This window comes from Streptomyces sp. HD (assembly GCF_028369295.1).
Classification (GTDB): domain Bacteria; phylum Actinomycetota; class Actinomycetes; order Streptomycetales; family Streptomycetaceae; genus Streptomyces.
Genome location: NZ_JAQMYP010000001.1, coordinates 341,518 through 394,188, shown reverse-complemented (window position 1 = coordinate 394,188; position 52,671 = coordinate 341,518). Strand labels below are relative to the sequence as shown.

At 70.1% G+C, this 52,671-nt stretch carries 44 protein-coding genes and 2 pseudogenes (1 of these 46 only partly in view); 31 read left to right on the top strand and 15 right to left on the bottom strand.

The window, feature by feature from the left end; genetic code table 11:
* Positions 1-1,963, bottom strand: a 1,963-nt coding sequence (locus POF73_RS01800) for a serine/threonine-protein kinase (RefSeq protein ID WP_272112564.1), incomplete at its 3' end; no start/stop codon positions are given.
* Positions 1,964-2,239: 276 nt separating this feature from the next.
* On the opposite strand from POF73_RS01800, the gene POF73_RS01795 reads away from it, so the two are divergent.
* Positions 2,240-2,968, top strand: a complete 729-nt coding sequence (locus POF73_RS01795) for a hypothetical protein (RefSeq protein ID WP_272112563.1) — start codon at positions 2,240-2,242, stop codon at positions 2,966-2,968.
* A 104-nt stretch (positions 2,969-3,072) separates the two neighbouring features.
* On the opposite strand, the gene POF73_RS01790 is transcribed toward POF73_RS01795, so the two are convergent.
* Complete coding sequence (locus POF73_RS01790; RefSeq protein ID WP_272112562.1) at positions 3,073-3,654, bottom strand: biotin transporter BioY; 582 nt, start codon at positions 3,652-3,654, stop codon at positions 3,073-3,075.
* Between the two features lie 486 nt (positions 3,655-4,140).
* Between POF73_RS01790 and POF73_RS01785 the strand changes: the two genes are divergently transcribed.
* From POF73_RS01785 to POF73_RS01755, 7 genes are all read left to right on the top strand, one after another.
* Entirely contained in the window at positions 4,141-5,343 is a 1,203-nt protein-coding gene (locus POF73_RS01785) for an ROK family transcriptional regulator (protein ID WP_272112561.1), read from the top strand.
* Between the two features lie 207 nt (positions 5,344-5,550).
* Positions 5,551-6,621, top strand: a complete 1,071-nt coding sequence (locus POF73_RS01780) for an ABC transporter substrate-binding protein (protein WP_272112560.1) — start codon at positions 5,551-5,553, stop codon at positions 6,619-6,621.
* Positions 6,618-7,466 carry an ABC transporter permease gene (locus tag POF73_RS01775; RefSeq protein ID WP_443049387.1) on the top strand — a complete coding sequence of 283 codons (849 nt, stop codon included), beginning with the start codon at positions 6,618-6,620 and terminating at the stop codon, positions 7,464-7,466. The genes POF73_RS01780 and POF73_RS01775 overlap by 4 nt, the downstream gene beginning before the upstream one ends.
* Positions 7,442-8,176, top strand: coding sequence for an ABC transporter ATP-binding protein (locus POF73_RS01770; protein WP_272112558.1), 735 nt, complete (start codon positions 7,442-7,444; stop codon positions 8,174-8,176). The genes POF73_RS01775 and POF73_RS01770 overlap by 25 nt, the downstream gene beginning before the upstream one ends.
* The gene (locus tag POF73_RS01765; RefSeq protein ID WP_272112557.1) at positions 8,173-9,519 is read left to right on the top strand and encodes an LLM class flavin-dependent oxidoreductase; all 1,347 of its coding nucleotides are present in this window, start codon (positions 8,173-8,175) and stop codon (positions 9,517-9,519) included. Before POF73_RS01770 ends, POF73_RS01765 begins: the two co-directional genes overlap by 4 nt.
* Before the next feature lie 12 nt (positions 9,520-9,531).
* Positions 9,532-10,434 (top strand): TauD/TfdA dioxygenase family protein, encoded by a 903-nt coding sequence (locus POF73_RS01760; protein WP_272112556.1) that lies wholly within the window; start codon positions 9,532-9,534, stop codon positions 10,432-10,434.
* A gap of 120 nt (positions 10,435-10,554) precedes the next feature.
* Entirely contained in the window at positions 10,555-11,949 is a 1,395-nt protein-coding gene (locus POF73_RS01755) for an amino acid permease (RefSeq protein ID WP_272112555.1), read from the top strand.
* Positions 11,950-12,034: 85 nt separating this feature from the next.
* On the opposite strand, the gene POF73_RS01750 is transcribed toward POF73_RS01755, so the two are convergent.
* Positions 12,035-12,454, bottom strand: a complete 420-nt coding sequence (locus tag POF73_RS01750) for a hypothetical protein (RefSeq protein ID WP_272112554.1) — start codon at positions 12,452-12,454, stop codon at positions 12,035-12,037.
* Positions 12,455-12,610: 156 nt separating this feature from the next.
* Here POF73_RS01750 and POF73_RS01745 point away from each other — a divergent pair, with 156 nt between their 5' ends.
* Together POF73_RS01745 and POF73_RS01740 are read left to right on the top strand one after the other, a co-directional pair.
* Complete coding sequence (locus POF73_RS01745) at positions 12,611-13,252, top strand: superoxide dismutase (protein ID WP_272112553.1); 642 nt, start codon at positions 12,611-12,613, stop codon at positions 13,250-13,252.
* Positions 13,253-13,588: 336 nt separating this feature from the next.
* On the top strand, positions 13,589-15,892 hold the full coding sequence (locus tag POF73_RS01740) for a hypothetical protein (protein ID WP_272112552.1): 2,304 nt from the start codon (positions 13,589-13,591) through the stop codon (positions 15,890-15,892).
* A gap of 40 nt (positions 15,893-15,932) precedes the next feature.
* Here POF73_RS01740 and POF73_RS01735 read toward each other — a convergent pair whose 3' ends face one another.
* Entirely contained in the window at positions 15,933-16,583 is a 651-nt protein-coding gene (locus POF73_RS01735; protein ID WP_272112551.1) for a histidine phosphatase family protein, read from the bottom strand.
* Between the two features lie 179 nt (positions 16,584-16,762).
* On the opposite strand from POF73_RS01735, the gene POF73_RS01730 reads away from it, so the two are divergent.
* Complete coding sequence (locus POF73_RS01730; RefSeq protein WP_272112550.1) at positions 16,763-17,971, top strand: RNA-guided endonuclease InsQ/TnpB family protein; 1,209 nt, start codon at positions 16,763-16,765, stop codon at positions 17,969-17,971.
* 14 nt (positions 17,972-17,985) lie between these two features.
* Here POF73_RS01730 and POF73_RS01725 read toward each other — a convergent pair whose 3' ends face one another.
* A complete protein-coding gene (locus POF73_RS01725; RefSeq protein ID WP_272112549.1) occupies positions 17,986-19,446 on the bottom strand; it encodes an FGGY-family carbohydrate kinase in 1,461 nt (486 codons plus the stop codon).
* A 169-nt stretch (positions 19,447-19,615) separates the two neighbouring features.
* On the opposite strand from POF73_RS01725, the gene POF73_RS01720 reads away from it, so the two are divergent.
* From POF73_RS01720 to POF73_RS01695, 6 genes are read left to right on the top strand one after another with little or no spacing between them, the layout of a single operon-like run.
* Positions 19,616-21,037, top strand: a complete 1,422-nt coding sequence (locus tag POF73_RS01720; RefSeq protein WP_272112548.1) for an ABC transporter substrate-binding protein — start codon at positions 19,616-19,618, stop codon at positions 21,035-21,037.
* A 4-nt stretch (positions 21,038-21,041) separates the two neighbouring features.
* A complete protein-coding gene (locus tag POF73_RS01715) occupies positions 21,042-21,929 on the top strand; it encodes a carbohydrate ABC transporter permease (RefSeq protein ID WP_272112547.1) in 888 nt (295 codons plus the stop codon).
* Positions 21,926-22,756 carry a carbohydrate ABC transporter permease gene (locus tag POF73_RS01710; RefSeq protein ID WP_272112546.1) on the top strand — a complete coding sequence of 277 codons (831 nt, stop codon included), beginning with the start codon at positions 21,926-21,928 and terminating at the stop codon, positions 22,754-22,756. Before POF73_RS01715 ends, POF73_RS01710 begins: the two co-directional genes overlap by 4 nt.
* Complete coding sequence (locus tag POF73_RS01705) at positions 22,753-23,883, top strand: ABC transporter ATP-binding protein (protein ID WP_272112545.1); 1,131 nt, start codon at positions 22,753-22,755, stop codon at positions 23,881-23,883. The genes POF73_RS01710 and POF73_RS01705 overlap by 4 nt, the downstream gene beginning before the upstream one ends.
* Positions 23,880-24,731 (top strand): DeoR/GlpR family DNA-binding transcription regulator, encoded by an 852-nt coding sequence (locus POF73_RS01700; RefSeq protein ID WP_272112544.1) that lies wholly within the window; start codon positions 23,880-23,882, stop codon positions 24,729-24,731. The genes POF73_RS01705 and POF73_RS01700 overlap by 4 nt, the downstream gene beginning before the upstream one ends.
* On the top strand, positions 24,709-25,791 hold the full coding sequence (locus POF73_RS01695) for an ABC transporter ATP-binding protein (RefSeq protein ID WP_272112543.1): 1,083 nt from the start codon (positions 24,709-24,711) through the stop codon (positions 25,789-25,791). Before POF73_RS01700 ends, POF73_RS01695 begins: the two co-directional genes overlap by 23 nt.
* A 27-nt stretch (positions 25,792-25,818) precedes the next feature.
* On the opposite strand, the gene POF73_RS01690 is transcribed toward POF73_RS01695, so the two are convergent.
* A complete protein-coding gene (locus POF73_RS01690; RefSeq protein WP_272112578.1) occupies positions 25,819-27,012 on the bottom strand; it encodes an RNA-guided endonuclease InsQ/TnpB family protein in 1,194 nt (397 codons plus the stop codon).
* A gap of 68 nt (positions 27,013-27,080) precedes the next feature.
* Here POF73_RS01690 and POF73_RS01685 point away from each other — a divergent pair, with 68 nt between their 5' ends.
* From POF73_RS01685 to POF73_RS01665, 5 genes are all read left to right on the top strand, one after another.
* Complete coding sequence (locus POF73_RS01685) at positions 27,081-28,106, top strand: 2-hydroxyacid dehydrogenase (protein WP_272112542.1); 1,026 nt, start codon at positions 27,081-27,083, stop codon at positions 28,104-28,106.
* A 237-nt stretch (positions 28,107-28,343) separates the two neighbouring features.
* Positions 28,344-29,765: an FGGY-family carbohydrate kinase gene (locus POF73_RS01680; protein WP_272112541.1), complete on the top strand. Its 1,422-nt coding sequence runs from the start codon at positions 28,344-28,346 to the stop codon at positions 29,763-29,765.
* Positions 29,766-29,791: 26 nt separating this feature from the next.
* Positions 29,792-30,853, top strand: coding sequence for a glycerophosphodiester phosphodiesterase family protein (locus POF73_RS01675; protein WP_272112540.1), 1,062 nt, complete (start codon positions 29,792-29,794; stop codon positions 30,851-30,853).
* A 38-nt stretch (positions 30,854-30,891) separates the two neighbouring features.
* The gene (locus tag POF73_RS01670; RefSeq protein WP_272112539.1) at positions 30,892-31,089 is read left to right on the top strand and encodes a hypothetical protein; all 198 of its coding nucleotides are present in this window, start codon (positions 30,892-30,894) and stop codon (positions 31,087-31,089) included.
* A 104-nt stretch (positions 31,090-31,193) separates the two neighbouring features.
* Positions 31,194-31,403, top strand: a complete 210-nt coding sequence (locus POF73_RS01665) for a hypothetical protein (protein WP_272112538.1) — start codon at positions 31,194-31,196, stop codon at positions 31,401-31,403.
* A gap of 32 nt (positions 31,404-31,435) precedes the next feature.
* Here POF73_RS01665 and POF73_RS01660 read toward each other — a convergent pair whose 3' ends face one another.
* On the bottom strand, positions 31,436-32,074 hold the full coding sequence (locus tag POF73_RS01660) for a mycothiol-dependent nitroreductase Rv2466c family protein (protein ID WP_272112537.1): 639 nt from the start codon (positions 32,072-32,074) through the stop codon (positions 31,436-31,438).
* A 137-nt stretch (positions 32,075-32,211) separates the two neighbouring features.
* Here POF73_RS01660 and pepN (POF73_RS01655) point away from each other — a divergent pair, with 137 nt between their 5' ends.
* The 4 genes from pepN (POF73_RS01655) (at position 32,212) to POF73_RS01640 (ending at position 36,844) form a co-directional block, all read left to right on the top strand.
* A complete protein-coding gene (gene pepN, locus POF73_RS01655; protein ID WP_272112536.1) occupies positions 32,212-34,839 on the top strand; it encodes an aminopeptidase N in 2,628 nt (875 codons plus the stop codon).
* Between the two features lie 209 nt (positions 34,840-35,048).
* Entirely contained in the window at positions 35,049-36,095 is a 1,047-nt protein-coding gene (locus tag POF73_RS01650) for a hypothetical protein (protein WP_272112535.1), read from the top strand.
* Between the two features lie 117 nt (positions 36,096-36,212).
* The gene (locus POF73_RS01645; RefSeq protein ID WP_272112534.1) at positions 36,213-36,569 is read left to right on the top strand and encodes a hypothetical protein; all 357 of its coding nucleotides are present in this window, start codon (positions 36,213-36,215) and stop codon (positions 36,567-36,569) included.
* Positions 36,566-36,844: a DUF397 domain-containing protein gene (locus tag POF73_RS01640; protein ID WP_272112533.1), complete on the top strand. Its 279-nt coding sequence runs from the start codon at positions 36,566-36,568 to the stop codon at positions 36,842-36,844. The genes POF73_RS01645 and POF73_RS01640 overlap by 4 nt, the downstream gene beginning before the upstream one ends.
* Here POF73_RS01640 and POF73_RS01635 read toward each other — a convergent pair.
* The 3 genes from POF73_RS01635 to POF73_RS01625 all read right to left on the bottom strand — a co-directional run bounded on the left by POF73_RS01635 (position 36,747) and on the right by POF73_RS01625 (position 40,736).
* Positions 36,747-37,958: a serine hydrolase domain-containing protein gene (locus POF73_RS01635; RefSeq protein WP_272112532.1), complete on the bottom strand. Its 1,212-nt coding sequence runs from the start codon at positions 37,956-37,958 to the stop codon at positions 36,747-36,749. The genes POF73_RS01640 and POF73_RS01635 overlap by 98 nt on opposite strands.
* 319 nt (positions 37,959-38,277) lie before the next feature.
* Entirely contained in the window at positions 38,278-40,068 is a 1,791-nt protein-coding gene (locus POF73_RS01630; RefSeq protein ID WP_272112531.1) for a TIGR03767 family metallophosphoesterase, read from the bottom strand.
* Positions 40,069-40,268: 200 nt separating this feature from the next.
* Positions 40,269-40,736 (bottom strand): NUDIX hydrolase, encoded by a 468-nt coding sequence (locus POF73_RS01625; RefSeq protein ID WP_272112530.1) that lies wholly within the window; start codon positions 40,734-40,736, stop codon positions 40,269-40,271.
* Positions 40,737-40,929: 193 nt separating this feature from the next.
* Between POF73_RS01625 and POF73_RS01620 the strand changes: the two genes are divergently transcribed.
* Complete coding sequence (locus POF73_RS01620; protein WP_272112529.1) at positions 40,930-44,217, top strand: S8 family serine peptidase; 3,288 nt, start codon at positions 40,930-40,932, stop codon at positions 44,215-44,217.
* Between the two features lie 56 nt (positions 44,218-44,273).
* Here POF73_RS01620 and POF73_RS01615 read toward each other — a convergent pair whose 3' ends face one another.
* Together POF73_RS01615 and POF73_RS01610 are read right to left on the bottom strand one after the other, a co-directional pair.
* On the bottom strand, positions 44,274-45,041 hold the full coding sequence (locus POF73_RS01615) for a hypothetical protein (protein ID WP_272112528.1): 768 nt from the start codon (positions 45,039-45,041) through the stop codon (positions 44,274-44,276).
* Between the two features lies 1 nt (position 45,042).
* Positions 45,043-45,570 (bottom strand): RNA polymerase sigma factor, encoded by a 528-nt coding sequence (locus POF73_RS01610; protein WP_272112577.1) that lies wholly within the window; start codon positions 45,568-45,570, stop codon positions 45,043-45,045.
* 308 nt (positions 45,571-45,878) lie between these two features.
* Between POF73_RS01610 and POF73_RS01605 the strand changes: the two genes are divergently transcribed.
* Positions 45,879-46,895, top strand: a complete 1,017-nt coding sequence (locus POF73_RS01605) for an aspartate-semialdehyde dehydrogenase (protein WP_272112527.1) — start codon at positions 45,879-45,881, stop codon at positions 46,893-46,895.
* A gap of 141 nt (positions 46,896-47,036) precedes the next feature.
* Positions 47,037-47,752, top strand: a pseudogene (locus POF73_RS01600) (phosphotransferase family protein).
* A gap of 88 nt (positions 47,753-47,840) precedes the next feature.
* Here the strand turns inward: POF73_RS01600 and pepN (POF73_RS01595) are convergent.
* Entirely contained in the window at positions 47,841-50,414 is a 2,574-nt protein-coding gene (gene pepN / locus POF73_RS01595; protein ID WP_272112526.1) for an aminopeptidase N, read from the bottom strand.
* Between the two features lie 119 nt (positions 50,415-50,533).
* Here pepN (POF73_RS01595) and POF73_RS01590 point away from each other — a divergent pair, with 119 nt between their 5' ends.
* Together POF73_RS01590 and POF73_RS01585 are read left to right on the top strand one after the other, a co-directional pair.
* On the top strand, positions 50,534-51,019 hold the full coding sequence (locus POF73_RS01590; protein WP_272112525.1) for a DUF1203 domain-containing protein: 486 nt from the start codon (positions 50,534-50,536) through the stop codon (positions 51,017-51,019).
* Between the two features lie 10 nt (positions 51,020-51,029).
* A pseudogene (locus tag POF73_RS01585) lies at positions 51,030-51,134 on the top strand (GntR family transcriptional regulator); the annotation flags it as partial.
* 41 nt (positions 51,135-51,175) lie between these two features.
* Here POF73_RS01585 and POF73_RS01580 read toward each other — a convergent pair.
* Entirely contained in the window at positions 51,176-52,081 is a 906-nt protein-coding gene (locus tag POF73_RS01580; protein ID WP_272112524.1) for a LysR family transcriptional regulator, read from the bottom strand.
* Between the two features lie 14 nt (positions 52,082-52,095).
* Positions 52,096-52,671, bottom strand: the 3' portion of a protein-coding gene (locus POF73_RS01575; protein WP_443049389.1) for a DMT family transporter. The gene runs 345 nt beyond the window's last position; the window shows 576 of its 921 coding nt (coding positions 346-921); its start codon lies beyond the right edge, outside the window; its stop codon occupies positions 52,096-52,098.

Genomic DNA, 52,671 nt, shown 5'->3' with positions numbered 1-52,671 from the left:
TCACCTTCTCGTAGGTCCTCAGAGCCTCCCCCTCCACCTCCGGCCGGTACCACGTGTTGATCTGGTACGACTTGCCGTCGACCGTGAAGCCCAGCAGTTGGGCGTGCCAGGGGGCGCCCTGGAGGGTGAAGGTGTACTCCCAGACGACCGCCGGGTGCCCGCGGAACGTCGTCCGCTCCAGGCGGATCTTGCGGTACTGACCCTGCCGGGCGTTCTCCTCCGACCTCTGCCAGGAGTCCATCAGGTCGTCGCGGGCCAACGACGACTTGGCGGCGAGTTCCTGCTGGGCGTCCGGTGAGGTGTAGTGCACCTCCGAGCCCGTCTTCACGTCCCGCCGCCAGTCCTCGGGCGGCACCCACGCGAACCCGCCCGCCTCCCGGCGCGACCCGGGCGGCAGGCTCTTCGGCCTCGACGTGCCCTCGACCGTCTCCGAAGGGCCCGCGCCCGGCGAGGACGCGGCCGAGGAGCTCTGCGACGGTGAGGAACCGGCCTTGTCGTCCTTCGGCGCCCCGGAGTTGGTCGCCAGGACGACCGCCACGACAGTGCCCGCGGCGACCACACCGACGGCCACGGCGACACGTCCCGTACGGCGCCGCCCGCGTCGGGGTTCGGCCGGGACCGGGGGGCCGGGGAGCTCGCCGGGCGGCATGGCGGTGTTCGGCCGGGAGCCATCCGGTGCCGGTGCCGGTGCCGACACCGGCTCGGGCTCCGGGGCCGGCCGACGCTCGGTCACCGCTTCGGCGCGGACCAGGGAGACGCCGGGGCGGCGGGGGGCGGTACGGCTGGGTGCTGTGCCGCTGGGGGCCGTGCCACCGGGGTGGGCGGCCGGGGTTTCGGAGCGAGGCTCCGAGGGGGACTCCGAACGGGCTTCCGTGCGGGGTTCGGAGGCCCGTTCAGTGGAGGAGGACGGGACGGAGGAGGAGGAAGGGGCGGAGGAGGGCGGCGTGGTGGAGGTGGCGTCCGGGGCCGAGGTCGGGGTCGGCGGGGCCGTCTGGGCAGAGGGCGGCGAGGAGTGTCGTACGCCCTCGGTTCGCAGGTCTTCGGTGTGGGTGTCCTCGGCCGGTGTCGAGGGGTACGGATGCGTCGGTATCGCGTCTTGTACGGCGTCAGGTACGACGTCCGGCCGGCGGGGGTCGCGTGCGGTGGGGGCGGGTGCCTCCAGGAGGGCGGGGGTGGGCGCCTCCCTCACGGGATCCGGCGTCGGGAACGCGACCGGTTGCAGGGCCGTCTCCAGGTCGTCCAGGCCGGGGCGGGACGACGGGTCCTTCTCCAGGAGGGCGGCGAGGAGGTCGCGCAACGGGCCTGCCGTCGGCGGGAGTTCGGGATCCTCGTAGAGGACCGCGTGCAAGGTGGCGAGGGTCGTGTCGCGGGAGAACGGGGAGCGGCCGGCCAGGGCCGCGCTCAGCGTCGCGCCGAGGGACCAGAGGTCGGACGGCGGGCCCTGGGGGCGGCCGGAGACACGCTCGGGGGCCATGTAGTCGGGCGAGCCGACCAGCATGCCGACCATGGTGAGGGCCTTGGCGTCCTGGATCGCGGCGATGCCGAAGTCGGTCAGGACCACCCGGCCCCGCCCGTTCGTCACCTCCGCCTCGACCAGGACGTTGCCCGGCTTGATGTCGCGGTGCAGGACGCCGCGGGCGTGGACCTGGCGCAGTGCCGCCACCAGGCCCATGCCGATCCGAGCCGCCTCGCCGGGGCCCAGGGGGCCCTCCTCGGCCATGATGCGTTCCAGGGAGCGGCCGGCCACCAACTCCATGACGATCCACAGGCGTTCGCCCTCGTCGACCACGTCGTAGACCCGGACGACGTTGGTGTGGTCGATCCGCGCGGTCGCCCGTGCCTCACGCAGGGTGCGTTCGCGGCGTGTGCGGGTGTCCTCCGGGTCGAGGCCGTCGATGCGCATCTCCTTGACGGCGACCAGGCGGTCGAGCACTTCGTCGACGGCTCGCCACACGCGTCCCATTCCCCCCTGGCCGATACTCTCGACCAATCGGTAGCGCCCCGTCACCAGTAAACCCGGAAGCCCGCCGCTTCTCGTGTTTCCCGTGCTGCCCGCACTTCCCGAATTCCCCGCGTTTCCCGTATTCCCCGGCAATCCGCTGCACCCCCTCCGCCGCGTCTCAGACATCCTCGACTGAAACACAATGGTCACACTTCGTGCCGTACCAGCATAGTGCGGAGAAATCTTGTGGTAGCTCTTCAAGTACTGCGAATTCAGGCGCAGGCAAGGGGGGCGAACATGAGTTCTCGTCGCACGACGGCCATCGCGGGATCGCTGGTCGCGGCATCTTTCTCGGCAGTGCTGATCCTTTCGACGACTGCCGGCGCGGACGACCAGGTACCCGGAAGCGACAAGGGGGGAAAGGTCATCGACGAGGCGCCGGCCGGGGTGAAGCTGACCACCGAGCTGCCCGAGAAAATCTCGGTGGACAACAGTTCACAGAAGACCGACATCACCGCCACGGTGAAGAACGAAGGGACCAAGGAAAGCGGCAAGATCAGGCTTTTGGTCGTCGGTTTCGACGGCCTTACGGTGAAGAATGTCGAGGGCTGTTCGGCGATCGAGAAAAACAGTCTTCCGGAGGGCTCGAACAGCGGTTTCGTCTGCTCGGTCGACAATCTGCCGGCCGGTGAGTCGAAGTCGTACGCCGTCGACGCGACGTACGACGTGAGCAAGACCGGCAAGATCTGCCTCCCCGTCCAGACCGCCGACGGCAAGAAGACGTACTGGCAGCAGGGCCCGGTGCCGTTCGGTACGACGAACCCGTCGCCCGACGCCCCGGCCACCCCGCTGCTCCTCGGCACCGACAACAAGCCGGTCGCACCGGGCGCCGACGAGCTGCCCCGGACCGGCATGGGCCGTGACGTCCTGCCGCTGGGCGCGGCCGGCGCGACGCTGATCGCGGTGGGCGCGGCCGGGCTGTGGTGGTCGCAGCTGCGGCGGCCTCGGCGGTCACAGGAGGGCTGAGCCCCACCGGGACCGGGCAACGCCAAGACACGCAAGAGGCTCGCCGGGCGGCAGTCGTACGACGACCGTCCGGCGAGCCTCTTGCGTTCGAGGGAACTACCGCCTCAGCGGTTGATCAGCTTCCAGGCGGTCGGCAGCGCGCCCATCGCCAGGGCGGCCTTCAGGGCGTCGCCGATCAGGAACGGAGTGAGGCCGGCGGCGATGGCGGCGGAGGCGGACATGCCGGTGGCGAGGGCCAGGTAGGGGACGCCGACGGCGTAGATGATCGCCTCGCCCAGCAGCATCGCGCCCGCCGTGCGCAGCGCGGTGCGGTCGGCGCCGCGGCGGGCCAGGGCACCGACGACGGTGGACGCGAGGATCATGCCGAGGATGTAGCCGAAGGACGGGGCCGCGGCGCCGGAGGTGCCGTCCGCGAACCACGGCACGCCCGCGATGCCCGCCAGCGCGTACAGCGCGAGGGAGAGGAAGCCGCGGCCGGCGCCGAGGACCGTGCCGACCAGCAGCACCGCGAGGGTCTGGCCGGTCACCGGCACCGGGGAGCCCGGCACGGGCACGGAGATCTGGGCCGCGAGGCCGGTGAACGCGGCGCCGCCGACGACGAGCGCGATGTCGCGGACGCGGGAGGCCGGGAGCAGGTCGGCGAGGACCTGTCCGGGGCGAGCGGGGGCGACGGCAGCGGTGCTCATGGGGACTCCGCGAAGGTAAGGGGCGGTACGGGACGCTGTGACGCTATCCCAGGGTGTTTCGGTCCCTCACCGTCAGTCGTCGACAAAGGCCTGATCGTGGGGTTGGTTGACTCCGAACAAAAGGTGGGGGTTACACCGGGTACGGGGTGATGCCGGTCACTGAGGCGGGGACGCAGGGCTCACATGTCGGCCCCGGAGCCGACTGTAGGGATTCTCCAATCGCGTCGCCCCGATGACCAACGTGTTGCCCAGGTGAGAAGGGGCCGTCTCGCCCGTCGGTCGCCGTCTGGGCAGCGACCGGCCGCTTTGCTAGCTTCGAGCGCATGGTCGCCCAGTCCCGGAACTTCTCGTCGCGTCGCCATGTCGACCTGCGACGCGTGGGCGCCGCCGCCTGTCGCCGTCCGGGGTGAGTCGGCCGCGGTAGCTCCGGTCACGACTCGCCCGCTCGACGGCGCAGTGTCGGACCGGCTCCCGAGGAAGTTCCCCATGCCCCGTACCGCGGCACCCACCCTTTCGTCCCCGATCCCCCGTGTCGCCGACCGCGACCGGCGCCGGACCAGCGCCAGCGTCGTCCTGCGCTCCGTACTCGAACACGGGCCGGTCGCGCGCAGCACCATCGCCCGGCTGACCGGGCTGTCACCGGCCTCGGTGACGGACTACTGCGCCCGCTTCACCGAGCTCGGGCTCATCCGGGAGGCCACCGCGCCCCGGCGGTCCAAGGGGGTCGGCCGGCCGCACGTACCCGTCGACCTGGACGACTCGCGGTTCGTGGTGGTCGGGGTGCACGTGGCCGTGCCGTACACCACGGTGGCGCTGCTCGATCTGCGCGGCCGGGTCGTCGCCGAACGGGAGTTGAAGCATGCGGGTGCCACCGAGCCGTACGGCGTCCTGGCCCGGGCCGCCGACGGGCTGGCCGCGCTGCTGGCCGCGGCGCCGGGCAGCAGGCCGCTCGGTGTCGGCTTCGCCGCGGGCGGCTGGGTGGACCGGGAATCCGGGACCGTCGTCGAACACCCGCTGCTGGGCTGGCGCGAGGTCCCGGTGCGGGAGGCGCTCGGCGCGCGCACCGGGCTGCCGGTCCATGTGGACGGGCACGCGCGGGCGTTGGTGAACGCGGAGCGGCTGTTCGGGCGGGCGCGCGGCAGCCGGAGCGTGCTGCACCTGTTCGTCGGCAATGTCGTCGACGCGGCGTTCGCCACGCATGACGAAGTGCACCACGGACCCCGTTCCCAGGCCGGAACCATCGCTCATCTGCCGGTTCCGGGCGGTACGGAGAGCTGTGAGTGCGGGCGCGTCGGCTGCCTCCAGGTGGAGCTGAGCGAGCGGACGTTGTGCCGTCGGGCGCGGGACGCGGGCGTCATCGAGGGGGTGAACCCGGCGCATGTGGTCGCGGCCGCGGACGCGGGCGACCGGGAGGCGGTGCGGCTGCTGGTGGAGCGGGCGGGTGCCGTCGGGCGGGCGGCTCGGCTGCTGCTCGACGTGCTCAATCCGGAGACGGTGGTGGTGACCGAGATGGGGGTCGCGCACCGGAAGGACTGCCTCGACGCGTTGCGCGCAGGGGTCGGGGACGAACGCGCGGCGGCCGTCGTGCCGACGAGTTTCCCGCATTCCGTGCTCGCCGTGGCCGGTGGTTCGGTGGCGCTCGACGTGCTCTACCGGGATCCGCTGGCCGCGTCACCTGAGGCTATTTAATTCAGAAACTCGGAATGTTGACAGGGGCCACCGATGACCAGGAACATCCTGCTCATGAGCCTGTTCGTGAGCTGTCGCACCCTTTGTTGCTGACACGTCGCCGCGTGTGAAGCGCTCATTTCCTCCTGCGTGAATTACCCCACCCCGGCTTTCTGCTGCCCGGAATTCCGCATGCATTCCCGTCACTTTGGCTTACGGAGTCCTGCCATGCCTTCCCTGCCTGCCCCGGGCGTCGACCGCCGTCTGTTCCTGACCTCACTGCTCGGCGTCACCGCCGCTGCCGCCGGACTGAGCGGCTGCGCCGAATCCACCACCGCCGCCACCGCCGCCGAGGGCGCCTCGACCGCCCCGATCGCCGCCAAGGTCCCGGCCGGGACCAGCCTGAAGATCGCCTCGTTCCAGAACACCCAGCAACTCCAGTTCAGGCTGGCCGAGTTGGACGACCTGCCGTTCAAGGTGTCGAACTGGCTGAACATCGGCGCCGGCCCCGACGTCATCAACGCCTTCCGCGCCAAGTCCCTGGACCTCGCCAACAACGCGGGTATCCCGCCGATCCAGGCGTACTACCAGGGCTTCGACGCGAAGATCGTCGCGATCGACATCACCCGCAAGCCCAACTACCTCTTCGCCACCAAGCCCGGCAGCGACATCCGGTCGGTCGAGGACTTCAGGGGCAGGAGGCTCGCCTTCTCGCAGGGCCAGGCGCAGGGCGTCGTCCTGCTGCGCGCGCTGAAGAAGGCCGGCCTGAAGTACGACGAGGTGGATCTGGTCCCGCTGACCAGCAACCAGTTCCTGACGGCCCTGCAGTCCGGCCAGGTGGACATCGCCCCGCTCGGCAACACCCAGGCGCCCGCCTATCTGGCGCAGTACGAGTCCAAGGGCGCCCGCACCATCACCACGGACGTCGTCGACCTGCTCAATCTGCTGTGGGCGCCGGTCTCCGTGCTGAACGACCCGGCGAAGGCCGCCGCGGTCGCCGCCTACATCCCGCACTGGGCCAAGGGCCAGGTGTGGACGTACGAGAACCCGGACGTCTGGAACGAGGAGTTCTACGTCAAGACGCAGAACCTGACCCCGGAGCAGGCCAAGGGCATCTCCGAGCTCGCCAACAAGCCCTTGTTCCCGTCGAGTTGGGACGAGGCCATCGAGTGGGAGCAGGAGACCGCGGACCTGCTCGCGGAGGGCGGCTTCGTGAAGAAGTTCGATGTCGCCCAGCTCTTCGACCACCGCTTCGAGGGCATCGCCGCGAAGTCCGTACCGGCCGAGTACCGGAAGTGACCGCCATGACCACGACCACCCTGGACACGGCTGCCGTCGTCGTCGCGGACGAGCGGCCCCGCACACGCCGCCGCGGGCTCGCCCCCGGCAAACGCCTGCCCGCCGCCCGGCTCGCAGGGCCCCTGCTGGTGCTCGCCCTGTGGGCCGCCGCGTCCGCGGCGGAGGCGCTCGACCCCGCCGCGGTCCCCGCGCCCTGGACGGTGGTGGAGACCGGCGCCCACCTCTGGACCGACGGGACGCTGATCACCGACATCCTCACCTCGTTGCAGCGGGCCGCGTCCGGCTTCGCGATCGGTCTGACCGCCGGTGTCGTGCTCGCGCTCGCCTCCGGGCTCACCCGCACCGGGGAGGCGCTGATCGACGGCACGGTCAACCTCAACCGGGCCATCCCGACCCTCGGTCTGATCCCGCTGTTCATCCTCTGGCTCGGCATCGGCGAAACGTTCAAGATCGCCATCATCGCGATCGTCGTCTACATCCCGATCTACCTCAACACGCATGCCGCGCTGTCCGGCATCGACCACCGGTTCGTCGAACTCGCCGAGGTGCAGGGCCTGTCGAAGGCGCGCTTCATCCGGGAGATCGTCGTCCCCGGCGCGCTGCCCGGATTCTTCGTGGGGCTCCGGCTCGGCGTGACCGGCTCCTGGCTGGGTCTGGTGGTCCTGGAGCAGATCAACGCCACCAGCGGCCTCGGCTACATGATGTTCCAGGCCACGAACTACGGCCAGTCGGACGTCATCCTCGTCGGCCTGGTCGTCTACGGCGTCTTCGGCCTCGTCTCCGACAGCGCGGTCCGTCTCATCGAACGGAGGGTGCTGTCGTGGCGCCGCACACTGAGCAGCTGACCCGTCCCGCGGTCCAACTCCGCTCCCTGACCCGCTCGTTCGACCGGCGCACCGTCCTCGACGGCATCGACCTGGACATCCCCGCCGGGCAGTTCGTGGCCCTCCTGGGCCACAGCGGCTCCGGCAAGAGCACCCTGCTCAGAGCGGTCGCCGGTCTCGACCACGAGGTCACCGGCAGCGGGCAGCTCACGGCGCCGGACCGGGTGTCGGTGGTCTTCCAGGACTCCCGGCTGCTGCCCTGGCGGCGCGTCCTGCCCAACGTCCTGCTCGGGCTCGATGGCCGGGAGTCGGAACGCAAGGGCCGCGAGGCGCTCGCCGAGGTCGGGTTGAAGGGCCGCGAGCGGGCCTGGCCCAACGAGCTCTCCGGCGGCGAGCAGCAGCGCGCCGCGCTGGCCCGGTCCCTCGTCCGCGAGCCGGAACTACTGCTGGCCGACGAGCCGTTCGGCGCACTGGACGCGCTCACCAGGATCAGGATGCACGCCCTGCTCAGGGAGCTGTGGGTGCGACACCGGCCGTCCGTCCTGCTCGTCACCCACGACGTGGACGAGGCGATCGTGCTGGCCGACCGGGTGCTCGTGCTCGACCAGGGGCGCATCGGCCTCGACCTGACCATCGACCGGGCGCATCCGCGCTCCTACCGCGACCCACTGCTCGGCGCCTACCGAGAGCGGCTGCTGGCCGCGCTGGGCGTAACAGAGGACCACTCATGACCAGACAGCTCCATCTCAACGCCTTCCTGATGAACACCGGCCATCACGAGGCCTCCTGGCGGCTCCCGGAGAGCGACCCCCACGCCCACGTGGACCTGGCCCACTACGTCGATCTGGCCCGCACCGCCGAACGCGGCACCTTCGACTCCCTCTTCCTTGCCGACGGCCCGCAGCTGTGGAGCAACCTCGCCCAGCGGCCCGCCGGCGCTCTGGAACCGCTCACCCTGCTCACCGCGCTGGCGACGGCCACCGAGCACATCGGCCTCATCGCAACCGCCTCCACCTCCTACAACTCCCCCTACAACCTGGCCCGCAAGTTCGCCTCCCTCGACATCATCAGCGGTGGCCGGGCCGGCTGGAACATCGTCACCACGGCCGGTGCGGAGGCCGCCCGCAACTTCGGCCTGGACGCCGAGCCCGCGCACGCCGAGCGGTACGCCCGTGCCGCCGAGTTCCTGGATGTCGCCCTGAAGCTCTGGGACAGCTGGGAGGACGACGCGATCGTCGCCGACAAGGCGGCCGGCGTGTGGGGCGACGACACCAAGATCCATCCGCCCCGGCACAGGGGGACGTACTTCAGCGTCGAGGGCGCCCTCAACGTCCCCCGCACCCCGCAGGGTTATCCGCTGCTCGTGCAGGCGGGGTCGAGCGAGGACGGCAAGAACTTCGCCGCCCAGTACGCGGAGGCCGTGTTCACCGCCCAGCAGACCATCGAGGACGCGCGGGCCTTCTACGCCGACCTCAAGTCCCGCACGGCGGGCGAGGGAAGGAACCCCGACCACATCAAGGTGCTGCCCGGCATCGTCCCGGTGATCGGCTCCTCCGAGGCCGAGGCGCGGGCGCACGAGCAGGCGCTGGAGGACCACATCGTGCATGTGCACGGGGTGGCCAACCTCGAACGTCTCCTTCAACTGCCCGCCGGGTCACTGGAGCTGGATGGCCGGCTCCCCGCCGATCTGCCGTCCGAGGACGCCGTCGAAGGCGCCAAGAGCCGCTACACGCTGGTCGTCGAACTGGCCCGGCGCGAACGTCTCACCGTGCGGGAGCTCATCGGGCGGCTCGGCGGAGGCCGAGGTCACCTCACCTTCGTCGGGACGCCCGAGCAGGTCGCCGACGCCATCGAGACATGGTTCACGCAGGGTGCCGCCGACGGCTTCAACATCATGCCGCCGGTCCTGCCCTCCGGCCTCGACGCCTTCGTCGACCACGTCGTCCCGGTCCTGCGCGCCCGCGGCCTGCTCCGCGCGGCGTACGACGAACGCCCCCGCCAGACCCTGCGCGAGCGCTACGGCCTCCCGCGCCCCGCCAACCAGTACGCCCTCCGGGAAAACGCCCTCGTCTGAAAGGACCCGCCCGTGTCCGGCATCGAAATCCACAAGGTCACCGCGAACATCGGCGCCCGCGTCGTCGGCGTCGATCTCTCCCAGCCCCTCGGTGAGGAGACGGTCGCCGCTCTGCGCGAGGCCCTCAACGTCCACAAGGCGCTCGTCTTCGACGACGTGAACCTGGACGACGAGACCCAGCAGGCCTTCGTCCGCCACTTCGGCGACGTCACCACCGCCCACCCGACGGTCTCTTCCCTCTCCGGTGCCCCGAACGTCCTGCCCGTCGACAGCGAGCGCGGCCGCGCCGCCAACCACTGGCACACGGACGTCACGTTCGTCCTCAACCCACCACAGGCCACCACCCTGCGCAGCGTCACGATCCCGCCGTACGGCGGCGAGACCCTGATCGCCAGCTCGGCGGCCGCCTACCGCCAACTGCCCGAGCCGCTGCGGAAGCTGGCCGACACCCTGTGGGCGGAGCACACCAACGACTACGACTACGCCGTACCGGACGAGGAGATCGACGAGGAGCAGGCCGCCCAGCGCGCCCAGTTCACGTCGATCAAGTACCGCACGGTCCACCCGGTCGTCCGGGTCCATCCGCTGACCGGTGAACGCGGCCTGTACATCGGCGGGTTCGCGCAGCGGATCGTGGGCCTCTCCCCGGGCGAGTCCCGCAAGATCCTCGACCTGCTCCAGGCCTACGTCACCCGGCCGGAGAACATCCTGCGCCACCGCTGGTCCGAGAACCAGCTGGTCGTCTTCGACAACCGCATCACCCAGCACTACGCCATCGACAACTACGACGGCCTGCCGCGCCGTCTGCACCGGGTGACCCTCGCCGGTGACGTGCCGGTCGGCGTCGAGGGCAAGGAGAGCTACTCGATCGAGGGCGACGCCTCGCACTACACACCGGTCACCACCGCCGCGTAATCGTCACACCACGTACAGTGCGGCGAGTGTCCGCATAGTGGGCAGTCTCTCCTTCTGAGCGGAGAGGCTGCCCAGACTGTGGGCGTTTTTGCCCTCTGACGCATTGGACGAGCCGCGCCCATGCCCAACACCACGCCTCAGGCGCCTCCGCAGGCGGACGACGTCTCCCCCGGACTGAACCACGGTCTCAAACAGCGCCATCTGTCGATGATCGCCCTCGGCGGTGTCATCGGCGCGGGTCTGTTCGTCGGGTCCGGCGCCGGTATCGCCGCCGCTGGTCCCTCGATCGTCGTCGCCTACGTCCTCTCCGGCCTCCTGGTGATGCTGGTGATGCGAATGCTGGGCGAGATGTCGGCCGCGCACCCTTCCTCCGGCTCCTTCTCGGCGCACGCCGAGCGGGCGATCGGTCCGTGGGCGGGATTCACCGCCGGCTGGTCCTTCTGGATCCTGCTCTGCACGGCCGTCGGCCTGGAGGGCATCGGTGCGGCGAAGATCGTCACGACGTGGCTGCCGCACACGCCCGAGTGGGCGTGGGTGGCGCTGTTCATGGTCGTGTTCTGCGGCGCGAACCTGGCCGCCGTGAAGAACTTCGGTGAGTTCGAGTTCTGGTTCGCGGCCCTGAAGGTCGGCGCGATCGGCCTGTTCCTCGTCCTGGGCGGGCTGGCCATCGCGGGCGTCCTGCCGGGCACGGACGCGCCGGGCACCGCGAACCTCACCGGTGCGGGCGGTTTCCTCCCCCACGGCAGCGAGGGGCTCATCATCGGCCTGCTCGCCTCGGTCTTCGCCTACGGCGGCATGGAGACGGTCACCATCGCGGCGGCCGAGTCGGAGAACCCGGTCAGCGGTGTCGCGAGCGCGGTCCGCACGGCCATGTGGCGCATCGCCCTCTTCTACATCGGCTCGATGGCGGTCGTCGTGACCCTGGTCCCCTGGGACTCCAAGGACATCGTCGAGGTCGGCCCGTATGTCGCCACCCTCAACCACCTGGGCATCCCCGGCGCCGGCCAGCTGATGAACGTGGTGGTCCTGGTCGCCCTGCTGAGCGCCATGAACGCCAACATCTACGGCTCATCGCGCATCGCCTACTCCCTCGTCCAGCGCGGCCAGGGCCCTGCGGCGCTGGGCCGGGTGTCCGGCGGGGTCCCGAGGATCGCGGTCCTCGCCTCCTCGGTCTTCGGCTTCGTGTGCGTGGTGCTGAGCTACTGGCGGCCGGACGACGTCTTCCCCTGGCTGCTGAACATGATCGGCGCGGTCATCCTCGTCGTCTGGATCTTCATCGCCGTCTCCCAACTGCGGCTGCGCCGCCGACTGGAGCGGGAGGCGCCGGAGAAACTGGTCGTGCGGATGTGGGCGTATCCGGTGCTGACGTGGGTCGCGCTGGCGGGGATGGCCGCGATCTTCGTACTGATGGCCCGGGAGCCGGACACGCGGGTGCAGTTGTACTCGACGGGCGGCATGACGGTGGCCCTGGCAGCCGTGGGCTACCTCTGGCAGCGGGCTCGGGCCAAGGGCTGATCAGGTCCGACCAGGTCCGACCAGGTCCGACGAAGGCTGACAGGTCCAACGAAGGCTGATCAGAGCCAATCAGGACGGGACCGGTTCATCGCTCGGTGATGTGCTGGTCCCGTCCGGCCTGGTAGACGCGGCCACTGCCGGAGGCCTCCGCGTTCAGCCGGATCTCCACCGAGGGGCGCCGCTCCGGGAGCTCGGGGCTCAACTCGGCCAGAATGCGGCGCAGTTCGTCGGCGACCTCCGGCTGGGCGAGCAGCAGCCGGCGGACCCGCGCCTGCCACTCGGCGGTCAGCTCGGCCTCGGTGTCGGTGTCGCCCGACCGGCGGGCGAGGAGCAGGTCGTCGCGGGTGGCTTCGAGCTCGCCGCCGACGGCCTCGGCACGGGCGGGCTGGAACCGCTGCCAGAGGGCGACGACGCCGTCACGGGCCGACTCCCAAGCCTGACCGGCCATCAGCGCCACCACCGTGGTACCGGCGGTGCGGGCGAGTTCGGCGATCTCAGGACCCATGGCATTCCTCCCTGACATCCCTTGCCACGACTGCCGATAGTAGATCGCGCCGCCCCTGCCTCCGCCCCCTCCCCTCCCCCTCCCTCCACCTCCCCCCTCTTGCTGCTAGCTTGTTATTGCAAGCTACTTGCAACAAGAGCTCTGAGGGGACCCTTCATGCCCGTCTACACACTCCCGGACCTGCCCTACGACTACTCCGCGCTCGCGCCCGTGATCAGCCCCGAGATCATCGAGCTGCACCACGACAAGCACCACGCGGCCTATGTGAAGGGTGCCAACGACACGCTGGAGCAGCTGGCGGAGGCGCGGGACAAGGAGCAGTGGGGGTCGATCAACGGGCTGGAGAAGAACCTGGCCTTCCATCTGTCCGGGCACATCCTGCACAGCATCTACTGGCAGAACATGACCGGTGACGGCGGCGGCGAGCCCTTGGAGAGGGACGGTGTGGGCGAGCTGGCCGATGCCGTCGCCGAGTCCTTCGGGTCCTTCGCGAACTTCAAGGCGCAGCTGTCCAAGGCCGCCGCGACCACGCAGGGTTCGGGCTGGGGCGTGCTGGCGTACGAGCCGCTGAGCGGGCGGCTGATCGTCGAGCAGGTCTACGACCACCAGGGCAACGTCGGCCAGGGCGCCACGCCGATCCTCGTGTTCGACGCCTGGGAGCACGCCTTCTACCTCCAGTACCGCAACCAGAAGGTCGACTTCATCGAGGCGATGTGGGAGGTCGTCAACTGGCAGGACGTGGCCCGGCGTTACGAGGCCGCCAAGTCCCGTGCGGACGTGCTGCTGCTCGCGCCCTGACCTGCCCGGCGCCCCCCTTGGTCGTCCTGCCTCGTGATCGTCTTCTCACCCTTCACGAACGGCAGGCGGAATGACGGAAGCCCCCGCGAGGACCTGACTCGCGGGGGCTTCCCATGTCTCCCGCCAGCCCCTCCCGCGCGCCTTCCCGGCCACGAGCAGCGGCACCCCGTGACGTCGGCCCCGGTGGCTTCACCGGAATTTCACGGAGCCGGGCAACGGTGTCCGGCATGGACAGGCCCAGCCGTGCGCACCGTCGGCCAAACCACTGCCTGTCACGTCAAATCCGTTGCAACGGGCGGCCGTTGAAGCTGTCCCTGGGGGAGGGTGGGACGACAGATGGAGCTGCACATCAAACGCACGCGGGTCGTACGCGCATGGCTACGAGGACTGACCGCGCTGGCACTGTGCCTCGCGGTGTCCCTGGGCGCCGTGCAGTCGACCACGGCCGACGACCGCAGGCCCCCGGGCGCGGCGAAAGGCGTCGACCTCTCCAAAGAGTTCAAGGACGAGAACCCGCTCCTGCTCCCCGTTCTGCTCCCAGCCTTCGAACTGCGCTGGAATTACTATAAAAACCTGCCCGAATCAAAGGCACTCCAGGCGTTCAGTGCGGGGCGGAACGCCGCCGTGGAATGGATCGATCCACGGAAAGTGAACAAAGAGGCACGCGCGGACCTCTTCGAAAAGAACATCAATATGGGCGGCCGTGTCTGGCGGGCCACAGAGGTCGACCTCCAGTCCGTGGCCCCCTACTTCACCCCCGAGGACCTTGCCGATCTGAAGGGGAAGAAGGGCACGTCGAGCGTGTTCGCCCTGAGCGCCCTCAACGTTCCGGGCCGCGAGCACTCCGAAGGCGTCATCAGCGATATCCTGCGCAGCCTTCACATCTCCGTGCAGGCCAAGCTTCACGGGTCGTCCGAGCGCCAACAGTGCTGGGAGTGCGCGAATTTCTACCATCCCGACACACCAACTTCCTTCGCCGCCCCCTACGACATCAACTCAGCCGAAGTCAAGGATCTCGACAGCAAGATCATCCGGATCGAAAGGAAAGGAAAGGAGCACGGCACGCCGGAATGGAAGATCAACAAACTGATCAGCGAGACGATTGAGGCGGCCGATGGCGAGACCAAAGCGCGAGGGAAGGAATCCCGCGAGAAACTGGGCCAGTACCTCGTGGCCGCGAAGCAGTCCCTGGAGGACGCTACGGGCAAGGTGGGCCAGAAGCTCGGGTCCGCGTTCAACCACCAGAATCCCTGCACGCCTGGAAAAGACTCTCAGGCAGCCGGCGAACACACGAACGCCTTGGTCCTCGCAGCGGCCGCGGCCAACCCCTGCGGCGACGAGGAGTCCCCCGCCTCGTCCCCACCTCCCGCAGGACTCAGCCAGGCGCTGGCCATGCCCGGCACCGCCCCCGGTGGCATCGACTTCTCCAGTCTGCAACTGCGGTACCTGTCGGACCCTGGTGACGCAAGCGGGCTGCAGTACTCGTTCAGCGCCCGACGCACCCCGACGAACGGCGACCTGCGGACATCCACCGGCCTGAACGCCGCCCGGCAGAGCTCCGACGCCTTCTTCGTCTGGCTCTCGCTCTCCCCCCAGGACTTCTGGGTCAACCTCAACCCCGACGAGCCGGACCGCATCGTCGACGACCGGCTGGGACGTACGGATGCCGGGCGCGTCCTGCTGGAGGCCGATCTGCGGATGAAGAAGACGGTCGGTGAACTGATCCATCCCCACCGCGCCCTGGGCCGGAAGTTCTGGGACGGAGTTCAGGGCGACTGCCTGTCGTTCCGCAACTGGATCCTGCCTGCACCGGCGTCGGTCCACCAGGAGGGCGACAAGCTCTACATCCTCGACGCCCCTCTCGACGTGAAGATGGAGACCCAGTACCTGGCGAGCCACGGCCAGTCGTCCGCCCGCTCGTGCCCCCAGCAGGACCAGGCCACCGAGGACCACAACGAGGAGCACTTCCGCAGCCTGATCCTCCCCAGGCTCAAGAAGGCGATCAACACCGCCCCCGAGTACGCAGCGCTGCGCCGTGTCTATCTCGCCCGGGTCGCCGCCCAGTGGTACCGCGACCTGAGCCGGACCAAAGACACGACGTACGACGACCTCATCGACAGCGGCGACATCGACGCCTGGCGGACCACCGACGGCTGGAAGCCCACCGACACCTTCGACCGGTACGTCGACTCGTACACCAAGGGCGAGTTCAAGGTCACCGACAGGACCACGCGCGGTAACACCACCTACGTGCGCACCTATGTCTACGGCGGTGTCGACCTCACCAGCATCCCCATCGAGAAGGTCCCGGACGAGCGCTTCACCATGGACTTCGCAGGGCTCCCGCAGAGTATCGACCGTTCGTTGAAGGCACCGTCGGCCGCCGACGGGGATGAGACCGTCTGGCTCGGCTCACCGACCCCGCGCCGGACGGCAGGGTCCGGCTCACCGACCCCGCGCCGGACGGCAGGGCTCGGCGCACCCGAGGAGCCCGTGTCCCCGCGCACGTGGGCGCTCCGTCTGCTGCCCGCACTGCTCGTCCCGCTGCTCGCCCTGCTGTGGTGGCGCCGGCACCGTCTCAACACGGGATCCCGGACAAGTCCTCGGCGCCGGGCCGCCGTTGGCGGCCGAAGGCGGTGAGGCATGCGGGCAGGGCTTGCGACCGAGGCGCCGATCTCCGTCAGGGCACATGGCGCTGTGCGAGGTCCGGCTCGCAGGGCACATTGAGCGAAAGGAGCGCCGCGGATCCCGCGCTGTCCACACGGAGTTCGCTGATCGCCGCGTTCCGCAGCCGGGGGAACACCCTGCGGTACTCCCGGGCCGGGATCGACAGCAGTGTGCACAGCACCAGACGGAAGAGGGTGTTGTGGGCGACCACGAGGACGCGTTCGCCGGGGTGGGCGGCGGCGATCCGGCGCAGGGCGGCAGCGCCGCGTTCAGCCGCGGCGGCAGGGTTCTCGGCCGCCGGGAACGGGTGCGCCACCGGGTCCGTGCGGAACGCCTCCGCCGCCGCGGGGGCCTCGGCCGCGAACTCCGCGAGCGTACGGCCCTCCAGCACACCGAAGTCGCATTCGCGCAGGTCGGGTTCGCGTCGCGGGGTGAGGCCGAGGGCCCGGCAGGCCGGGTCGGCGGTGATGACCGCACGGGACACGGGCGAGGTCCAGATCGCGTCGACCGGGTGGGCGCCGGCCCAGCGGCCGAGGGCCTCGGCCTGGGCACGCCCAATGTCGGCGAGGGGTACGTCGCTGACGCCGGCATAGCGGTTCTCGGCATGCCAGACCGTCTGCCCGTGCCGCGCCAGCAGCAGCGTCGTACCGGTGCTCGTGCCCATGCCCGTATTTCCTCCTCGTGCTCATCCGGTGTCTCCTTTGTGGATACCCCGGCCTTCAGGCCGGGGAGGAAACGAGGCTCCTGCGGTGCAGGGCAGGGAAAGCCGGTTCACCGCCAGGGCGGACCGGCCGTCACCAGCCTACGCCCCTCGCTCACACGGAATCCGATAACGTGTGAGACGTGACGCAGCAGGTCAAGCGGGCGTTCAAGTACCGCTTTTACCCCACGGACGAGCAGGCAGCTGAGCTGTCCCGCACGTTCGGATGTGTCCGTCTCGTGTACAACAAGGCGCTGGAGGAGCGCACCCGGGCCTGGTACGGCGAACAGCGCCGGATCTCCTACGTGCAGTCGTCCGCCGCGCTGACGGAGTGGAAGAAGACCGAGGAACTCGCCTTCCTCTCAGAGGTGTCCTCCGTCCCGCTCCAGCAAGCGCTGAGGCACCTTCAGATGGCGATCGGGAACTTCTTCGCCAGGCGGGCCAAGTACCCCCGGTACAAAAGCCGGAAGAAGTCCCGCGCGTCGGCCGAGTACACCCGCAGCGCCTTCAAGTGGCGCGACGGACAACTCACGCTGGCCAAACTGGCGGAGCCCCTGGATATCCGCTGGTCGCGGCCTCTCCCGCAGGGCGCGGAGCCCACGACGGTCACCGTATCCCGCGACGTGGCCGGACGCTGGTTCGTCTCGATGCTCGTCGAGGACACCATCGCCCCGGCAGCCGCCACGGACGCGGCGGTCGGCATCGACGCCGGGATCACGTCGCTGGTGACCCTGTCCACCGGGGAGAAGATCACCAACCCGAAGCACGAGCGGCGCGACCGCGCCCGCCTGGCAAAGGCCCAGCGGGAGCTGTCGCGGAAGATGAAGGGCTCGGCGAACCGGGAGAAAGCCAAGCGTCGCGTCGCCAAGGTCCACGCGCGGATCGCCGACCGGCGCCGGGACTTCTTGAACAAGCTGTCGACTCGGCTCGTCCGTGAGAACCAAACGGTCGTGATCGAGGACCTCACCGTCCGCAACCTGCTGAAGAACGGCAAGCTCGCGCGCGCCATCTCGGATGCGGCCTGGACGGACCTGCGCATGATGCTGGAGTACAAATGCGCCTGGTACGGGCGCGAACTCGTCGTGATCGACCGCTGGTTCCCCAGCTCGAAGCTGTGTGGAACCTGCGGAATGGTCCGCGGGAAATTGCCGTTGAACGTCCGCGAGTGGACGTGCGAGTGCGGCACCGTGCATGACCGCGACGTGAACGCGGCACGTAACATCCTGGCCGCCGGGCTGGCGGCGTCTGCCTGTGGAGACGGCGTGAGACCTCAACGGGAGTCCTCCCGGACGGGGCGGTCGTCTGTGAAGCAGGAACCTCAGCGGGCGACCGCTGGAACCCCCCGCCTTTAGACGGGGGGAGAAAGTCAAGATTCCGCAGTATCCACGTCCAGCCGGGCACGCGCGTGCGCCGCGACCGGGGGCGGGAGCCAGCCCCGGGTGGTGAGCTCGTCGACGAGGCGGGCGTAGGGCTCGGCGAAGCGGGCGGTGCGGTCGAGGCGGGGTTCGACGGTCGTGCCGATGCGGACCATGCCCTCCGCGGCCTCCGGCAGGTGGGACACGGCCCCGGCGCCGTACGCCGCCAACGCGGCCATCCCCAGGGCCGGTTCCGTCTGCCGCGGTACGCGGGCCGGGCGGCCCAGGATGTCGGCGCGCAGTTGGTTCCAGTACGGGCTGCGGGCGGCGCCGCCCGTGAAGGTGAGGGGGCCGTCGAGCGGGGCGCCGAGGTGGTGCAGGTAGTCCAGGCACAGGCGTTCCGTGAAGGCGACGCCTTGGAGGAGCGAGGCCCACAGGTCGGCGTCGGACTCCGGCTCGCCGAGGACGAGCGCGAAGGCGTCCGGCGCGAGGAACGGGAAGCGTTCGCCCGGTGAGACGAGGGGGTAGGTGATGGCGCCGGACGGCTCGTAGGCGGCGGCCAGCGTGTCCATGGCCGCCGGGTCGGCGCCCGCGAACGCCGCCGTGAGCACGCCGGCGCCCACGCTGGAGGCACCGCCGGGCAGCCAACTCCCGTCCGGCGCACGATGGTTGTAGACCACGCCGGTCGGGTCCCGGACCGGCGTCGGGGCCGCGCCCTTGAGGACCAGGGTGGTGCCGAGCACCGAGTTCCAGGAGCCGGGGCGCAGGGCGGCGGAGGCGATCTGGGCCGCGCAGCCGTCGGTCATCCCGGCGATGACGGGGGTGCCGGCCGGGATGCCGGTGGCGCCGGCGGCGGACGCGGAGACCTCGCCGAGGGGGGTGCCGGGGCGTACGACGTCCGGGATCGCCGGGTCGGGCAGGCCGAGGCGGGGCAGCATGGCCGGCCAGGCGTCGCGCTCCAGGTCGTAGCCGGTCTTGAGGGCGTGGCTGGAGTCGGCCGGGGGCAGTTCGCCGGTGAGGAGGGAGACGATCAGGTCGGGCTGGTGGGTGACCCGGCCGTGGCCGTACTTCTCGGTCAGCCACAGCGCCTTGGGCAACGCCCAGGTGTCCTGCACCCCGAACCCCGCCATCCGCGCCCGCGCCCCCTGAACCGTGGCGCGCCCGTCGTCGTACATCAGCGCGGGGCTCATCGGCCGCCCCGCCCCGTCCGTCAGCAGCACGGTCCCGGACGTCCCGCACACCGCGAGCCCGCCGACCGTGTCCTTCGAGCGCCCGCGCAGCGCGGCCCGGGACGCCGCGCACAGCCCCTCCCACCACTGAGCGGGATCCTGCTCGTGCCGCACTCCGTCCCGCCGTCCGGCGAGGGGGGCCGAGCCGCTGCCGAGGACCGTGCCGTCCCCGGTGACCAGCAGGACCCTGACGCTCTGGGTCCCCAGGTCGATCCCGAGCCATGCGTCGTGTTCATGCGTCATCCGGACCTCCCGCACATCTCGATCCGTGAACTTCACACTCTGCACTGAGATTTTCCCCTGCGCGAGGGATTGACGCCCAACTTCCGCCGTTCCACCCTCTGTTAACGAGTCGACTCGCCGCGTTAACCACGAGCAACCCGGATGGCCGAACCCCACGTGGAGGTCACGGATGGACATGCACGTGCACGACCGCCGCCGCTTCCTGGCGCTGAGCGCCGCCCTGGCCGCCACGCCGCTCCTGACCGCCTGCGGTGCCGGATTCGGCGATGACGACGACAAGAGCGACGGCTCGGCGGCGGACGACGTCACCGGCTCCTTCGACTGGAAGCGCGAGAAGGGCACCACCGTCAAGGCGCTGCTGAACAAGCACCCGTACACGGACGCGCTGATCGCCGACCTGAAGTCGTTCACCGAGAAGACCGGCATCAAGGTCGAGTACGACGTCTTCCCCGAGGACAACTACTTCGACAAGCTCACCGTCGACCTGTCCAGCGGACGCGCCTCGTACGACGTCTTCATGCTCGGCGCGTACATGGTCTGGCAGTACGGACCGCCGGGCTGGCTGGAGGACCTCGGGCCCTGGATGCGCAACTCCTCGGCCACCGGCGCCGAATGGGACCAGGCCGACTTCTTCCCGAACCTCCTCCAGGCCGACCAGTGGTCCCTGAAGGCGGGCGCGCCGCTCGGACAGGGCGGGCAGTACGCGCTGCCGTGGGGCTGGGAGACCAACGTGGTCGCCTACAACACGGACGTCTTCAAGAAGCTCGGCCTCAAGCCCGCCGAGAGCTTCGACGAGCTGCGCGAGATCGCCGGGGCCATCAAACAGAAGGCGCCGGGCGCCGGTTTCGACGGCATGTACGGAATCGCCGTACGCGGATCGAGAAGCTGGGCGACCATCCACCCCGGCTTCATGACCATGTACGCCCGCAACGGGCTCAAGGACTTCACAGTCCGGGGTGGGAAGCTCACACCCGCCATGAACACCCCGGAGGCGGTCGCGTTCACCGAGGACTGGGCCGGCATGGTCAAGCAGGGCGGGCCGCCGTCCTGGACGTCGTACACCTGGTACCAGTGCTCCAGCGACCTGGGCGCGAAGAAGGCCGGGATGCTGTTCGACGCGGACACGGCTGCCTACTTCCAGGCGGTGGAGGGGGCGAGCCCCGCCTCCGGGAAGATCGCCTTCCATCCCGGCCCGAAGGGTCCGGACGGTTCCCTCGCCACCAACATGTGGATCTGGTCGCTCGGCATGAACGCCAAGAGCAAGAAGAAGAGCGCCAGTTGGCTGTTCCTACAGTGGGCGACCGGCAAGCAGCACCTGCTCAAGAGCGCGGTCACGCACAACCACATCGACCCGGTGCGCAAGTCGATCGCCGACGCCGCCGCCTACAAGGACAAGATGAGGCACCTGCCGGGCTTCATCGAGACCTTCGAGGCCGTCGTGGACCAGACGAAGATCCAGTTCACTCCGCAGGCCCAGTTCTTCGACGCGACCACCAGCTGGGCCGCCGCCCTTCAGGAGATCTACGGCGGCAAGGGCGCGAAGTCGGTGCTGGACGGGCTGGCGGGCGACCTCGCCGACAAGGTGGGCTAGCGCGATGGGATGGCGCCTCGCCCTTCGCCCGTACGTCCTGATCGTCCCCGCCCTGCTGCTGACCTGCGGAATCCTCTACCCCTTCGGGCTCGGCCTCTACTACACGCTGTTCGACTTCTCGGCGAGCAAGCCGCAGCCGGACATGGTGCGGTTCGAGAACTACGAGACCGTGTTCACGCAGGAGGCCTTCTGGAACTCGGCGTGGGTGACGGTGCTGTACGCGGTGGGGGCGGCCGCCGTGGAGACGGTGCTCGGCGTGGCCGTCGCCCTGCTGCTGCACCGGTCGACGGTCGTCGGGCGGGTGCTGGAGAAGATCCTCATCCTGCCGCTGATGATCGCGCCGGTGATCGCGGCGATCATCTGGAAGCTGATGCTCCAGCCGTCGGTCGGCGTTGTGAACCACCTGCTCAGACCCTTCGGGCTGGGCGGGGTGCAGTGGACGGACACCCCGACCGGCGCGCTGCTGTCGTCCATCGCCGTGGACGTGTGGGTGTACACGCCGTTCGTGGCGATCCTGGCGCTGGCCGGGCTGCGCTCGCTGCCCACATCCCCCTTCGAGGCGGCGGCGGTCGACGGGGCGGGCTGGTGGTACACCTTTCGGCGGCTGACGCTGCCGATGCTGTGGCCGTACGTGCTGGTCGCGGTGATCTTCCGGTTCATGGACTCGCTGAAGGTGTTCGACATCATCTACGCCCTGACGGAGGGCGGACCGGGTGACTCGACGGTCGTCCTCCAGATCCGCGCCTATCTGGAGGCGATCCGCTTCCAGCGGTACTCGTTCGGCATCAGCTACACGATCGTGCTCTGGGCCGTGGTGTATCTCGCCGCGATGGTGCTGGTGAAGCACCTGGGGAAGATCCAGCGGAAGGCGGCGGAGGTGGCTGCCAAGTGACCGTCAGGAAACGGCTGTCGGGGTGGCTGGCGGATGCCGCCCTCATCCTCTACTTCGTCTTCGCGCTGTTCCCGATCGCCTGGATGGTGATCCTGTCCCTGAAGCCGGCCAACGAGCTCTTCTCCACCTACTTCTCCTTCTCCCCCACCCTCGACGGCTACCGCACGGTGCTCGGCGACAGCGAGGGCATCCCGTTCGTGCGGTTCTTCGTCAACAGCCTGGTCGTGTCGGTGGGCGCGGTGGTCCTGTCGCTCCTGGTGGGGCTTCCGGCGGCGTACGCCTCGGCGCGCTGGCGGTTCAAGGGCTCGGAGAACCTGATGTTCACGCTGCTGTCGTTCCGGTTCGCGCCCGAACTCACGGTGATCATCCCGCTGTTCGTGCTTTACCAGAAGCTCGGCCTGTTCGACACGTACGTCGGCATGGTGTGGGTGCTCCAGCTGGTCACGCTGCCGCTGATCGTGTGGATCATGCGGTCGTACTTCGCCGATCTGACGCCCGAGCTGGAGCAGGCGGCACTGCTGGACGGCTACACCCGCAAGCAGGCGTTCCTGCGGGTGGCGCTGCCGCTGGTGAAGCCGGGGGTCGCGGCGGTCTCCCTGCTGGCCTTCATCTTCGCGTGGAACAACTTCGTCTTCCCGCTCATCCTGACCTCCAACGAGGCCCAGACCGTGACCGTCGGCGCACTGTCCTTCCTCGGCGGCGACCGCCCCAAGTACAACCTCACGGCCGCCGCCGCGCTCGTCTCCGTGGTCCCGCCCTTGCTGCTGGCGCTCACGATCCAGCGGTATCTGGTGCGCGGCCTGTCGTTCGGGGCGGTGAAGTCATGATCCGGCTGTCGGGCGTCCGCAAGACATACGGCAAGGTCACCGCACTCGACGACCTGGAACTGGACGTACGGGAGGGCGAGTTCTTCTGCCTTCTCGGCCCGTCGGGCGCCGGCAAGACCACGACCCTGAAGACGATCGCCGGGCTGGAGACCCCCGAAGCCGGCACGGTCGAGCTCGACGGCAAGGACATGCGCGGCGTGGAGCCGTACGACCGTGGCGTGGCGATGTGCTTCGAGAGCTACGCCCTCTACCCGCACAAGTCGGCCTACGACAACCTGGCCTCGCCGCTCCGCTCCCCGCGCCACCGCCTCCCCGCGGACCGGGCCCGGGAGCGGATCGGCGAGGTCGCCGAACTCCTCGGCATCTCGGCCCTGTTGGACCGCCCGGTCGGCCGGCTCTCCAACGGCCAGCGACAGCGCGTGGCCCTCGGCCGGGTCCTGGTCCGCCCGGCCCGCGCCTTCCTCCTCGACGAACCCCTCTCCCACCTGGACGCCAAACTGCGCCAGCAGATGAGGGCCGAGCTGAAGGCGATCGGCGCGGTACGGCACACGACCACCCTCTACGTCACCCACGACTCCGTGGAGGCACTGGCGCTGGGCGACCGGATCGGGGTCATCCGGGAGGGGCGGATCGTGCAGACGGGGACACGGGAGGAGATCTGGTACCGGCCCTACGACACGGAGGTGGCGCGGGCCTTCGGCCGTCCCCGCATCAATCTCCTACCGGGATCGGTGACCTCCGACGGCGGTTTCCGTTCCGCGGACGGCAAGGTCGAGCTGCCGATCCGCACCGACGCGGCCCCGACTGCGACCCCGGCCCTGACTCCCACTCCGCCTCCGGCCCCCGGCACGAAGGTGCTGATCGGCGTACGCCCCCGTGACCTCACCCTCGGCGAGGGCCCCGGCCACGAGCTCTCCGGCACCGTCTACGTCACCGAGGTGCTCGGCCGGTCGGTGGAGGTCACGGTCCGGCTCGGCGAGCTGCATGTGTCGCTGGTGGTGCCGCGCGGCGAGGCGGCAAGCCTTCGGCCCGACGATCCGGTACGCCTGTCGGTCCGGCCTGAGAACCTGCTGCTGTTCGAGGCCGACCGGCCGCAGCGTCCAGGACGACGGATCGAGACACCATGAGCAACCACAGCAGCGGTCCGCAGGGCCCCGCCGCCCGTCAGGCCGCCATGGCCGAGCAGGTCCTCGCCGACGGTTCGGCGACGGCCGCCGAACTGGCCGAGCGCTTCGGCGTCAGCCTGATGACCATCCACCGGGACCTCGACGAGCTCGAACGGCAGGGCATCGTGAGGAAGTCCAGGGGCGGTGTGACCGCTCAGCCCTCCGGGGTCTTCGAGTCGAACGTGCAGTACCGGCTGAAGACCATGCGCGCCGAGAAGGCCGCCGTGGCCGCCCGCGCCCTGCAGCTGATCGAGCCCGGCATGGCGATCATGCTGGACGACTCCACGTCCACCCTGGAGATAGCCCGCGGGCTGCGCGTAGGCGAGGTGACCCCCCTCACGGTCGTCACCAACTTCCTGGAGGCCATCAACCTCCTCTCCGACCAGCGCGGCATCCACCTGATGGCCCTCGGCGGCGACTACGACCCGCTGCACTCCTCCTTCCTCGGCGTGTCCTGCGTCGAGGCGATCGAGCAGCTGCGGGTGGACGTGTGCTTCGCGTCGACGTCGGCCGTGCACGGGGGTTACGCCTACCACCAGGAGCAGCACATCGTGTCGGTGAAGCGGGCCATGCTCGACGCGGCCGCCCGCAACGTGCTGCTGATCGACCACACCAAGCTCGCCCGGGTCGCCCTGCACCGGGTGGTCCCCCTCTCCCGCTTCGACCTGCTCCTCGTGGACGACGGGGCGTCGGCGGAGGCGCTGCGGGACCTGGACGAGCACAAGGTCACCTACGAAGTCTGCGCCCGGACAGGTCCTGGGGCACCGATCGTGACGAAGGGCAGCGATGACCGAGCTGGAGCTACGTGATCTGCGCAAGACCTTCTCGACGCGGGGCCGCCCGCCGGTGGACGCCGTACGCGGCATGGACCTGACCCTCCGCTCCGGCGAGCTGCTCGGTCTGCTGGGCCCCTCGGGCTGCGGAAAGTCCACGACCCTGCGGATGATCGCCGGGCTGGAGACGGTGACCGGCGGCGACATCCTGGTCGGGGGTTCGTCGGTGACCGCCCGCCCGGCGCAACAGCGCAACATCGGGGTCGCCTTCGAGAACTACGCCCTCTATCCGCCCCTCACGGTGGCGGAGAACCTGGCCTTCGGCCTGAAGGCACGCAGGCGGGCCGACCGGGGAGACGTAGACCGCAAGGTCAGGGAGATCGCCGAACGCGTCGACCTCACGGGCATCCTCGACGCCCGCCCGGCGGGCCTGTCCAGCGGTCAGAAGCAGCGGGTCTCCCTGGCCCGCGCACTGATCCGCGAACCGGACGTACTCCTCCTCGACGAGCCCCTCTCCCACCTGGACGCGGCCCAGCGCGACACGACCCGTCGCGAACTCAAGCGCATCCAACGCGACCTGGGCCACACCACCATCCTCGTCACCCACGACCAGGAGGAGGCCCTCTCCCTGGCCGACCGGATCGCGGTGATGAAGGACGGCGTGATCCAGCAGCTCGGCACCCCGTACGAGATCTACGACAGCCCCGCCAACGTCTTCGTCGCGGACTTCGTGGGCGAGCCCGCGATCAACCTCCTCCCCGGCGTGACGACGAACGACGGCCACGCCCGCCTCTCGGACACGGCACGACTCGCGCTGCCGGTACCGGTGGAGGCGGGCCGGGAGGTGGTGGTCGGCATCCGCCCGGAGGACCTCGCCCTGACCGGCGAGGGCGGCGGTCTCACGGCCCGCGTCATCGCCCATGAACCCCTCCTGGAGTCGGGCATCGCGACCCTCGCCCTGGGCGGCGTCGACAGCCCCCTGGTCGTCCTCACGGCCCCCGAGGTACGCCTCGTCCACGACGACCGCGTCCACTTCACCGCCGACCCTCACCTCACCCATGTCTTCGACGCCGAGACGGGAGACTCCCTCCGTTGACTTCCCCCCTCCTGACGGAGGGGACTCCTACAGCTCGCGCCGTAGGGCTTCCTGCTTCATCGCCGACTGCCCGCTCGGAGTGCTCCGTTGAGGTCTTACACCGGCTCCACAGGCCGACACCGCCAGCCCGGCGGCCAGAAGGTTCTTCGCCGCGTTTTCGTCGCGGTTGTGGCTGGTTCCACATCCGCAGCACGTCCAGGTACGCAGGTGCAGTGGCATCCCGTCTTGCAGCATTCCGCAATTCGAGCACAGCTTGGAGGAGGGAAACCAGCGGTCTACGGCGATCACTTCGCGGCCGTACCACTGGGCCTTGTACTCCAGCATGCTGCGGAACTCGCTCCAGGCCGCGTCAGAGATGGCTCGGGCGAGCTTGCCGTTCTTCATCAGGTTTCGAACACTCAAATCCTCGATCACGATCGTTTGGTTGTCACGAACGAGTCGAGTTGTGATCTTGTGGAGATGGTCGCGCCTGCGGTCGGAAATGCGAGCGTGGATACGGGCGACCTTCCGGCAGGCCTTGGCACGGTTGGCACCGTTTCCCTTGGCCTTGCGGGACAACTCCCCTTGCGCCTTCGAGAGGCGCGCGCGGTCCTTTCGCTCATGCCGGGGGTTGGTGATCTTTTCCCCGGTCGAGAGGGTCAGCAAGTGCTCCAACCCCGCATCGATACCAACCGCCGTTTCCTCGCCGGGGAGCGGCTTGACGTCAGGGTCCTCGACGAGAAGGGATACGAACCAGCGGCCGGCCGCATCCTGGGACACTGTCACCGTCGACGGCTGCGCACCCTCGGGCAGCGGCCGAGACCACACCATCTCCAGCGGTTCCACCATCTTGGCCAGCGTCAGCTCGCCATGACGGAAGCGGAACGCACTCGTGGTGTATTCGGCGGACTTCCGCGACTTCTTACGCGACTTGAACCGCGGGTACTTGGCCCGCTTCGAGAAGAAGTTCGTGAACGCGGTCTGCAGATGCCGCAGCGCCTGTTGGAGCGGGACAGAGGAAACTTCGTTGAGGTAGGCCAGTTCCTCCGTTTTCTTCCACGCAGTCAGCATCGCCGATGTGGCGTTGTAGTTGATTCGTTCCCGCCGCAGCGTCCACGCCTCCGTGCGAGCCGCCAGCGCCATATTGAAGACCTTCCGCACGCATCCGAACGTGCGCGACAGCTCCGCTGCCTGGGAATCGGTCGGATAGAAGCGGTACTTGAATGCCCGCTTCGCATGCATGGTCTTCACAACTCACAAGATGGCGCGGCAACTTGTAAGAGCTTGCAAGGCTTCGGAAAGGACAGCAAATGACCGAACCGGTACGTATCGTGGCCGCTGGTGACCACTTCATCCTTCCTTCGTTGATCATGCGGGCGGTGGAGCACGAGGCGGAACGGGCGACCGTGAAGGAACTGAAGCTCGGCTGGCCGCTGGAGCCGTTCGGGCCGGTGGCCGAGGTTCAGGAAGCCAGTGACGCCGAGGACCAGATGATCGAGGCGCTGGCCGGGGCGGAGGTCCTGGTCACGCAGATGGGGCCGGTTACTGAGAAGGTCCTCGCCGCCTGCCCGGATCTGAAGCTGGTGGTGGTGTGCCGGGGCGGCCCGGTGAACGTGAACCTGGACGCGGCCAAACGCCACGACGTCCGCGTCTGCTACGCCCCCGGGCGCAACGCCGCCGCCACCGCCGAGTTCACGGTCGGCCTGATGCTGGCGGCCCTGCGCCGCATCCCGCAGGCCCATGAACTCCTCGCCCGGCAGGGCAGCTGGGAGGGGGCCACCTATTACACCTACGAGCACAGCGGTCTGGAGCTGGAGGACCTGCCGGTCGGGCTGGTCGGCTACGGGGCGGTGGGCAGCCGGGTCGCGCGCGTGCTGTGCGCCTTCGGGGCGCGGGTGATGGTGTACGACCCGTACGTCAAGGGCGAGATCCACGGCCTGCGCGTCGCGTCCCTGGACGAACTCCTGCGCGTCTCCCGGGTGATCACCCTGCACGCCCGTCTCACCCCCGAGACCCGGGGGCTGATCGGCGCCCGCGAACTGGCCCTCCTGCCGCAGGGGGCGGTGGTCGTGAACGCGGCAAGGGGCCCGCTGCTGGACGAGGACGCCCTGTGCGAGGCCCTGGAGAACGGCCATGTCTCGGCGGCGGCCCTGGACACCTACGCACAGGAGCCGCTGCCCCCGGCCTCCCGGCTGCACGCCCTCGCCGACCGCGTCGTACTGACCCCACACCTGGGCGGCGCGTCCCGCGCGGTGGCGGAGAAGGCGGCGGCCATCGCAGCGGCGGAGGTGGGCCGCTGGGCGCGGGGAGAGCCTCTGGCGCACGCCCTGACCTGAGGCACGTTCGGGCCGGGTGAGCGCCCACCAACCTCACTGGTCCGACGACACCGGCCGCGAAAGAGCCGTAGGGGCGCGCCGGTGTCGAGAGGACGAGCGCGCCGAGGCCCGAAGGGTCGAGCACGGTCGTGCTCTCGACACCGGCATATGGCGCCCCGGAGGCGAAAGAGCCGAACATTCGGCACCCCAGCCGCAAAAAGCACTGCACAGCCGACCAAGCCAAAGAGGTGGGTTGGAATGTACATCGGCATCGACGTGGGCACATCCACGGTAAAAGCCGCCGCGTTCGACGACACCGGTCGCGAACTGGCCGTAGAGGCACACCCGGTGGCCCTGTCACTCCACGCCGGTCACGTCGAGCAGGACATGGAGGAGGTGTACACAGCAGTAATGGGCGTACTCGACGCCCTGACCACCCGCATCCCGGAACCGGTCGAGCTGGCCGGCCTCACCGGCCAGGGCGACGGCGTCTGGCTGGTCGACAAGGACGGCCGCCCCGTCCGGCCCGCCGCCTCCTGGATGGACGGCCGGGCGCACGAGCTGCTCGACCAGTGGCTGGCGGACGGCACGTTCGAGACGGTGTTCCGCCGCACCGGAAGCGCGATGTTCCCCGGGTGTCCGGGCCCGCTGCTCGCCTGGTTCGACCGCCATGAGCCCGCGTCCCTCGACGCCGCGGCCACGGCGCTCTACTGCAAGGACATGGTCTTCCGCCGCCTGACCGGCGCCCCGGCGACGACGGACGTCTCGGACGCGTCGATGCCGTTCCTCGACCCGCGCACCCGGGCCTACGACAACCGGGTCGTGGAGCTGCTGGGCCTCACACACCGCCGGGGCCTGCTCGCGCCGATCGGCGATCCGGTCACGACGGCCGAGGCGCGCGAGGGGCTGCCCTCGGGGACACGGCTGGCGAACGGCCCATACGATCTGCCGTCCTGTGCGCTCGGCGCGGGTGTGACGTCCCCCGGCGACGGTCTGCTGATCGTCGGCACCTGCCTGGCCAGCCTGGTCGCCACGACGGACCTGGATCTGAAGGGCGAGCCGGCCGGGCTGTACATCTCCACGGACCGTCCCGGCCACTGGCTGCGCGCGATGCCCGCGATGGTCGGCACGGCGGCCCTGGACTGGGTGCTCTCCACGACCGGCGTCCACCACGACGAGGTCGACGCCCTGCTCGCCGAGACGCCGCCCGGTGCGAACGGCGTCCGCGTGCTGCCGTACTTCGCCCCGTCGGGTGAGCGGGCCCCGTTCGTGGAACCCCGGCTGCGTGCCGAACTCACCGGTGTCTCCCTGGAGTCCACGAAGGCGGACCTGATCCGCGCCACCTGCGAGGGCATCGGCTACGCGGCCCGCCACTGCCTGGAGGCGGCGGGGCTGACGGGCACCCTCGCGGTGTGCGGCGGCGGCACGCGCAGCCCCGCCTGGATGCGGCTGCTCGCCGATGTTCTGGGCCGTCCGCTCAGGGTGGTCGAGGGTGAAGTGGGGGCGCGGGGCGCGGTGTTGGCGGCGGCGGAGCGGTACGGGGTGGCGCTGGACGCGGCGGCCTGGACGGAGCCGACGGCGGTCGTGGAGCCGGACGCGGCCCGGGCGGCGTACTACGCGAACGCCTACGCCGACCATCTGGCCCGGCTGGCTCATGCCCGGCACACGGCGCGCGCGTGAACGAGCCGACGACACAAGGGAGTCATATGCATCTCGGACGCCGTTCTCTGCTGCTCGCGGCCGCCGCAGCCCCGGCGGCCGCCGCCGTCCCCGCACCGGCACACGCGGCCGGGCAAGCCCCGACCGGCCGGCACCCACTGGTCATCGGCCACCGGGGCGCCGCGGGCTGGCGTCCCGAACACACGGCGGTCTCCTACACCTACGCCGTGCAGACCGGTGCCGACTGGATCGAACCGGACCTCGTCCCGACGAAGGACCACGTCCTGGTCGTCCGGCACGAGAACGAGATCTCGCAGACGACGGACGTGGCGTCGCACCCGGAGTTCACGGACCGCCGTACCACCAAGACCGTGGACGGGCGTCCGGTGACCGGCTGGTTCACCGAGGACTTCACGCTGGCGGAGCTGAAGACGCTGCGGGCGGTGGAGCGGCTGCCGCTGGTCCGCAACCGCAACACGGTGTTCGACGGCCGCGCGGAGGTGCTCACCTTCCAGGAGGTGGTGGACCTGGCGCGCCGGCTGTCGCGGGCCCACGGCCGGACGATCGCCGTCTTCCCCGAGACCAAGCACCCGACGTACTTCCGCTCTCTGGGACTGCCCTTGGAACCGAAGCTGGCGGCGGCGATCCGGCGGAACCGGCTCGGCCGGCGCGAGTGTGTCGTGCAGTCCTTCGAGCCGACGAGCCTGCAGCGGATCGCGGCCGAGCGGCTGGGGGTGGCGCTGTGGCAGGCGCTGGGGACGACGGGTGGGCCGTACGACCTGGTCTCGGCCGGTGATCCGACGACGTACCGGGACATGATGACCCCGGCGGGGTTGGCGCGGATCGCCGAGTACGCGGACTGGATCGGTCCGGACAAGTCGTCGCTCGTCGGGACGCCGGTCCTCGCGGACGCGCATGCGGCGGGGCTGCGGGTGGGGCCGTACACCTTCCGGGCGGAGAACCAGTTCCTTCCGGTGGATTTCCGGCGCGGTGACGGAGCGAACGATTTCGGGGACGCGTTCGCCGAGTACGCGCTGTACTACGGGATGGGGGTCGACGCGGTGGTGACCGACTTCCCGGATCTGGCGGTGATGGCTAGGAGGGGCTGATGAGGACGTTCCGGCTGGCGTGCCCTACGTGTGGGGGCATGCAGGTGTTCCGGCCGCTCAATGCCGAGGAGAAGGCGGCGGTCCGGGCGGAGAAAGGGGATCCCCGCCACTACGTGGACTGGTACTGGCGCTGCACCGTCAAGGGCTGTCTGACGTACTACCGGCACCTGAACATGAGCGACCGCGGCACCCTGCCCGAGAGGTTCCGCGAGGAGGAGACCGCGGCCGGGGCGTGACGTCCGGAATCCGCCCTGGCAGGACGGATTCCGGGCTGATGCCACGGCCCCGCGCGGACCTACGCTCCGGTCACCGTACTGCGCACGGCACAGGGGGGATTCGGATGGTGTCCAAGCGATGCCCGAACTGCGGCGACCGTATGGAGGAGTTCGACCCGCTCACCGAGAAGGAGTGGGAGCAGGTCAAGAGCCAGATACCGAAGCACGTTCGCAAGGCGGCCGTGCTCCGCTGTACCAACGGCAAGTGCCGGCGGGTCCAGCAGCGAGGCAACCGCCATGTCGGCGGCAACCTGCCCAAGCCCGAGTCCGACTAGCCCCGGCACTGGCCCCGGCCCTGGTGCTCGCCCTACAGGTTGCTGAAGTCCGGACCCTTGGTCCGGGTCCGCTTGATCTCGTAGAAGCCCGGTACGGAGGCCACGGCGAGGGTGCCGTCCCAGAGCTTCGCGGCCTCCTCGCCCTTGGGGGCCGGGGTGACGACGGGGCCGAAGAAGGCGATCTGCTCGCCGTCATCGCCGGGGACGGCGATGACGGGGGTGCCGACCTCCTGGCCGACCAGCTCGATGCCCTCCTTGTGGGAGGCGCGCAGCTGCGGCTCGTAGGCGGTGCCGTCCCAGTGGTCCATGAGGGAGTCGGGCAGGCCCACGTCCTTCAGGGCGGCGGCGACGGTCTCTTTCTCGGGGCCCTCGCCCTTGTTGTGGATGCGGGTGCCGAGCGCGGTGTAGAGGTCGCCGAGCACCTCGGCGCCGTGCTCCTCCTGCGCGGCGATGACGACCCGGACGGGACCCCACGCCTTGGTCTCCAGCAGCTCCCGGTACTGCTCGGGGAGGTCGTCCAGCTTGTCCTCGTTGAGGACGGCCAGGCTCATCAGATGCCAGCGGACCTCGATGTCGCGGACCTTCTCCACCTCCAGCACCCAGCGCGAGGTCATCCAGGCCCAGGGGCACAGGGGGTCGAACCAGAAGTCGACGGGGGTCTTGTCCGACATGTCTCTCCTCGGGAGGAAGCGTTTACCCCGGGGAACACTCCTGGCCGGTCCGCCCATTCCCGGCTGCCCGGTGTCGGGCGCGCATGGCAGGATCAAGGCTGTCCGCATACTGAACACCACCCGAGGGAGTGCCGCCCGTGCCCGGTGAGAATCTGTCCCGTGACGAGGCCCGGGAGCGGGCCGCCCTGCTGTCCGTCGACGGCTACGACGTGTCCCTCGACGTGCGGTCCGCCGTCGGTGACACCGTCGGCGACGCGGCCGCGGAGGACGGGGCGCCGCGCACCTTCCGCTCGGTCACCACGATCCGCTTCCGCTGCGCCGAGCCCGGCGCGAGCAGCTTCGCGGATCTGATCGCGCCGAGTGTGACCGCCGTCTCACTCAACGGCAGGGATCTGGACCCGCGCGAGGTCTTCGACGGTTCGCGGATCACCCTGGAGGACCTGGCCGCCGACAACGAGCTCGTCGTGGACGCCCAGTGCGCGTACTCCCGCACGGGTGAGGGCCTGCACCGGTTCGTCGACCCGGAGGACGGCGAGGTCTACCTCTACACGCAGTACGAGCCGGCCGACTCCCGCCGGGTCTTCGCGAACTTCGAGCAGCCGGACCTCAAGGCGCCGTTCCGCTTCGAGGTGCGGGCACCGGAGGAGTGGACGGTGTGGAGCAACGGCGCCGGTGAACGCGCGGACGGCACCTGGAGGTTCGCCGAGACGAAGCCGATCTCGACGTACATCACCTGTGTCGTGGCGGGCCCGTACCACTACGTCACGGACTCCTACGAGCGCACCCTCGCCGACGGCACGACGCTGCGGATCCCGCTCGGCGCCATGTGCCGCAAGGGTCTCGCGCCCTACTTCGACTCCGACGACGTCTTCCTGATCACCAAGCAGGGCCTGGACTTCTTCCACGACCACTTCGACTACCCGTACCCCTTCGGGAAGTACGACCAGGCGTTCGTGCCGGAGTACAACCTCGGCGCGATGGAGAACCCGGGGCTGGTGACCTTCCGGGAGGAGTACATCTTCCGCGGCAAGGTGACGCGGTCGTCGTACGAGGGCCGGGCGAACGTCATCCTGCACGAGATGGCGCACATGTGGTTCGGCGATCTGGTCACCATGGTGTGGTGGGACGACCTGTGGCTGAAGGAGTCCTTCGCGGACTTCATGGGCACGTTCGCGAACGTCGGCGCGACCCGCTTCAAGGACGCCTGGATCACCTTCGCCAACCGCCGCAAGTCGTGGGCGTACCGCGCGGACCAGCTGCCCTCCACCCACCCGATCACCGCCGACATCCGTGACCTGCAGGACGCGAAGCTCAACTTCGACGGCATCACCTACGCCAAGGGCGCTTCCGTGCTGAAGCAGCTCGTGGCGTACGTCGGACAGGACGCGTTCCTTGAGGGCGCGCAGCGCTACTTCAAGCGGAACGCGTACGGAAACACGCGCCTCGGCGATCTGCTGTCGGTGCTGGAGGAGACCAGCGGGCGGGACATGGGCGCGTGGGCGCGGTCCTGGCTGCAGACGGCGGGCGTGAACTCGCTGACCCCGCAGGTGCTGCTGGACGCCGAGGGCCGCATCGACGAGCTGGCGGTGGTGCAGGAGGCCGCGGAGTCACACCCCGAGCTGCGTCCGCACCGGGTCGCGGTGGGCCTGTACCGGCGGGGCGAGGGCGGGGCCCTGGAGCGGTACACGCAGGCAGAGGTGGACGTCGACGGTCCGCGGACGGTCGTGGCGGAGCTGGCGGGTGCCGAGGCGCCGGAGCTGGTGCTGGTCAACGACGACGACCTGACGTACTGCAAGACCCGCTTCGACGCCACGTCCCTGGCGACGCTGCGGGAGCACCTGGGTTCGGTGACCGACCCGCTGGCGCGTGCCTCGTGCTGGTCGGCGCTGTGGAACATGACGCGGGACGCGCTGCTGCCGGCCCGGGACTTCGTGGACCTGGTGCTGCGGTTCGCGGGGCGCGAGTCCGACATCGGTGTGCTGCAGATGCTGCAGGCGTGGGCGAACTCGTCGCTGGTCAACTATGTGGCGCCGCAGTGGCGGCCGACCGGTGAGCGGCTGCTCGCCGAGGGCGCGCTGCGGGAGTTGCGGGCCGCCGAGCCGGGCAGTGAGCAGCAGCTGGCGTGGGCGCGGTTCTTCGCCTCGGTGGCGCCGGGTGCGGAGGATCTGGGCTTGCTGCGGGGTCTGCTGGAGGGCACGGAGAAGATCGAGGGGCTGGACGTCGACCAGGAGCTGCGCTGGGCGTTCCTGGAGCCGCTGGCCGCGCACGGGGTAGCGGACGAATCGGTGCTGGCGGCCGAACTGGCCCGGGACGACACGGCGTCCGGCAAGCGCCACCAGGTGCGCTGCCTGGCCGCGCGGCCGTCGGAGGCGGTGAAGGCGCAGGCGTGGGCGCAGGTCGTGGAGTCGGACGCGTTGTCGAACGCGCTGGTCGAGGCGACCCTCTCGGGCTGGGGCCAGCCGTCACAGCGGGAGCTGCTGGCGCCGTACACCGGGAAGTACTTCGCGGCCATCGAGCGGGTGTGGGCCGAGCGGTCGATCCAGATCGGCATGGACGTGGTCCGGGGCCTGTTCCCGGCGCTCCAGCAGTCGCAGGCCACCCTGGACGCGACGGACGCCTGGCTCGCGGCCCACGAGGACGCGGCACCGGCGCTTCGGCGGCTGGTGCTGGAGGCGCGGGACGATCTGGCGCGGGGGCTGCGGGGGCAGGCGTGTGACGCGGGGGCCGATTCGGAGTCGGGGTCGGGATCGGCGTCAACCGCATAAGACCTTTGGCCAACGATCACGGCCGTCCGTGACCGTTACGGAATTCAGGCAATAGCAGCCGTAACCCCTGGTCCAACCCGAACGGACCAGGGGTTTTCCGCGTCTACTCGGCATCCGAACACCCGTCCTTTAGTGCCAGGTTGTCCGTTTTTGTCGACGGGCATGTAACAGCGGTTAGCGAGCGGATCGGACGCGGGAACCTCCGGGTCATGAACCACAACACCCCGGTCCCCCCGCTCTCCCCCCGCCCCCTGCGTCATCTCTCCGAGGTGCACCGCCGTGTCATGACCGCCGCGCAGCTGAAGTCGCACGGCGTCCCGGCCGCCGAGACGAACGAGCAGTGCCGCCCCGGCGGCCCCTGGCAGCAGCTCCTCCCCGGCGTCTTCCTGCTCCACCCCGGCCCGCCGACCAGCGAGGAGCGCCTGCACGCGGTGCTGATGTACGCGGCGCGGGAACGCTCGCCGGGGGTGCCGCCCCAGCCGAACGCGGGTGAGGCCCACGCCCCCGCCTACCCCGAGGCGGTCATCACGGGCCTCGCGGCACTGACCCTGCACGGCTTCTCGGCCACGCCGCCGCTGACCGCCCTGGACACGATCGACGTCCTGGTCCCCCGCATGCGCCGCCTCCGCTCGACGGGCTGCGCCCGCATCCTGCGCACCCCCGCGCTCCCCGCCCCACAGCAGGTGACGGGCCTCCCGGTCGCGCCGGTCCCGCGCGCCCTGGCCGACGCGGTGGCCGAACTGACGGACGCGAGCGCCGTACGCCGGCTGCTGACCGAGGCCGTCCGCGGCGGCCACTGCGAACCAGCCTCGGTGGTACGGGAGTTGAACCAGGCGAAGCTGCTGTCCCGCCCGCACGTGGTGGACGCGGTGGACTCCCTGCTCGCCGAGGGCCGCGCGATCGCCGAGGACCGCCTCTACGAGATGGTCCACGTCTACGGCCTCCCCGACCCCGTCTGGAACGTCGACCTGCGGCTGCCCGGCGGCCCGCACCTCGGCGGCCTGGACGCCTACTGGCCGGAGCAGGCGGTGGCGGTGGAACTGGACACCCGGGCGCCCCGCCAGGACGAGGACGCCCTGTGGTCCGAGTACGCCCGCAAGCGCGAGCACTTGGAGCGCCTGGGCATCACGGTCGTCTACATCACCCCGAAGAAGCTCCGCGACGGGATGGAGCAGCAGGCGGCGGTGGTCCGTACGGCCCTGATGGCGGCGGCGGACCGCGAACCGGCCGCGTATGTCGTGGTGCTGCCTCGATAGTCCCCGGTAGTGACGGACCGGGGACACGCAGCGCCAGGAGGGGAGAGGAGGGGCCGCCGGGGCCAGTCACCGGCGGCCCCTCCTCGCGCCGTGGGCACCCTGGCTAGGTTGGGCGGGATGAGACGTGAACTTCGAGGCGTGTTGCTGGCGTTGTTCCTGCTGCCGCTGCTGTGGGGCCTGGTCACGCTGGCGAGGGGCGCGTCGTCCTACGGCGCCCCGGAGTGCCCCGGCCTCCAACTGGGCGAGGACGGCGAGTCGCACCCCGGCCCCATGCGACGCGGCTACACCTGCGCGGTCTCCTACAGCACCGAGGGCGGCCGCTCGACGGGCACGAGGACGTACGACCAGCAGAAGTACGCGCAGGAGCAGGACCGCTCCGGTCTCTACCGGCGGGGCGCCGGTTATATGGCCTACGGAACAGCGGGGCTGCTGGCCCTGACGGTCACGAGGCTCAGTCGTCGAACTCCGGGATGAGCTCGCGCGACGGCACCGGCCAGAACTGCGTCGAGACAGCCCACCTGACGCCGGCCGTCGCCATCCGCGGCTCCAAGAACCCCACCGGACCGGCCCCGCGCTCCGCCTGCCCCCACGGCGTGGACGGCATTCGTTACCTGCGTCGGAGGAGACGCGAGGCCCTGACTCCGGGGTCGGTCAGCCGATGCGAGGCGGTGCGAACATCACCTCGGGACCGGAGCCCGCTCGGTGACCGGCGCTCGCCGGCGCCTTTCCGCAGAACTCGGCCTCGATGACCGCCACCGTGTCCCCCGACCAGTCGCCGTTGAAGTTGAGGGCCAGGGAGTGGCGGCCGTCCTCGGTCGTGACCCCCTCGGACTGGGAGCCGTGGATGCCGCCGCCGTGGCCCCAGACCGTGACGCCGCAGGTCAGCTTGGCCTTCATCAGGCCGAGGCCGTAGCCGTTGGTCTCGTCGACGGGGACGGTCGTGGTCATCTCGGTCAGCTGCTCGCGCGGGAGGAGCTTGCCGCGCAGCAGGGCGCTGTAGAAGCGGTTGAGGTCGGTGGAGTTGGAGATCATCTCGCCGGCCGAGAAGGCGAGCGACGGGTTGAGCTTCGTGACGTCGTACGTCGGCCCTGTCGTCGTCTCGGCCAGCTTGGAGTAGGCCCGGCTGCTGGGTCCCGGCACCGTCACCCGGGTGCCGGGGACGGAGGTGGCGGTCAGGTGCAGGGGCTTGATGATGCGGTCCCGGATCGCGTCGCCGTACGGCCGTCCGGTGGCCTTCTCGATCACCATTCCGGCGAGCACGAAGTTGGTGTTGGAGTAGTTCCACGACGTCCCCGGCTCGAAGTCCGGTTTGTGGGTCATGGCGAGCGCGACCAGTTCCTCGGGCTTCTGGGTGTCGTAGCGGTGCTTGAAGAAGCCGTCCTTCAGGAAGTACGTGCGGCCGAAGTCGTCGTCCGCCGTGTAGTTGAAGATGCCGCTGGTGTGGTTGAGGAGTTGGCGCAGGGTGATCCGGCTGCCGTCGTGGCCGTTGCCCCGCACCTGGCCCGGCAGCCACTTGTCCACCCTGTCGTCCAGGGACAGCCTGCCCTCCGCCTCCAGCTGGAGCAGCACGGTGGCGACGAAGGTCTTGGTGATGCTGCCCACCCGGTAGCGATCGTCGGCCGAACGTGGCTTTCCCGTCTTGAGGTTGCCGACGCCGGCCGTCGCCGACCAGGTGTCGTGGCGGTCCTTCGCCGTGGCCGTCACTCCGGGCACGCCGTCCCCGACCGCGGCCTCGATCGCCTTGCGGGTCGCCTCGTGGTCGGCTCTGGCGGGTGCCGCCGCCAGGGCCGGGGCCGCGAGGGCCACGGACAGTGCCACCGCCGTCGCCGCCACGAGTGCCGTGCGGGTCGTACGTACGCTCATGTCTTCTCCCCCTGTCTTCCCGCTCATGTCGAGCGTGGTCGGGGGTGGAGACTCTGGGGCTCACGCCAAGGTTGAGGCGCCGTACGGCGGTTGAGCCGGATTCGGACAACCGCGATGGACGGGACGGTCACCCACCGCAGAACTCCGCCTCGACCACGGCGTGGCTGTCCCCCGACCAGTCCCCGTTGAAGTTGAACGCCAGGGCATGGCGGCCGTCCTCAGTCATGTCTTCCCCTCCATCTCGCACTCGGTTCGATCAAGGAGACTCACCCGGAGGGCGAGACGAAGGTTGAGGATCTGTACGGCAGTTGGGCGGCTCTCAGCCCTTCTTGAGTACCAGCTCCGTGTTGCGGTCCTTGCGGTCGCCGCCGAGGGTCGAGCGCGCGCCGGGGGCGTTCAGGGACAGCTCGCGGTAGAGCGCGGCCAGGCCCGTCTGGGAGAGGTCGGTGAAGTTCGTGCGGTGCGGGGCCGCGGACTCGATCAGGGTGGTGAACAGGGAGATCGTGCCGTCCTTGTTGTCCACCACCTCGATGATCCGGGCGAGTTGGGGGAAGTCGACGTGGGAGGCGGTGGAGATCTCCCAGAAGGCGCGGCCGCCGGAGGCGGAGTGCGGGGTGATGACGTTCTTGTGGATGTGGCCGTTCACCCAGGCGAGAACGTTGCGGTGGCTGCCGAGCAGCTGCAGCAGTTCGGCACCGCCGACGCGCCGCTCGTTCGGGCGGGCCGGGTCGCGACGCAGGTTGTCCATCGTCTCGCTCGTGTGATGGCTGAAGATGATCGCGTACGAGTCCTTGTTGTCCCGCAGCGTCTTGTCCAGCCACTTGAACTGGGCCGCCCCGATGGACCCTTCGTAGTGGCCGCCCGGGTTGGTGGTGTCCAGGCTGATGCCGATGACGTCGTCGGCGATACGGAAGCTGTAGTACTGGGTGCCCGCCTCCAGGTTGGCCGTCGAGTAGCCGTGGCCGACCGGGCCGTGGCCGCGCAGGGCCGGGTTCAGATGGGCCTGCACGTACTCGCGGGGCGTGAACGGGGCGCGGCCCTCGTCCGGTGTGACCGAGCGCATCGAGCGGGCGTGGGCCTTGAGGAAGTCCTTGAAGACGGTGCCCCTCGGGTCCTGGTCCTGCTTGAGGGAGTCCTGGAGCTTCTTGGCGTCGGCGGCCGGCACGTTCATCAGCTTCTTGCCGCCGACGGCCAGGTCGGTGAGGTAGGAGTCACTGTGCGAGGCGTAGGTGCCCAGCGGCAGCGCGTCGTGGTTGCCGACCGTCGAGTACCAGGGGATGTTCAGGCCGGGGCTGCGCAGTTCGCGGATCGCGGCGGCCAGGTAGCCCTCGATGTGCGGGAAGCCGAGTTGCTTGTCGGCGTCGCGGATGCTGTCGTCGGCCTGCCAGTACAGCTTCAGGCCGCTGCTCTGGACGCCCTCGTACTGCCGCGGGTCACCGGTGTTGGGGGTGACCCGGCCGCCGCTCATCACCTTCAGGAACCAGTCCAGCTCGGACTTGCAGTTGTTGTCGGTGTTGTCGCCGGTGGTCATGGCGAAGTGCAGCGGGGCGCCGGTGACGGGGCCTGAGCGCAGCGCGTTGATCCGCTCCACGAGCGCCACCGCGCCGGGCACGGTCAGGGCCTCCTGCGGGCGCCAGGCGTGCACGTCCGTCGAGCGCAGGTACTCAAGGCGGAGCGGGTGCTGGGCGTCGATCAGGTGCAGGTCGGTGAGCTGCACGAAGGCGGCGAGCGCCGTACGCCGCTGCTCGCGGCCCGCCTTGGCCGACGCGAGGTTCTCCCGCACGACACGCCGCCAGCCGGGTCCGTCGGCGAGCCGGCGGTAGCCGCCGGTGCCGGTCGGGGTGGCGACGTTCGCGAGGGTGGTCCCCCGGGTGTAGGGCGCGAGGGCGACCGGCAACTTGCGGGAGGCGCCGGCGGGGGCCTCGGCGGCAGCGGCGCCCGCGGCGGCGTTCGGCGCGCCCGCCGGGTCGGCGGTGGTGGCGGCCTGGCTGTCGGTGGGCCGCAGGGCGTAGCCGACGCCCGCGGAGAGCGTGACCGCTCCGGTGGCGGCGAGCAGGGTGCGGCGGTGGACCCCCACCGCGGAGCTGGCGACAGAGCGTATGCGCGACATGCGCGATCTCCCCGAGTGCGAACGCGTCGGCAACAGGACGCGAGCGTCCGCCTCAGGCGAACGACCCGCTCACTGTGGATCGTTGGCACCGGGGATGACCTGTACATGAACATGACGGCAACGGGCAACGCCGATCACCGTACGTGGATCTTCGCCCACCTTCCGCGTCCACGGCCGCTCCTTCAACGGCCGGGACGCGGTCACTCAGCGTTCATCTTCCGGGGTACCCGTCCCGTCGCCGGGCGCTCACGCCACAGCGCCAGACCCTTCACGACCATGGGGACGAGGGTCAGGTCGGTCACCGTGTCGAGCGGGTGCCAGGCCGCCATGTCCGTCGAGCCGTTCGTCTCGTGGCGGAGTTCGCCGCCGGTGATCCTGGCCTCGTAGACGAGCCGCAGGCCATGGTGGTCCACGGCCCGGCGGAGGCGGCGGCCCGGGAAGCTGCGGCGGACGGAGTCCAGGCCGAGCAGTCCGGTCGGCTCGACGAGGTAGCCGGTCTCCTCCTCCACCTCCCGAACGACCGTGTCGTAGGGATCCTCGCCGTGCTCCATGCCGCCGCCCGGCAGGACCCACTCATGGCCGCCGCCGGGCGCCGGGGAGCGGGCCAGGAGGAGTTGCCCGTCCCGTACGCATATGGCGTAGGCCGCCACCCTCAGGTTTTTCCGCACGTACGGACATTAGCGCCACCGTCGACATGTCCCGTTTGCGGCTGATCTCCCCAAAGTTCGTCGGGGGTTTTCCCCATCCGTCCATTTCGATTCGGTCAACTCTTCCCAAACATCCTTCCCTTGCATAAAGCTGTGCGGTCGTCCGGGATCGCATTCCGGACGACAGATGCTCCTTTACCAACAAGGGATGCCGATGACCCTCACCCCCCAGCGCGAACCTAAGCCCGGCGCGAGACGCGCGGCCCGCATAGCCGTGGCCGCCGGTCTCGTCGCCGCGCTCTCCGCAGCCGGGCCGATACCCATGGCCCTGGCCGTGGACCCCGCGCCCGCCGCGACGGACCCGAGCGTCAAGTCCGCTCACGACAAGCTCGGTTCGGACGACGCCGACCTGCTCGCCGAGGCCAAGGCCGACGGCGACAAGAACGTCACGATGATGATCGCGACCGCGCCCGGCCAGACCGAGAAGGTCACCGAGCAGCTGGACGCGGTCGGCTCTGTGGGCCGTACCTACGACAAGCTCGGCTACGTCCGGGCGACCGTCCCCACCGGCAAGGCCGACAAGGCCATCGCCGCCGCGGCGAAGCTCTCCTCGGTGCACGGCATCGACCTGCGCGAGGAGATACCCCTGGACGACCCCGCCGTCGACACGAAGCAGTCGTCGGCCGCCGCCGTCGCGGCCTCGGCCCCGGACAAGAACACTCCGGCCGAGAACCCGTACAACCCGTCGTTCGAGACGGGCGCCGTCGACTTCGTCGAGGACCATCCGAAGTCCGACGGCCGTGGCATCACCATCGGCATCCTCGACAGCGGTGTGGACCTCGGGCATCCCGCCCTGCAGAAGACCACCACCGGTGAGCGGAAGATCGTCGACTGGGTCACCGCCACCGACCCGCTGCTCGACAGCGACCGCACCTGGCGCCCGATGGTGACCTCCGTCTCCGGGCCCACCTTCACCTACGGCGGCAAGACCTGGACGGCGCCCGCGGGTTCGTACCAGGTGAGCACCTTCCTGGAGTCGTACACCACGGGGGGCGACGCGGCGGGCGACGCCAACCGCGACGGCGACAAGACCGACTCGTGGGGCGTCCTCTACGACGCGGCGAACGGCACGGTCCGGGTCGACCTCAACAACAACAACGACTTCGGTGACGACACCCCGATGAAGCCGTACAAGGACGGCTACCAGATCGGGTACTTCGGCACCGACAACCCGGCCACCGACGTCGCCGAGCGGCAGCCGTTCGTCGTGCAGATCCGCAAGGACGTGCCGATGGACCCGCTGGGCGGCGACTGGGTCGGCAAGAAGTCCGACTTCGTCAACATCGGCGTCATCGAGTCCGAGCACGGCACGCACGTCGCCGGCATCACCGCCGCCAACGGCCTGTTCGGCGGCGACATGAACGGCGAGGCACCGGGCGCCAAGCTCGTCTCCTCCCGCGCCTGCACCTGGACCGGCGGCTGCACCAACGTCGCGCTCACCGAGGGCATGATCGACCTCGTCACCAACCGCGGCGTCGACATCGTCAACATGTCCATCGGCGGCCTCCCGGCGCTGAACGACGGCAACAACGCCCGCGCCGAGCTCTACACGCGCCTGATCGACACCTACGGCGTCCAGCTCGTCATCTCCGCCGGCAACTCCGGCCCCGGCGCCAACACCATCGGCGACCCGGGCCTCGCCGACAAGGTCATCTCGGTCGGCGCGAGCATCTCCAAGGAGACCTGGGCCGCCAACTACGGCTCGGCCGTGGAGAAGAAGTACGCGATGATGCCGTTCTCCTCGCGCGGCCCGCGTGAGGACGGCGGCTTCACCCCGACCCTGGTCGCCCCGGGTGCCGCGATCAACAGCATCCAGACCTGGCTGCCGGGCGCCCCGGTCGCCGAGGCGGGCTACCCGCTCCCGGCCGGCTACGGCATGCTCCAGGGCACCTCGATGGCGTCCCCGCAGGCCGCGGGCGCGTCCGCGCTGCTCCTGTCGGCCGCCAAGCAGAAGCGCATCGCCCTCACCCCGGCGAAGCTGCGCACCGCGCTGACCTCGACCGCCGACCACATCAAGGGTGTTCAGGCGTACGAGGAGGGTGCCGGCCTCATCAACATCGAGGACGCCTGGGACTCCATCCGTGACGGCGCCACCGCCCACGAGTACACGGTGAAGGCGCCGGTCGACACCGCGATCGACCAGCTCCTGAAGACGCCGGGCTTCGGCACGGGCGTCTACGACCGCGAGGGCGGCCTCAAGGCCGGGCAGAAGAAGACGTACGACGTCACGATCACCCGTACGTCCGGCTCGGACAAGGCGATCCGGCACGAGCTGAACCTGGAGAACAACGCGGGCGGCACCTTCCGGATCGTCGGCTCCGACGAGATCAGCCTCGGCCTGAACAAGCCGGTCACCGTCAAGGTCGCCGCCAAGCCGTCCTCGGCCGGTCTCAAGAGCGCGATCCTGGAGGTCGACGACCCGCGCACCGAGGGCGTCGACAAGCAGATCCTCAACACGGTCGTGGTCTCCGCGCCGCTCAAGTACAGCTACTCGGCGTCCGGTTCGGTGCAGCGCAACAGCACCAAGTCGTACTTCGTCACCGTCCCCGAGGGCGCGAAGTCGCTGGAGGTCGCGATCGGCGGGCTCAAGGACAAGAGCCAGACCCGGTTCATCGCCATCCACCCGTACGGCACCCCGTCCGACAACACCGGCACGCCGTACTGCTACAACAACTACCTCGCCGGCAACGGCTGCAAGCCGGACGTGCGTTCCTACGCCGACCCGCAGCCCGGCGTCTGGGAGATCGAGGTCGAGTCGCGCCGTACGTCGCCGCTGCTCGACAACCCGTACAAGCTGGACGTCACCGTCCTCGGCGCGGCCTTCGACCCGGAGACCGTGACCGTCCCCGAGGCCAAGGTCGGCACCCCGGCCGCCGCCTCCTGGAAGGTGACCAACAAGTACGCCGCGATCGACGGCAAGCTGGCCGGCGGCCCGCTCGGCTCGTCGAAGACCGCGCGTCCGACCATCGCCCAGGGCGCCACGCAGACCACCACGGTCGAGGTGCCCGCGGGCGCGACCTCGCTCGACGTCTCCATCGGCAACGTCTCCGACGCCGCCGCCGACCTCGACCTGGTCGTCCGCAACGCCGCCGGCACCGAGGTGGGAAGCTCCGCCGACGGTGACTCCGAGGAGGCGGTGTCGGTCGCGAACCCGGCCGCCGGGACGTACACGATCGACGTCATCGGCTACTCGATTCCGGCCGGTTCGACGGCGTACGACTACCTGGACGTGTTCTTCTCCGCCGCGCTCGGCACCGTCAAGGTCGACGAGTCGGCGCCGGTGAAGCTCGGCACGGGTGACTCGGCCACCGTCACGGGCAGCGTCACCGCCGCCGCGGCGGCGCCCGAGGGCCGTGCGTTCTTCGGCCAGGTCCAGCTGCTGAACGCGCGCGGCACGGTCGCGGGCACGGGCAGCGTGAAGATCGAGAAGGTCACGCCGTAGTTCGTTCGAGTACGGCAATGGGGGCGGGCGTCCGTAGGGGCGCCCGCCCTTTGCCGTCAGCAGGTCGGCTTGGGCGCCTCGCGGAGAGAAGCGGTGATCCAGGCCCGTTCCGGGGCGATGTCCTCCTCGCCGATGAACCAGACGTCCGGGGTCGTGGCGTCCCGGGGGATGCCGACCAGGAGGTGTTCGCCCTTGAGGACGGAGTCCTTCTCCATCTCGAAGGTCACCTTGTCCCCGTTCTTCCCGGGCTTCTCCGGCAGGTAGGCGCGGGTCACGCGCAGAGTGATCCGCTCCTGTGTCGTGCCTGGCACCGGCTCCACGGCGGTGACGACGCCCTCGGCGACGAGGCGGGAGCAGGCGAGGTAGTCGGGGCTGCCGAAGTCCGCGCCGACGGACGGTGAGGCGGCCGCCTTGCTGTCGGCCGCGCCGCCCGCGTCCGAGTTCATGGCGTCGCCTGACCCGGCGTGCGTCAGCAGCCAGCCCAGGCCGACCAGCACGGACGCGGCGGCGGCCACGGCGAGGGAGCCGAGGGCGACGGTTCGGATCCGGTGCCGGACGCGGGCGGGGCGGCGTACGCGGGCGGGGGCGGGGGCGGGGGCATGCTCGGGCTCCGGGACCGGGACCGGCGCCGGTGGTTCGGCGAGCGCGTGCCCGATGATCTCCAGCTGCTCGCGCAGCAGCGCCACATCCGCGGCGGCCGACCGGTGCTCGGCCATGAAGGCGGCGTCCGCGCGCGCCTCGTCGCCGAGCGGCTCGTCGGTGAGCGCGGCCATCAGCGCGTCGACACCGGTACGGCCTTCACGGTTGTCGTTCTCGGCGGTCATGTCACACCACCTCGTCCTCGTGCAGGCGGGCGCGCAGGGCCCGTACCGCCGTGTGCAGCCTGCTCTTGACCGTGCCCTCCGGGATACCGAGCTCCTCGGCTATGTCGCGCACGGGGAGATCGCCGTAGAAGCGCAGGACGAGGACCTGACGCTGGGCGTCGGGCAGCTCGTCCAGGCCCTGGGCGACGGCGAGGGAGAGCAGGCTCGTGTCCTCGCCGGAGGGGTGCTCGGTCTGGCGCAGGGAGGCGAGCCGTTCGCCGAGCCGCTCCTGCCGCTTCTTCGCCCGGTGCCAGTCCATGGCGAGGTTGGAGGCGACGACCGCCGCCCATGCCGACACGTCCCGCGGCGCCTCACGTCCGCTCGCGGCCCGCTCCAGCAGCCGCAGACGTACCTGCTGTACCCCGTCCAGCAGGTCCGTCTGCGGCACGCCGCCGAGCGCGAGCACCGCCCGTACCCGGCGTTCCTGAGCCGCGTCCAGGGGATCGGTGTGATCGTCCTCCCGGGCACGGCGGGCCTTTCTGCGCAGCACAAGCCACCCCCTCACCGCGTTTCCTCTACGACGCCGCAGCGCACGGAAACGTTCGACCGGGTCGTCGGGAGTTTTCGCGAGGTGTACGTCACACCGACACGCGAGTGCCGCACAGCTTGCGGCACGAGGTCGCCGTAGGGCGAATTTCTGCAGCTCAGCGCGGGTGCGGACGGGAGTTCCGGTACCGTCCGGCCGGTCGGGGTGGCCCGGTCGGCGGGTATGAAGCGCAAAGAATTGGACAGGCGGACCAGGGTCGGCCGCATGATGGAAAGGCCGCAGCCATGCAGGAACGCCTAGAGGGAGTCGCCGTGAGGGTCGGAATCGTCGGAGCCACCGGTCAGGTCGGTACGGTCATGCGCAGGATCCTCACGGAGCGCAACTTCCCGGTCACCGAGCTGCGCCTGTTCGCCTCGGCCCGCTCCGCGGGGACGGTCCTGGACGGCGTGACGGTGGAGGACGCGGCCACCGCCGACTACTCCGGTCTGGACATCGTGCTGTTCTCGGCGGGCGGCGCGACCTCGAAGGCGCTGGCCCCGAAGGTCGCCGCACAGGGCCCCGTGGTGATCGACAACTCCTCGGCGTGGCGCCGTGACCCCGAGGTCCCGCTGGTCGTCTCCGAGGTGAACCCGCACGCCATCGCCGACCGCCCCAAGGGCATCATCGCCAACCCGAACTGCACGACGATGGCCGCGATGCCGGTGCTGAAGCCGCTGCACGCCGAGGCCGGCCTCGAAGCGCTGGTCGTCGCCACGTACCAGGCCGTGTCGGGCTCGGGTCTCGCGGGCGTGGACGAGCTGTTCGAGCAGGTCAAGAAGGTCGGCGAGGACGCACCCAAGCTGACCCACGACGGTTCGGCGGCGGAGTTCCCCGAGCCGCACAAGTACGTCGCGCCGATCGCGTACAACGTCCTGCCGCTGGCCGGCTCCATCGTGGACGACGGTCTGCACGAGACCGACGAGGAGCAGAAGCTCCGCCACGAGTCCCGCAAGATCCTGGAGGTCCCCGGGCTGAAGGTCTCCGGCACCTGTGTGCGTGTCCCGGTCTTCTCCGGCCACTCTCTCCAGGTCAACGCCCGCTTCGCCCGCCCGCTCAGCGTGGAGCGCGCCAAGGAGCTGCTGGCCGGCGCCCCCGGCGTGGCCCTCACCGACGTCCCGACCCCGCTGCAGGCGGCCGGCCAGGACCCGGCCTACGTCGGCCGCATCCGCCAGGACGAGACGGTCGAGCACGGCCTCGCCCTGTTCATCTCCAACGACAACCTCCGCAAGGGCGCCGCGCTGAACGCCGTGCAGATCGCGGAGCTGGTGGCGGCCGAGCTGAAGAGCTGAAGGGCTGACGTCGGCACGCAGGCAGCTGCGGACGACAGGTGTGAATCGGGGAGGGGGACCAGGTGCCGCGGCGCCTGGTCCCCCTCCCCGTCGTACGACTGCTCACGCACGACAGCCAGCCGTCCGTCTGCGCGAGGAAGGATGGAGCCGTTAGAACTCCGGCGCGCAGTTGAGGCAGGACGGGCGACCGCTTCGGAGCTGGGCGTTCAGGTCGACGATGTGGTCGTCGTCCACGACTCGGACCGTGTGGCGCTTCGTCTGGTCCCTTGCGATGTGCTGGCTCGGGTCGCGCCTTCAGCGCATCTGGCTGATTCCGAGTTCGAAATCGAGGCTGCCCGCCGCCTCGTCGGCGCCGACGCTCCGGTGGCTGAGCCAGCGCCTCGGGTCGGCTCGATCTGGACGCACCGCATTTCACCGATCGAGTCGCCGGGGCGCTCGGAGTGGTGAACGACCGGGAGCAGTCCCCCGAGCTGCCCGATTCCGACCGGGAACTCCTCAGCGACACCCTCAGCGGCCTGAGCGCCGCAATCGGCATCGAGAGAGCCGGCGACCAGTTGCTGCACGGCGAGCCGCATCCGGGCAACCTCCTCAACACGAGAAGAGGGCCGCTTTTCGTGGACCTCGCCACGTGCTGCCGTGGGCCTGTCGAGTTCGACCTCGCCCATGCGCCCGAAGAAGTGGGAAAGCATTATGCGGGGGCCGACCACGGCCTGATTCACGGGTGCCGCGCGCTGAACTGGGCGATGTTCTCGGCCTGGCGCTGGCGCCTGGGCGACCAGATGCCCGACCGGGACAAGCGGAGAGTGGAGGGGCTCGACCAGGTTCGTGCTGCACTCGCTCGCTGCGGAGTGGGCTGAACTCGGCCGAGCACCCTCCCATGGACGAGGGCGCCCGGCGCAGTTGCACCGGGCGCCCTCATCGGCGTACGTATTACGACCGTTACTGCTACTCGGCCGCCGCGTCCGCCGCCTGGGCCCTGAGCGCGCGTTCCACGCCCGCCCGGGATTCCGAGATCAGGCGGCGCAGGGCCGCGCTCGGGTCCGTCGACGACAGCCAGGCGTCCGTCTTTTGCAGGGTCTCCTCCGAGACCTGGAGCGTCGGGTAGAGGCCGACCGCGATCTGCTGGGCGATCTCGTGGGAGCGGGAGTCCCAGATGTCCTTGACGACCTCGAAGAACTTGTCCGTGTAGGGGGACAGCAGTTCACGCTGGTCGGTCTGCACGAAGCCGCCGATCACGGCCTCCTGGACCGCGTTCGGGAGCTTGTCGGAGTCGATGACCGAGGACCAGGCCTCGGCCTTGGCCTCCGGGGTCGGGCGGGCGGCGCGGGCCGTGGCGGCGTGGCGTTCGCCGGCCGCCGTCTTGTCTCGCTCGTACTCGCCCGCGATCTCCGTCTCGTCGAAGCGGCCCACCGCCGCCAGGCGCTGCACGAACGCCCAGCGCAGCTCCGTGTCGACGGCCAGGCCGTCCAGGGAGTGGGAGCCGTCCAGCAGGCCCTCCAGCAGGTCCAGCTGCTCCGGCGTACGGGCCGTCGCCGCGAACGCCCGAGCCCACGCCAGCTGGTGGTCGCCGCCCGCCTCGGCCGCGCGCAGATGGGCCAGCGTGGCGTCCGTCCAGCGGGTCAGCAGGGCCTCGCGGGTGACCGGGGCGGCGTACAGCTCGATCGCCAGCTTCACCTGGCGCTGCAGCGACTGCACGACGCCGATGTCGGACTCCTTGCCGATGCCCGACAGGACCAGGGAGAGGTAGTCGCGGGTGGCGAGCTCGGCGTCACGCGTCATGTCCCAGGACGACGCCCAGCACAGGGCCCGGGGGAGGGACGCCTCGAAGTCGCCGAGGTGCTCGGTGACGAAGGCGAGGGACTGCTCGTCCAGGCGGACCTTCGCGTACGACAGGTCGTCGTCGTTGAGGAGGACGACGTCCGGGCGGCGCTTGCCCGACAGCTGCGGCAGGGCGGTCAGTTCACCGTCCACGTCCAGCTCGATGCGCTCGTCGCGCAGCAGCTTGCCGGACTCCTCGTCCAGGTTGTACAGGCCCACCGCGATCCGGTGCGGGCGCAGCGTCGGCTCGCCCTTCGCGCCGGCCGGGAGGGCCGGAGCCTCCTGGCGGATCGAGAAGGACGTGATGACACCGGAGGCGTCCGTCTCGATCTCGGGGCGCAGGATGTTGATGCCCGCCGTCTCCAGCCACAGCTTCGACCAGGTCTTCAGGTCGCGGCCGGAGGTCTCCTCCAGGGCGCCCAGCAGGTCGGACAGGCGCGTGTTGCCGTACGCGTGCCGCTTGAAGTAGGCCTGCACGCCCCGGAAGAACTCGTCCATGCCGACGTACGCCACGAGCTGCTTGAGCACGGAGGCGCCCTTGGCGTACGTGATGCCGTCGAAGTTGACGAGCACGTCGTCCAGGTCGCTGATCTCCGCCATGATCGGGTGCGTCGACGGCAGCTGGTCCTGGCGGTACGCCCACGTCTTCATCTGGTTGGCGAACGTGGTCCACGCCTGCGGCCAGCGCGACTCGGGGGCGTGCGCCTGGCAGGCGATGGAGGTGTAGGTGGCGAACGACTCGTTCAGCCACAGGTCGTTCCACCACTCCATGGTGACCAGGTCGCCGAACCACATGTGGGCCAGCTCGTGCAGGATGGTCTCCGCGCGCGTCTCGTACGCCGCGCCCGTCACCTTGGACCGGAAGACGTACTGGTCGCGGATGGTCACCGCGCCGGCGTTCTCCATCGCGCCCGCGTTGAACTCCGGCACGAACAGCTGGTCGTACTTCTTGAACGGGTAGGCGTAGTCGAACTTCTCCTGGAACCAGTCGAAGCCCTGCCGGGTCACCTCGAAGATGGCGTCCGAGTCGAGGTACTCGGCGAGCGAGGGGCGGCAGTAGATGCCGAGCGGGACGGACTGGCCGTTCTTCTCGTAGACGCTGTGCACGGAGTGGTACGGGCCGACGATGAGCGCGGTGATGTACGTCGAGATGCGCGGCGTCGGCTCGAAGGCCCAGACGTTGTCCTGGGGCTCCGGGGTGGGCGAGTTGGAGATGACCGTCCAGCCCTCCGGCGCCTTCACGGTGAACTGGAAGGTGGCCTTCAGGTCGGGCTGCTCGAAGGACGCGAAGACGCGACGCGCGTCCGGGACCTCGAACTGGGTGTACAGGTACGCCTGCTGGTCGACGGGGTCGACGAAACGGTGGAGGCCCTCACCCGTGTTGGTGTACGCGCAGTCGGCGACGACGCGCAGGACGTTCGGGCCCTGAAGCAGGCCGGGCAGTGCGATCCGGGAGTCCTCGAAGACCTGGTCCGGGTCGAGCGCGTCGCCGTTCAGCGTCACCTCGTGCACGGTCGGGGCCACCAGGTCGATGAACGACTCCGCGCCGGTCGCGGTGACGTCGAAGCGCACCGTGGTGACAGACCGGTAGGTACCGCCCTCCTGCGCGCCGGAGAGGTCGAGATCGATCTCGTAGGACTCGACGGTGAGCAGCTGGGCCCGCTGCTGAGCCTCGTCGCGAGTCAGGTTTGTGCCAGGCACGCGGTCATCTCCTCGATATGTGTAGGTTCGGCGGTTCGGTCATCCTTCCACGTGACCTGACGGAGCGCGATGTCCGTTTACCGCCGGTGGACGGGGCACGGGCGGGTGAGGCTGGGGCCATGACGGCATACCTCGTACGACCCATCGAACCGACGGCCCTGAAGGAGCTGCGCTCCGTCGACGACGCCGGGCGCCGCACGGTTCCCGTGACCGACGACGAGGGCGGGGCGCCGCTGCGCTGCTGCCTGCGCCGCAGCACGCCCGGCGAGCGGATCGCCCTGGTCTCGTACGCTCCCCTGCGCCGCTGGGCGGCGGAGACGGGGGCCGCTCCGGGGGCCTACGACGAGCAGGGTCCCGTCTTCATCCACGCGGACGAGTGCGCGGGGCCGGACGGGGACACGCTGCCCTTCGCCAACGCCCACCGCACGGTGCGGCGCTACTCGGCCGAGGGGCACATCCTGGGCGGGCGGCTCGTGCCGGAACACCCGGAACAGGGGGACTTCGAGGCGGCGTTCCGGGAGGCGTTCGACGACCCGGCGGTGGCACTCGTCCACGTCCGGGCCGTCGAGTACGGCTGCTTCCTGTACGAGGTCCGCCGGTCCTGAGTTCCCGCTGACTCAACAGCTCGTTCACAGCGACGACCAGCGTCCCATCGAAGCCACCGTCATGATCAAGGCAGGCCATCTCCACGGACTTCAGTACGAGTTCACGCCGGAGTGACCCCGAGTCCGCGGATGGGAATGAGGGCCTGACGCCCCCGGCTATGTCGCCGCCACCGTCCGGAGGGCGTCGAGCACCCTCCCCACCGCCGGGGAGTCCTCCCCACCCCTGCGCACCGCCGCCACCACATGCCGAACCGGCCGCGGCTCCCCCACCTCGCGCATCGCGACGCCGCTTCTCCCCACGGCGGCCATCCGCGGCACCAACGCCACCCCCATCCCCGCCTCCACCATCGCCAGAATCGCGGTCCACCCGGCCGCGGAATGCCCCTGCCGTGGGCTGAAGCCGGCGGCCTCGCAGGCCCCCCGGGTGATGTCCGACCACGGCCCGCTGCCGCCGAAGATCCAGTCCTCCCCGGCGAGGTCGGCCAGCCGAAGCCGTTGTCGTCCTTCGGGGGTCGCCAGGCCGTGCTCCTTGGGGAGGGCGACGTCCAGGGGATCCGCCAGCAACGGCACCCGGGTGAAGCGTGCGTCGCCCACCGTCGGTGCCTGCGCCGCCAGCGACAGGGCGAGGTCCACCTCCCCGGCGGCCAGCAGCTCGTACGCCTCCCCGGCCTCCGCCTCCCGTACCCGTACGGCCACCCCGGGCGCTGTCTTCCGCAGCGCCCGCACGGCCGGCACCACCAGCGCGGGCACCGCCGTGGAGAAGGCCGCCATCCGCACCTCCCCTACCTCGCCGTGCGCATAGGCCGCCAACTCCGCGTCGGCCCGCTCCAGTTGCTCGAACACGGCCTCGGCATGCCGCAGCACCAGCCGGGCCGCGTCCGTCAGCCGCACCCGCCGCCCGTGTGCCTCCAGCAACGGAACGCCGACCTGCTTGGCGAGATTGGTCAGCTGCTGCGACACGGCCGACGGCGTCATCCGCAGCGCCTCGGCGGTCGCGGTGACGGTCCCCCGTTCCCGCAGTGTCCGCAGGATCTGCAGCTTCCGGATGTCCCACTCCACCATGGCGGCAACCTACGTCACCGACGCGACGCCGCCCCCAGCACGACCCCGCCGAGGATCAGCGCCATGCACACCGCCTGCGTCCAGCCGGTCGCCTCACCGAGGACGGCCCAGGACAGCAGGGCCACACACACCGGCTGGAGGTAGTAGACGGCCCCGGCGCGGCTCGGGCCGACCAGCGCGATCGCCCTGTTCCAGGCGAAGAAGGCGACGGCGGACGAGGCGATCCCGACGTAGAGGATCGGCAGGACCGTCCCGGGCGTCGGGTCGAAGCCGCCCTGCACGGCCACGCTCACCCCTTGCGCCGGCAGCAGCAGGGCCGTACCCAGCAGGAACGTCGTGAACAGGAAGGCTGTACCGCCCAGTTCGGCCGGCTTGCGGCGCAACAGGCCGCTGTACGCCCCGAAGCAGCACGCCGCCGCCACCATCCACAGGTCCCCCGCCGCGAACCGGGCCCCGCCCGCACCACTCCCGATCAGCAGCACGACGCCCGCGCAGGCCACCAGCAGCCCGGCTACCCGGCGCACACCCAGCCGTACTCCTGAGGCCCGCTCGAACACGGCCATCAGCACCGGCGAAGCGGCCATGATCAT

Excerpts from the sequence above, each read along its gene's own strand:
- POF73_RS01795 (WP_272112563.1), top strand. The coding sequence starts at position 2,240 with ATGAGTTCTCGTCGCACGACGGCCATCGCGGGATCGCTGGTCGCGGCA.
- POF73_RS01790 (WP_272112562.1), bottom strand. The coding sequence starts at position 3,654 with ATGAGCACCGCTGCCGTCGCCCCCGCTCGCCCCGGACAGGTCCTCGCC.
- POF73_RS01785 (WP_272112561.1), top strand. The coding sequence starts at position 4,141 with ATGCCCCGTACCGCGGCACCCACCCTTTCGTCCCCGATCCCCCGTGTC.
- POF73_RS01780 (WP_272112560.1), top strand. The coding sequence starts at position 5,551 with ATGCCTTCCCTGCCTGCCCCGGGCGTCGACCGCCGTCTGTTCCTGACC.
- POF73_RS01765 (WP_272112557.1), top strand. The coding sequence starts at position 8,173 with ATGACCAGACAGCTCCATCTCAACGCCTTCCTGATGAACACCGGCCAT.
- POF73_RS01755 (WP_272112555.1), top strand. The coding sequence starts at position 10,555 with ATGCCCAACACCACGCCTCAGGCGCCTCCGCAGGCGGACGACGTCTCC.
- POF73_RS01750 (WP_272112554.1), bottom strand. The coding sequence starts at position 12,454 with ATGGGTCCTGAGATCGCCGAACTCGCCCGCACCGCCGGTACCACGGTG.
- POF73_RS01745 (WP_272112553.1), top strand. The coding sequence starts at position 12,611 with ATGCCCGTCTACACACTCCCGGACCTGCCCTACGACTACTCCGCGCTC.
- POF73_RS01740 (WP_272112552.1), top strand. The coding sequence starts at position 13,589 with ATGGAGCTGCACATCAAACGCACGCGGGTCGTACGCGCATGGCTACGA.
- POF73_RS01735 (WP_272112551.1), bottom strand. The coding sequence starts at position 16,583 with ATGGGCACGAGCACCGGTACGACGCTGCTGCTGGCGCGGCACGGGCAG.
- POF73_RS01725 (WP_272112549.1), bottom strand. The coding sequence starts at position 19,446 with ATGACGCATGAACACGACGCATGGCTCGGGATCGACCTGGGGACCCAG.
- POF73_RS01720 (WP_272112548.1), top strand. The coding sequence starts at position 19,616 with ATGGACATGCACGTGCACGACCGCCGCCGCTTCCTGGCGCTGAGCGCC.
- POF73_RS01715 (WP_272112547.1), top strand. The coding sequence starts at position 21,042 with ATGGGATGGCGCCTCGCCCTTCGCCCGTACGTCCTGATCGTCCCCGCC.
- POF73_RS01705 (WP_272112545.1), top strand. The coding sequence starts at position 22,753 with ATGATCCGGCTGTCGGGCGTCCGCAAGACATACGGCAAGGTCACCGCA.
- POF73_RS01700 (WP_272112544.1), top strand. The coding sequence starts at position 23,880 with ATGAGCAACCACAGCAGCGGTCCGCAGGGCCCCGCCGCCCGTCAGGCC.
- POF73_RS01695 (WP_272112543.1), top strand. The coding sequence starts at position 24,709 with ATGACCGAGCTGGAGCTACGTGATCTGCGCAAGACCTTCTCGACGCGG.
- POF73_RS01690 (WP_272112578.1), bottom strand. The coding sequence starts at position 27,012 with ATGCATGCGAAGCGGGCATTCAAGTACCGCTTCTATCCGACCGATTCC.
- POF73_RS01685 (WP_272112542.1), top strand. The coding sequence starts at position 27,081 with ATGACCGAACCGGTACGTATCGTGGCCGCTGGTGACCACTTCATCCTT.
- POF73_RS01680 (WP_272112541.1), top strand. The coding sequence starts at position 28,344 with ATGTACATCGGCATCGACGTGGGCACATCCACGGTAAAAGCCGCCGCG.
- POF73_RS01675 (WP_272112540.1), top strand. The coding sequence starts at position 29,792 with ATGCATCTCGGACGCCGTTCTCTGCTGCTCGCGGCCGCCGCAGCCCCG.
- POF73_RS01670 (WP_272112539.1), top strand. The coding sequence starts at position 30,892 with ATGCAGGTGTTCCGGCCGCTCAATGCCGAGGAGAAGGCGGCGGTCCGG.
- POF73_RS01665 (WP_272112538.1), top strand. The coding sequence starts at position 31,194 with ATGGTGTCCAAGCGATGCCCGAACTGCGGCGACCGTATGGAGGAGTTC.
- POF73_RS01660 (WP_272112537.1), bottom strand. The coding sequence starts at position 32,074 with ATGTCGGACAAGACCCCCGTCGACTTCTGGTTCGACCCCCTGTGCCCC.
- POF73_RS01650 (WP_272112535.1), top strand. The coding sequence starts at position 35,049 with ATGAACCACAACACCCCGGTCCCCCCGCTCTCCCCCCGCCCCCTGCGT.
- POF73_RS01645 (WP_272112534.1), top strand. The coding sequence starts at position 36,213 with ATGAGACGTGAACTTCGAGGCGTGTTGCTGGCGTTGTTCCTGCTGCCG.
- POF73_RS01640 (WP_272112533.1), top strand. The coding sequence starts at position 36,566 with ATGAGCTCGCGCGACGGCACCGGCCAGAACTGCGTCGAGACAGCCCAC.
- POF73_RS01635 (WP_272112532.1), bottom strand. The coding sequence starts at position 37,958 with ATGAGCGTACGTACGACCCGCACGGCACTCGTGGCGGCGACGGCGGTG.
- POF73_RS01630 (WP_272112531.1), bottom strand. The coding sequence starts at position 40,068 with ATGTCGCGCATACGCTCTGTCGCCAGCTCCGCGGTGGGGGTCCACCGC.
- POF73_RS01620 (WP_272112529.1), top strand. The coding sequence starts at position 40,930 with ATGACCCTCACCCCCCAGCGCGAACCTAAGCCCGGCGCGAGACGCGCG.
- POF73_RS01615 (WP_272112528.1), bottom strand. The coding sequence starts at position 45,041 with ATGACCGCCGAGAACGACAACCGTGAAGGCCGTACCGGTGTCGACGCG.
- POF73_RS01590 (WP_272112525.1), top strand. The coding sequence starts at position 50,534 with ATGACGGCATACCTCGTACGACCCATCGAACCGACGGCCCTGAAGGAG.
- POF73_RS01580 (WP_272112524.1), bottom strand. The coding sequence starts at position 52,081 with ATGGTGGAGTGGGACATCCGGAAGCTGCAGATCCTGCGGACACTGCGG.